We start from the raw sequence: 56,563 nt of genomic DNA, 5'->3' as shown, positions 1-56,563 counted from the left end.
TCCGGAGCCCGCCGCGGGCTGCCCTGTCGGAAACCAGGCGAACTGTCGTGCATGGACATCACCCGGCTCCTCTCCCAGAACGCGGCGCCGGGTCCCTCCCGGCGGTGCGGGCACAACCACTGTGCCGGGCTCCCGAATCGGACGCCACCGAATTAACCGGCCGCCGCCGCGCCGGACGAGCGCACGGCTACCAACGGCGCCACCTGCGCCGCCGGGCCTTGCTGAAGAACCATCCCGTCGGCGGATCGTCCGACCGCCACGGCTGGGGCTCGGGCTCCTGCGAGCGCCAGCGGGCCGCGAGCATACGGGCCCGCGCGGACGGCTCGGAGCGGTCGGCGGCCCGTATGAAGTCGTCGTCCAGGACGACCCCGTCCCACGCCTCGTCCCCGGACCGCCCGCCCCCGTCGTCCTGCGGCGCCTCGTCAGAAGCCATCCCCGTGCCTCCCAGCCGTGCATCCCCTTTGTCACAGTGTGCCGGGGCCGAGGTGAAGCCCCCGTCAAGAAGGCGGCGCCTACTCCTCGCCGGCCAGCGTCAGCGAGCGCAGCTTCTGCCCGGCGTACCAGGTGGCCAGCACGGTGACCGCCACCAGCAGCACCGTGGCCGTGGTCAGACCCAAGTCCGAGGTGACCAGGTCTCCGCCCGCGACCTTGTGGGCCACGGCCAGCGACCACTGCTGGACGCTGAGGGTGCGCGCGCCGGGCACCAGGGAGCCGAACAGCGCCTCCCAGACGAGCGCGTAGACGAGCCCGAAGACCACCGCATGCCGGGAGACCGTACCGAGGAGGAGGAAGAGCGCCGCGTACGCGATCGAGGCGACCAGCGCGGCCACCGTGTAGGCGACGGCGATCTGCTGCCCGTTGCCGTTCAGGATCAGGCCCGCGATCAGTGTCGGCACCGCGGAGAACACCATGGTCACCGCGATCGCCACGATCAGCTTGGTGAAGATGATCGCCGACCGCTTGATCGGCTTGGACAGCAGATACACCACGGAGCCGTCGTCGATCTCCGGACCGATCGCTCCGGTGCCCGCGATGACGCCGATGATCGGCACCATGGTGGCGAGCGCGAAGCCGCCCAGCACGTCCGCGGCCGTCTGGTCGTCGGCTCCGGCGAGGGCCCGCACGGCCAGCGAGATCACGATCAGCAGCAGCGGCAGCGCGCCGAGGATGAGGGCCCGGCGGCGGCCGAGCAGGGCCCGGTAGGTGAGCCGGGCGACTGTGGGGTCGTACATCATTGGCCTCCTACGCCGCGACCAGGTACGAGAAGACGGACTCCAGGGACTCGTCGGACGGCGAGACCGTGAGCAGCCGGATGCCGTGGTCGCGGGCGACCTTCGGCAGCAGGGTGGTGAAGCGGCCGAAGTCGACGGCCTGGATGCGCAGCGCGCCCTCGGTGACGTCGACCTCGATGCCGGCCGTCGACGGGTCGGCGATCAGCGCCGCCGCGAGGGCCCGGTCGTCGCTGGAGCGCACCAGGTAGCGGTGCGGGCGGTCGGTCATCAGGCGGCGGATCCGGCGGAAGTCGCCGCTCGCCGCGTGCCGTCCGGCGACGACGACCTCGATGTGCCAGGCCAGTTGCTCGACCTCTTCGAGGATGTGCGAGGAGAACAGCACCGTGCGGCCCTCGTCGCCCATGCGCCGCAGCAGTTCCATGAGCTGCATGCGCTGGCGCGGGTCCATGCCGTTGAACGGCTCGTCGAGCAGCAGCAGCGACGGCTCGTGGACCAGCGCGGAGGCCATCTTCACCCGCTGGCGCATGCCCTTGGAGTACGTGGAGATCTTCCGGTCCTGCGCGTACTCCATCTCGACCGTGGCCAGGGCGCGGCTCGCGGCCTTGTCGCCCAGGCCGTGCAACTCGGCGTTGGCGACGACGAATTCACGGCCGGTGAGGAAGTCGTACATCGCCTCGCGCTCGGGGACGATGCCGATGTGCCGGTAGATCCCCTCGTTGCGCCACACCGGCTGTCCGTCGAGGGTGACCGAACCGGTGGAGGGGGCGAGGAAGCCGCCCATCATGTTGATGAGGGTGGACTTTCCGGCGCCGTTGGGGCCGAGCAGGCCGGTGACGCCGGGACCGATGGTCATGGTGATGTCGTTGACGGCGACCACGTTGCCGAACCAGCGGGAGACGTGGTCGATGGAGAGCGTGGTCACAGTCCCACCTTCTGGTAGCGGCGCACGAGGAGGCCGTAGGCGGCGGCGATCAGGCCCAGCGCGACGAGCACGTGGACCACGCCTTCGCCGCTGGACGGGCCGACCCCGCCCGGGAAGGCGGAGGTGGCTCCCAGGAAGGCGGACTGCACGCCGTCGACGAGGGTGATCGGCGAGAACAGTCCGATCCAGGGGATCGCGCCGGTGCTGCCCTGCGCGTCGGCGATGGCCTGGAGGGTGGAGACCGCGCCGTAGGAGATGGTCAGCACGGCGATCACGGCGGCGATGCCGAAGCCGCGGCGCGGGGTGATGGCCGCGATGACCAGTCCGATGCCGGCGAACAGCAGCGAGAGCAGTGCCACGGAGACCAGCCCCTGTGCGTATTCCTTCGTCTGGTGGGCGAACCCGAGCTTGGCCAGCAGCGCGCCCACGTAGAGCACGGTGAGCGGGGCCGCGGTCAGGATGAACAGCGCAGAGGCCAGCGCCGCGTACTTCGCGCGGACGTAGTCGGCGGTCTCGATCGGCCGCGAGAAGTACAGCGGCACGGTCTTGAAGCGCAGGTCCCGGGACACGGACTGGGGTGCCTGCGAGGCGACGTACAGGCTGATGACCGCCTGCATGACGATCGCGTACCGCGTGTAGTCCAGCGGCAGGTCCTTCGCCTTGGTGGCGACGGCGACCGCGACCATGATGGCGGCGGGCACGCACATCACCACGAACAGCAGCATCGGCAGCACCTTGGACTTCACCGAGCGGCCGAGGCCGTAGGCGCCGCGCAGGGACTGCGAGTACAGGGAGCGGCGGGCGTAGGACCGGCCCAGACGGGGGCCGTCGTAGGTGCGGTAGCCGATGTTGTGGATGCGGGTCTGGTCACCCGAGGGCGCGGCCGCAGGGTGCTCAACTGCCATGGCCGACCGCCTCCTTCCGCTGCTCTTCGCCGTCCCGGAACACCTCCGAGATGTGGTGCCTGCGCTGCTCCATGCGCACCAGGCCGAGGCCGAGGTCGGCGACGACGTCGCGGACCAGGTCGTAGGTGTCCTCGCCGGACGCGGTGAGCAGCAGGATGTGTCCGGCGCCGGGCAGGCCGCCGCCCTCGTCCTGGATGTCCACCCCGCGCGCGTGGAGCGCGTCGCGCACCGCACGGGTGCCGTCGGGGTGGGTGTCGCTGTCGGTGACCTCGATCGCGAGGGTGGTGGTGCTCTGCGTGAAGTCCCGGGTGGAGCTGGAGCGCAGGAGCTTGCCGCCGTCGACCACGACGACGTGGTCGCAGGTGCGTTCCAGTTCGCCCAGCAGGTGAGAGGTGACCAGGACCGAGATGCCGAAGTCCGTGTGGACGCGGCGGATCAGGCCGAGCATCTCGTCGCGGCCGACCGGGTCGAGGCCGTTGGTCGGCTCGTCGAGGAAGACCAGCTGCGGATCGTGGACCAGGGCCTGGGCGAGCTTCACCCGCTGCTTCATGCCGGTCGAGTAGCCGCCGATGGGGCGGTAGCGCTCCTCGTACAGGCCGACGTGGCGCAGGGTGTCCGCGGTGCGCTCGCGCGCGGCGGCCGGCGGGAGTCCGGACATGCGCGCCATGTGGACGACGAACTCGGTGGCCGAGACGTCGGGCGGCAGGCAGTCGTGCTCCGGCATGTACCCGACCCGCTCGCGGATGGCCGCGCCCTCCGTGGCGACGTCGAGGCCGAGCACCTCGGCGCGGCCCTCGGTGGCGGGGGAGAGACCCAGCAGGATCTTGATCAGTGTGGACTTGCCGGCCCCGTTGGCGCCCACGAGACCCGTCACACCGGGTCCCACGTCCACGGAGAGCCGGTCAAGAGCGGTCACCCGGGGGAACCGCTTGCTCAGGCTTTCGGTCGCGATCACAGTCACGCCTCGACAGTAGTGACGCGGACCACGGCGGTCGTCAGACCGGAGAGCCGTCTTGAGGTCAGTCTGGAGTAGGACGGGTCCTTAGGGGATGCCCGTCCTGAGAGCTACGCAGAGTTATCCACAGCCCGCCGCCCTCCTGTTGACGCCGACTCTAACGACTGTCACATTCACCAGTGTCACGTTACGGGCGAGTATCGCGACCGGCGACCGGGGTACCCGGAGTCCAGACACGGCCGGGAGCACGGGAAAGGCGCGAGCCGGTTCGAGCGCGGGGGACTGCGGTGCTGGGCGGAGGACAGGTGACGGTGCTGGAGGGCGCGCGGGAGCGCTGGGTGCGCACGGGCGGGGTCGAGCTGTGCGTGGCGGAGCTGGGCGACCCGGACCAGCCGACGGTGGTGCTGGTGCACGGCTACCCGGACAGCAAGGAGGTCTGGTCCGAGGTCGCCGCCCGGCTCGCCGACCGCTTCCACGTGGTGCTGTACGACGTGCGCGGCCACGGCCGCTCGACGGCCCCGCGGCCGCTGCGGGATGGCTTCACCCTGGCCAAGCTCACCGACGACTTCCTGGCCGTCGTGGACGCGGTCAGCCCCGGCCGTCCGGTGCATCTGGTGGGGCACGACTGGGGATCGGTGCAGTCCTGGGAGTTCGTCACGGTCCGGCGCACCGAAGGCCGTATCGCGTCCTTCACCTCGATGTCCGGCCCGTCCCTCGACCACTTCGGACACTGGATCAACGCGCGCGTGAAGCGGCCCACGCCCCGCCGGGTGGGCCAACTCCTCAGCCAGGGCGCCAAGTCCTGGTACGTCTACCTGCTGCACACGCCCGTCCTGCCCGAATTGGCCTGGCGCGGCCCGCTCGGCAGGCGCTGGCCGAAGATCCTGGAGCGCGCCGAGCGGCTCCCCGGCGGCGACTATCCGACCACGTCCCTGCCCACGGACGCCGCGCACGGCGCCTGGCTGTACCGGGACAACGTGCGCTCCCGGCTGCGCCGTCCGCGCCCGGACGCGTACGCGCACGCGCCCGTGCAGCTCATCACGCCCCTGGGGGACGCGTTCCTGTCCGAGAATCTCTACGACGATCTGGAGCGGTGGGCTCCGCAGTCGACCCGTCACACGCTCCCGGCCAAGCACTGGATCCCGCGTACCCGCCCCGACCAACTGACTGCCTGGATCAGCGAGTTCGTCACCGGGATCGAGGACGGACGCCCGCGGCCGGCGCGGCCCACCGGCCGGTACGCGGACCGTTTCGGCGGGCAGTTGGTGCTGGTCACCGGCGCGGGCAGCGGCATCGGGCGGGCGACGGCGTTCGCGTTCGCGGAGTCCGGCGCGCGCGTGGTGGCCGTCGACCGGGACACGGAGTCCGCCGCCCGCACCGCCGAGTGGGCCCGGCTGCTCGGCGCCCCGGCCGCCTGGGCGGAGACCACCGACGTCTCCGACGAGCAGGCCATGGAGAAGCTCGCCGAGAAGGTCACCACCGAGTACGGCGTGGTGGACGTGCTGGTCAACAACGCCGGCATCGGCCTGTCGGGATCGTTCTTCGACACCACGCCGGACGACTGGCGCACGGTCCTGGACGTCAACCTGTGGGGTGTCATCCATGGTTGCCGCCTGTTCGGCGGGCGGATGGCCGCGCGCGGCCAGGGCGGCCACATCGTCAACGTCGCCTCGGCGTCGGCCTATCAGCCCTCCCGGGCACTGCCCGCCTACAGCACCTCCAAGGCGGCGGTGCTCATGCTCAGCGAGTGCCTGCGCGCCGAACTCGCGGACCAAGGCATCGGGGTGACCGCGATATGCCCCGGGTTCGTCAACACCGACATCACCTCCACGGCACGCTTCACCGGCGTGGACGACGCGGAGCAGCGCCGCCTGCGGCAGCGCACGGCACGGCTGTACGGGCTGCGCAACTACCCGCCGGAGAAGGTGGCCGCGGCGATCCTGCGGTCGGTGGTGCGCAACGAGGCGGTGGTCCCGGTCACTCCGGAGGCACGCGGTATGCGTCTCATATCCCGTTTCGCACCTGGGGTGTTGCGCCGGATCGCCCGGGTGGTGCCGAGAGTGTGAGGTCGGTGACGGACGGCCTCGCACCGAGTCCACTCTCCGAGATCGCTTGCCGGATCGTGGAGTTGCGGGTCCGGATGGGGCATATCACCGCCCGCATCCTGGAGTTCACGACCAAGCAGGTCCTCGCCCGGTACCTGGGGGATCCACCGCACCCCAGGCAAGGGATGGCGGGCGGAGCCGGTCTCGCCGGTGCGCAGGCGCGGCAGCACGGCCGGCAGACCGTGAGGGCGAACTGCCCAGCGCCCTAGGGCCGTTGGCCACCCGAGCACTTGGACCCGGGAAGGCGTGGACACGCCGTGCGGGAGACGCGCTGTGTGCCGGTTCCGGTCGAGACGATCCGGGCCGTGGGACAGCTCGTTGGCGCTGAGTACGCAGTGGTGTTCGTCTCCCTCGCCGCAGAAAGCCGCGCCACGGATGGGCACTTGGACGCCTGACGACAAGTCACCGCCCAGTCAATGATCTTGGCGAATCACCCTGAACCGCCCACGAGTTGTCCACAGTTTCGCCAATTAGCCTGTGGATAACCGAACTTGGCTGTGGACCAAACCTCAGGGTGAAAATTGTCAGCGTGATCCACGTCTCCCCCGGCATCCTGAGGGAGTGAATACGAGAGACACAAGATCAGAAGACGAGAAGCGCACCGTGAAGGTGTCGAAGTACCTCTCGAAACACCTGCGCCACCAGCCCGAGCGGATCGGCATCACGCTCGACGAGGGCGGCTGGGTCGAGATCGACACGCTGATCGCCGCGGCGGCGGCGCACGGGTTCCGGCTCACCCGCGAGGAACTCGACCACGTCGTGGCCACCAACGACAAACGGCGGTTCGCGATCGAGGGCACCCGGATCCGCGCCAGCCAGGGCCACAGCGTCCAGGTCGACCTCGGCCTGCCACCGGCGACCCCGCCTGCGTACCTCTACCACGGCACCGTCGCCCGGAATCTGGACGCGATCCGCGCCGCCGGCCTCAGGCCCATGAACCGCCACGACGTACACCTGTCGGCAGACCGCGAGACCGCAACCCGCGTCGGCGCCCGTCGCGGACGTCCCGTCGTGCTGTCGGTCGACGCCGCGGCCATGCACCGCGACGGCCACGTCTTCCACCTCAGCGCGAACGGCGTGTGGCTCACCAAGGCCGTACCGCCCCGGTACCTGCGCTTCCCCGAGCCGCACTGACGGCCCCGGACCCTCCCGTGCGGCCCTCCGCTTCCCTGGCCGCAGCGACGTACCCCCCGCCCGCACATGGCCGGACGACCGCGCACCGTGACCGTCCACCCGCTGTCAGTGGCGCCCCTTAGTCTCGAACGCATGAACCTGCGTCTGAGCACCGTGATCCTTCCCCACCGCCCCTGGACCGAGGGCGGCCGCGCGGCATGGACACGCGCCGAGGAACTCGGGTTCCACACCGGGTACACCTACGACCACCTGTCCTGGCGCAGCTTCCGCGACGGCCCGTGGTTCGGCGCGATCCCGACGCTGACCGCGGCGGCCGAGGCCACCGACCGGATGCGCCTGGGCACACTGGTGACCTCGCCCAACTACCGGCATCCGGTGACCCTCGCCAAGGAGCTGATCTCGCTCGACGACATCTCCGGCGGCCGGATCACCCTCGGCATCGGCGCGGGCGGTACCGGCTTCGACGCCACCGCGCTCGGGCAGGAGCCCTGGACCCCGCGCGAGCGGGCCGACCGGTTCGCCGAGTTCGTGCCGCTGCTCGACCGCCTCCTGACCGAGGACTCGGTGTCCTACGAGGGCGTCTTCTACTCGGCGCACGAGGCGCGTGACATCCCCGGCTGTGTGCAGCGCCCCCGGCTGCCCTTCGCGGTGGCCGCCACCGGGCCCCGCGGACTCGCACTCGCCGCGCGGTACGGCCAGGCGTGGGTGACCACCGGCGACCCCACGCTGTACGAGCAGGGCACACCGGAGCAGTCCGTCCAGGCGCTGCGCGGACAGATGGACAAGCTGGCCGCCGCCTGCGCCGTCCTCGGCCGGGACGTGGCCGGGGTGGACAAGATCCTGCTCACCGGCTTCACCCCGGACCGCGGCCGGCCGCTGGAGTCCCTGGACGCCTTCGTGGACTTCGCCGGCCGCCACCGGGAACTGGGGTTCACCGAGATCGTGATCCACTGGCCCATCCCCCATTCGGACTTCGCCGCGGACGAGAAGGTCTTCGAGCAGATCGCCCTGGATGCCGGGGCACAGCTGGGCTGACCTCGGGTGCGGCGCCGCCCGGTCGGCGTCGTGTGCGTCTCATCTGTGCGCACCGGCGCACGGCCGTGCGGGCATATGCGCGAGAATGACCCGGTGACCTCAGCGACCCGACAGCCCGAGACCCCGACTGCCGCCGTCCCGACCCGGCTGATCGCCACCGACCTGGACGGCACGCTGCTGCGTGACGACAAGTCGGTCTCCCCACGGACGGTCGCCGCGCTGGCCGCCGCCGAGGAGGCGGGCATCGAGGTTTTCTTCGTGACCGGCCGCCCGGCCCGCTGGATGGACGTCGTCAGCGACCATGTGCACGGCCACGGCCTGGCGATCTGCGGCAACGGTGCCGCGGTGGTCGACCTGCACGGCGGCCCGGGCACCCACCGGTTCGTGAAGGTGCGGGAACTGGCCCGGGAGAACGCGCTGGACGCCGTACGGCTGCTGCGCGAGGCGGCGCCCGGCACGGTGTACGCGGTCGAGCAGACGTACGGCTTCCACCAGGAGCCGGCCTACCCCAAGCTGCACGTGGAGGTGCCCGACAACCTCCTGCCCGCCGAGCGGCTCCTCGCGGCCGGCGGGCCCGGCGGCGACGAGCCGGTGCTCAAGATCCTCGCCTACCACCCCGACCTCGACCCCGACGCCTTCCTCACCCTGGCCCGGCTCGCCGTGGGCGAGCGCGCCACCGTCACCCGCTCCAGCCCCAGCGCCCTGCTGGAGCTGAGCGGCCCCGGCGTCTCCAAGGCCAGCACGCTCGCCCTGTGCTGCGCCGAGCGCGGCATCTCGCCCGCCGAGGTCGTCGCCTTCGGGGACATGCCCAACGACGTCGAGATGCTGACCTGGGCGGGCCGGTCGTACGCCATGGGCAACGCCCACCCGACCGTGGTGGCGGCCGCGTCGGGGCGCACGGACGCCAACAACGAGGACGGCGTGGCGGCCGTCATCGAGCGGCTGCTGGCCGAGCGGGTGTAGTCACCCGAGCCGCACACCATGCCCGGCCAGCCAGGACACCGGGTCCACCGCCGATCCGGCCTCCGGCGTGACACGCACCTCGAAGTGCAGATGCGGGCCGGTCGAGTTGCCGGTGGTGCCCGACTGGCCGATCCGCTGCCCGGTGTCCACCCGGTCCCCCTCCTCGACGGCGACGGCGGCCAGGTGTGCGTACTGGGTGCAGTAGCCGTCGGGGTGCCGGATCACGATCTGGATGCCGAAGGGGCCCCCGCACGACACCTGCGCCACGTGGCCCGCGCCGACCGCCCGCACCGGCGTCCCGATGGGCACCGCGAAGTCCTGCCCGGTGTGCCGGTGCGCCCACCGCTCACCCCCGCTGCCGAATCCCGCGGACAGCTCGTACGTCCGCACGGGCGCGACCCACGCGCCCTCAACGCGCGGCAGGGGCAGGTCCAGCCGTACGGCGGCGCGGCACCGGCCCGCCGCGGCCGAGCCGTCCGCCCGGTGCTGCAATTGCCCGCGTGCCGCCTCCAGCTTGCGCTCGATGTCCCGCCGCAGCTCGGCGAGTTCGCTGGTCCGCCGGCGTACCGCCCGCCAGGCCGACCTGGCCCTGGCCTCCTCCGCGGCGAGCCGTGCCTCGGCCCGGCGGCTCCTGTCGACGGCGTTGCTCACCGCAAGGCTCGTCCGCGAGAAGACGCGCTGACCGCGCATCAGCTGCTCCGGACCGGTCGCGAGCACCATCTGCGCGGTGAACGGCAGTCCCCCGCCCGTCCGGTACTGGGCGCGGGCGATCCGGCCGAGGTCCGCGTGCAGCACGGACATCTGCCGCCGCTCCCGGCCGAGCAGCCGCTCGGCGCGCAGGGCCCCGGCACGCTGCCGTTCCGCCTCGCGCCGCCCCGTCTCGTACTGCCGTGCCGCCTCGGCCGCCTCCCGGTACAGCCGCGCCACCTTGAGGCTGAGCCCCGGCACGTCGCCGGAGCGGGGCACGGCGTCGGATCCATCCAGGGCCGCGTGCGCGGGCGGCGGCGCGAGGACGGTGAGCGCGCACAGCAGCGCCGGGGCGAACAGCGGATGACAGCGGTATGAGCGCATGCGGGCGATGGTGGCGCGCTGGGGCGGCCCCGGTCACCTCGACGCGTAGGCCCGGGGCCCCGGTTGCCGCCAATGGCCCAGCGGGGCGCGCACCCGCACCCCGTGGCGGACAGCGCCCCGAAGGGGCGCGGGGAACTGCGCGACCAGCCACGACGACGCCGCAGACGACCGACGACATCGCGGCACATCCAAGGGGCGCGGGGAACGCCGCCACCAGCCACGACGGCACCGCAGACGACCGACGACATCGCGGCGCAACCAGCGGAGCGCTAGGCGCCGACCGGCAGTTCCGCCGCCGCCTCCCGCTCGGCCATCGCCCGCAGTGGCCCGTCCACGGCGGCCAGCTCGGCGTACGTCCCGCGCTGCGCCACCCGGCCCTCGTCCAGCACGACCACCTCGTCCACGGCGTCGAGTCCGGCCAGCCGGTGCGTGATCAGCAGCGTCGTACGGCCCTCGGTGGCGGCCAGCAGATCGGCCGTGAGCGCGTCGGCCGTCGGCAGGTCCAGGTGCTCGGCGGGCTCGTCGAGCACGAGGACCGGGAAGTCGGCGAGCAGCGCGCGGGCGAGCGCCAGCCGCTGCCGCTGCCCGCCGGACAGCCGGGCCCCGTGCTCCCCGACGAGCGTGTCCAGCCCGTCGGGCAGCCCGTCCGCCCAGTCGAGCAGCCGGGCCCGGGCGAGCGCGTCCCGCAGGTCGGCCTCGGTGGCGTCCTTCCGCGCGAGCAGCAGGTTCTCCCGGACGGTGCTGTCGAAGAGGTGCGCGTCCTGGGCGCACAGCCCGACGAGGCGCCGTACGTCGTCGCCGTCCAGCGCGCGGGCGTCCACACCAGCCAGTGTGTAGGAGCCCGCGTCCGGGTCGAGGAACCTCAGCAGCACCTGGCCGAGGGTCGTCTTGCCGGACCCGGACGGGCCCACCAGGGCCACCCGGCGCCCCCGCTCCAGCGTCAGGTCCAGCCCGGCGAGCGCGTCCCGGTGCTGCCCGGGATGACGGGCGGCGAGCCCCTTCACGACCAGCGGGAACGGGGAAACGGGTGCCTGCCGGGGCCGTCGCGGCTCCCGTACGGGCTCGGCCGCGTCCAGCACCTCGTACACGCGTTCCGCGCTGCGCCGCACCCGCTGCCGGTAGCGCACGGCGATCGGCAGTCCGAGCACCGCCTCGAAGGCGGCGAGCGGGGTCAGGACGACCACGGCCATGGCCACGCCGTCCAGCCGTCCCCCGGCGACCGCCTGGGCGCCCAGCAGTGCGGTCGCCGCCACGGTCAGGCCGGAGATCAGGGCGGTGAGCCCGTCGCCGAGCGCGGTGGCGGTGGCCGCGCGCGAGGCGATCCGGGTGAGCGTGCCGTCGGCCTCTCGCGCCGCGTCGGTACGGGCGGGCAGCGCGCCGGCGACGGTGAGTTCGGCGGTGCCGGTGAGCAGGTCGGTCACGCGCGTGGCGAGCAGTCCTCGGGCGGGCGCCAGCCGGCGCTCGGCGTGCCGTGCCACGGCGCCGGTCAGCAGCGGTACGCCGACGCCGGCCGCGAGCAGGCCCACCGCGAGCGCGGCCCCCGCCTCGGGCAGCAGCCACGCCGTGAACGCCACGGACCCCGCCGAGACGGCGAGCGCGACCCCGGCGGGCAGCAGCCAGCGCAGCCAGTAGTCCTGCAGCGCGTCCACGTCGGAAACCAGCCGGGACAGCAGGTCGCCTCGGCGGGCGCTGCGCAGACCGGCGGGCGCCAGCCGTTCCAGCCGCCGGTACACCGCGACCCTCGTGTCGGCCAGCATCCGCAGCACGGCGTCGTGCGAGACCAGCCGCTCCGTGTAGCGGAACACCGCCCGCCCGATGCCGAAGGCCCGGGTCGCGGTCACGGCCACCATCAGATACAGCACCGGCGGTTGCTGCGAGGCGCGTGAGATCAGCCAGCCGGAGGTGGCTATGAGCCCGACCGCGCTGCCGAGCGCCAGGCTCCCCAGCAGCAGCGCGAGCGCGAGGCGGCCACGGCGGGGGCCCGACATGGCCCGCACCCGGGCGAGGACACCGGACGCCGGGCGGCCGGACCGGTCACCTTCGGCGATGGAGCCACTGCCCGGCGCGTCCGAGGCCGCACCGCCCGGGACGCCCGTAGCCGGCACGCCTGCGGCCGACGCGCTGTCGGCGGGTCCCGAGTCCTCTCCCACCCACTCGTTCGCGGTGGGCCCGAGGGCGCCATGGGCTTCTCCCGCCCAGGACGAGCGGACGGGCTCGGCCTCGGACAGCCTCACCACCCGGTCCGCCACGCCCAGAAGGGCGGGACGGTGCACGACCAGCAGGACCGTGCGCCCCACGGCCAGCCGTCGCACCGCCGCCACGACCTCGGCCTCGGTCGCCCCGTCGAGCGCGGCCGTCGGCTCGTCCAGCAGCAGCACGGGCCGGTCCGCCAGGAACGCCCGGGCCAGGGCCAGCCGCTGCCGCTGACCGGCGGACAACCCGGCCCCGTCCTCGCCGAGCAGGGTCGCGGCACCGTCGGGCAACGCGTCCACGAACTCCAGCGCGCCGGCGTCGCGCAGCGCCCGGCGCACGGCCTCGTCGTCCGCGTCGGGCCGCGCCAGCCGTATGTTCTCCGCGATCGTCCCGGCGTACAGGTGGGGCCGCTGCGGCACCCAGGCGATCCGTGACCGCCACCGTTCCGGGTCGATGTCCGCGAGGTCCCCTCCCCCGATCCGCACCCGGCCCCCGGTGGGCCGCACGAAGCCCAGCAGCACACTGAGGAGCGTCGTCTTGCCCGCTCCGCTCGGTCCGACGAGGGCGACGGTCTCGCCGGGCTCGACCGTGAAGGACACATCCGTCACGGCGTCCGCGGACCGCCCGGGATAGCGGACGGTGACCTCTTCGAAGGCCAGCGCACCGGCCGGCACCGGGCCCTTACCGGCCTCGGGAAGGGGTGTCTCCAGCACGGCGAAGATCTCCTCGGCCGCCGCCAGGCCCTCCGCCGCCGCATGGAACTGGGCGCCCACCTGACGCAGCGGCAGATAGGCCTCCGGCGCCAGCACCAGGATGACGAGCCCGATGTACAGGTCCATGTCGCCGTGGACAAGCCGCATGCCGATCGTCACGGCGACCAGTGCGACGGACAGGGTGGCGAGCAGTTCCAGGGCGAAGGAGGAGAGGAACGCGATCCGCAGGGTCCGCATGGTCGCCTGGCGGTACTCGCCGGTGATGCGCCGGATGGACTCGGCCTGCGCCTTGGCCCGTCCGAAGACCTTCAGCGTCGGCAGCCCCGCGACCACGTCCAGGAAGTGACCGGACAGCCGGGACAGCAGCCGCCACTGGCGGTCCGTCCGGGACTGTGTGGCCCAGCCGATCAGCACCATGAAGACGGGGATGAGCGGCAGGGTGCCGACGATGATCGCCGCCGACACCCAGTCCTCGGTGACGATCCGGGCGAGCACGGCGGCCGGTACGACCACCGCAAGCCCCAACTGCGGCAGATAGCGGGAGAAGTAGTCGTCGAGGGCATCCACCCCGCGAGTGGCGAGGGTGACCAGCGACCCGGTCCGCTGTCCGCTGAGCCAACCGGGTCCCAGCGCCGCCGCCCGTTCCAGGAGCCGTCCGCGCAGCTCCGACTTCACCGATGCGCTGGCCCGGTGCGCGGCGAGTTCGGTGAGCCAGGAGACGACCGCACGGCCAGCCGCCACGGCCACCAACAGCAGCAGGGGAGTGCGCAGTTCGGTGACCGACAGATGGTGCTGGAAGGCACCGACGACCACCTCGGCGATGAGCATGGCCTGGGCGATGAGCAGGCCGGCCCCCAGTGCGCCCAGGCCGACCACCGCCGCCAGGAAGAGGCGGGTGGCTCGGGCGTACCGGAGAAGACGAGGATCGATCGGTTTCACGTGAAACATGCCCTTCGGTCCGGGGAGGCCTGTTTCACGTGAAACGTTGTGAGACAGGCCTCCCGCCAGACTCAGTGACCAGACTCAGTGACCGGCCTCGGGAGCGAGGTGCTGCGTCCCGATCCGCTTGCGGAACACCCAGTAGGTCCATCCCTGGTAGAGCAGCACGATCGGCGTGGCGATCACCGCGCACCAGGTCATGATCTTCAGGGTGTACGGGCTCGACGAGGCGTTGGTGACCGTGAGGCTCCAGTCCGCGTTGAGCGACGACGGCATGACGTCGGGGAAGAGCGAGAGGAAAAGCATCGCCACGGCCGCCACGATGGTGACGCCCGAGAGCCCGAACGACCATCCCTCGCGCCCCGTCTGGTTCGCCGCGAGGGCGGCCAGCAGCGCGACCACCGCCACGGCCATCGCCACCAGACTCTTGCCGTCACCGTGGTCGATCTGCGTCCACAGCAGGAAGACCAGCGCCAGCACGGCCGTGACGAGACCGACCCTCAGCGCCAGCTTCCTGGCCCGGGCTCGGATGTCCCCGACGGTCTTGAGCGCCGTGAACACCGCACCGTGGAAGGTGAACAGCGTCAGCGTCACCAGGCCGCCGAGCAGCGCATACGGATTGAGCAGATCGCCGACATTGCCGACGTACTCGAAGTGCTGGTCGATCTTCACGCCCCGGACGATGTTGCCGAAGGCCACGCCCCAGAGGAACGCCGGGATCAGCGAGGTCCAGAAGATCGCCGTCTCCCAGTTCCGCTGCCAGTGCTCCTCGGGGCGCTTCGCCCGGTACTCGAAGGCGACGCCCCGGACGATCAGGCACAGCAGGATCACCAGCAGGGGCAGATAGAAACCGGAGAACAGCGTGGCGTACCACTCGGGGAAGGCGGCGAAGGTCGCACCGCCCGCGGTGAGCAGCCACACCTCGTTGCCGTCCCACACCGGGCCGATCGTGTTGATCAGCACCCGGCGCTCGGGCCGGTCACGGGCGAGCAGCTTGGTGAGGATGCCGACCCCGAAGTCGAAGCCCTCCAGGAAGAAGTAGCCGGTCCACAGGACGGCGATCAGGACGAACCAGACGTCGTGAAGTTCCATGACTGCAGCTCCCTGGGCCTAGTACGAGAAGGCCATCGGCTTGTCGGCGTCACGGGAGTCGCCGCCGATCTTCGTGGGCGGGTTGAGGTCGGCCTCGGTCAGCTCGGGCGGGCCGGCCTTGACGTACTTCACCAGCAGCTTGACCTCGATGACGGCGAGGACGGCGTAGAGCGCGGTGAAGATGATCATCGAGGTGAGGACCTCGCCCTGGGAGACCCCGGGGGAGACCGCCTGCCGCGTCTGCAGGACGCCGTAGACGACCCATGGCTGGCGGCCCATCTCCGTGAAGATCCAGCCCCATGAGTTGGCGATCAGCGGGAAGGCCAGGGTCCAGATCGCAATGCGCCAGTACCAGGGGGTGAGCTTCGGTCCGAGCGCCTTGTTCTTGAACAGGACCAGATGCGGCACCTCGTCCTCACCCACCCGCAGATGCTGCGGCAGCATGAACTTCTTGCGGGTCAGCCAGAGCCCGACGATGCCGATGGCGAAGGACGCCATGCCGAACCCGATCATCCAGCGGAACGCCCAGAAGGTGACGGGGATGATGGGCCGGTAGTCGCCAGGACCGTGCTGGGCCTGCTCGGCCTTGTTGGTGTCGTTGATGCCGGGGACGTAGGAGTTGAAGTTGTCGTCGGCGAGGAACGACAGCACCCCCGGGACGGACAGCTCGACGGTGTTGTGCCCCTTGCTGACGTCGCCGTAGGCGAACACCGAGAACGGCGCGCCGTTCTGGCCGTCCCACAGGGCCTCGGCTGCGGCCATCTTCATCGGCTGCTGCTTGAACATGACCTTGCCGAGAGTGTCACCGCTCACCGCGGTGAGCAGGCCGGCGATGACGACGGTGACGAGCCCCAGCCGCAGCGAGGTCTTCATCTCGCGCACGTGCTTCTTGCGGGCCAGATGGAAGGCGGCGATGCCGACCATGAAGGCGCCGCCGGTCAGGAAGGCCGCCGTGAGGGTGTGGAATGCCTGGCTGAGCGCGGTGTTCTGGGTGAGCACCGCCCAGAAGTCGGTCAGCTCGGCACGCCCCCGCGCCTTGTTCATCGTGTAGCCGATGGGGTGCTGCATCCACGAGTTGGCGGCGAGGATGAAGTACGCCGACAGGATCGTGCCGATCGAGACCATCCAGATGCAGGCCAGGTGGATCTTCTTGGGCAGCTTGTCCCAGCCGAAGATCCACAGCCCGATGAAGGTGGACTCGAAGAAGAACGCGATCAGCGCCTCGAAGGCGAGTGGTGCGCCGAAGATGTCACCGACGAAGCGGGAGTAGTCCGACCAGTTCATGCCGAACTGGAACTCCTGCACGATGCCGGTGACGACACCCATCGCGATGTTGATCAGGAAGAGCTTCCCCCAGAACTTCGTCGCTCTCAGATACTTCTCGTTCTCCGTGCGGACCCAGGCGGTCTGCAGTCCGGCCGTGAGAGCGGACAAGGAGATCGTCAGAGGGACGAAGAGGAAGTGGTAGACGGTGGTGATACCGAACTGCCATCGCGCCAGGGTCTCTGGCGCCAGTGCCAATTCCACGTCGTCAGCTCCTTACATCGCCGTGGTACTGCGGCAGTCTGCCCCTTTTGTCACACCCATCAGTGGAGCAAACGGGGCACGCTTGTGAACGCGTTCACATTCACAAGCAATTATGACGCATGACCGTTCGACCCCGTAGGGGTGGGGGGTCCCTTAACGCGGACCGACCGGATCCGGCGGAAGAGGACCGATGGCCCCATGGCGATGCCCGCCTGCGGAAACACGCCCGAGACGGGCGAGACGGGCGAATGGCTCCCCGACGTACGTGTGGCCCGTTTCACGTGAAACGGGCCACACGCAGGGTCATCGCGAGGGGCGGAGGGGACTACAGCTCCTTGCGGAACGCCTCGGTCACCTTCAGGAAGATGTCGTTCGCCTCGTTCTCGCCGACCGTCACCCGCACCCCCTCCCCGGCGAACGGCCGGACCACCACCCCGTGCCGCTCACAGGTCTCCGCGAAGTCGCCGGTGCGCTCCCCCAGCCGCAGCCAGACGAAGTTGGCCTGCGTCTCGGCGACGGTCCAGCCCTGGGCCCGCAGCGCGTCGACCACTCGCGTCCGCTCGCACACCAGCGAGCCGACCCGGCCGAACAGCTCGTCCTCGGCACGCAGCGAGGCGATGGCCGCCTCCTGCGCGAGCTGGCTCACCCCGAACGGCACCGCCGTCTTGCGCAGCGCTGCCGCCACCGGCTCATGGGCGATGGCGAAGCCGACTCGCAGCCCGGCAAGGCCGTACGCCTTGGAGAAGGTCCGCAGGACGCACACGTTCGGCCGGTCCCGGTACAGCTCCACCCCGTCCGGCACCTCGGGGTCGCGGATGAACTCCCGGTATGCCTCGTCGAGCACCACCAGGACGTCGGCGGGCACCCGGTCGAGGAACCGCTCCAGCTCGGCCCGCCGCACGACCGTGCCCGTCGGGTTGTTGGGGTTGCAGACGAAGATCAGGCGCGTCCGGTCGGTGATCGCATCGATCATCGCGTCCAGGTCGTGCACTTCGCCCGGGGTGAGCGGGACCTGCACGGACCGGGCACCGCTGATCTGCGTGATGATCGGGTACGCCTCGAAGGAGCGCCAGGCGTAGATGACCTCATCGCCCGGGCCGCTGGTGGCCTGGAGCAGCTGCTGGGCCACTCCGACGGAACCGGTGCCGGTGGCCAGGTGCGCGAGCGGGACGGCGAACCGCTCCGACAGCTCGTTCATCAGCCCGGTGCACGCCATGTCCGGGTAGCGGTTGAAGGACGAGGCGGCGGCGGTCACGCTCTCCATGACACCGGGCAGCGGCGGATACGGGTTCTCGTTCGAGGAGAGCTTATAGGCGGCCGGGCCGCCTGCCGCCGCGGGCTTGCCCGGCTTGTAGGTGGGGATACCCTCCAGCTCGGCGCGCAGCTTGGGGCTCGTCTCGCTCACCGCAGTCCTCCTCGCGACCACCGGCGGACCGTCAACACCGCCGACATCCAATACTGCTCACCATATGAGGATTCGGCGTCCCTGCGTACAGGCCGGGACCTATGGGAAGCGATGAGGGGCAAACCTCACGAACCTCACCGGCATCAAGGGCATCATGATACGAATCAACATGAAACAGGGGGCGCGTCGCACATATATCTACGCGCCGGTGGCTTACGCCCTGGCGCGCATCCCTCGTGCAGGTGAGTTGAGACCTCTTCGAAACATCGGACACTTGGCAGGCCCATGCGTGTCGACACGTCACGTCCTGCCATTGGATCGCTCAACTACCTTTCTTTCTAAGGAGGTTGACCCGGTATGTCCATGCAGAAACGTGCCTGTCAATGCAGGCATATGCGTCCGCACTACCCCACCGCATGAGCCCTACTATCGGCTCGCCATGACAGCAGCAGGGAAGCACCAGGTGAGCCGCGCGGAAACCTCACGACGAGGCAGCCGGCCGGGTCGGGCGGGCATCAGAGATGTGGCCGCCGCCGCCGGAGTCTCCATCACAACCGTCTCCGATGCCCTGAACGGCAAGGGCAGACTCCCGGACGCCACCCGCCGTCATGTCCGCGAGGTCGCCGACCGATTGGGCTACCGCCCGTCGGCCGCGGCACGCACGCTCCGCACGGGCAAATCGGGCCTCATCGGCCTCACTGTGACGACCTACGGGGATGAACCTTTCACCTTCACCGAGTTCGCGTACTTCGCCGAGATGGCCCGGGCCGCCACCTCCGCCGCGCTCGCCCGCGGCTACGCGCTGGTGATCCTGCCCGCGACCTCACGCCACGACGTGTGGTCCAACGTCGCCCTGGACGGCACCGTCGTCATCGACCCCTCCGACCAGGATCCGGTGGTCAGCGAGCTGGTCCGGCAGGGCTTACCGGTCGTCTCCGACGGCCGCCCGGCGGGCCGGCTCCCGGTCACGGCATGGGTCGACAACGACCACGAGGCCGCCGTACTCGGCATCCTCGACCATCTCGCCGAGGCGGGTGCCCGCCGCATCGGCCTGCTCACCGGGACGACGACGGACACCTACACCCATCTGTCGACCACCGCCTACCTGCACTGGTGCGAACGCGTCGGCCAGGACCCGGTGTACGAGGCCTACCCGGCGCACGACCCCTGCGCCGGCGCCGTCGCCGCGGACCGGCTGCTGGCCCGCCCGGACCGCCCCGACGCCGTCTACGGACTGTTCGACCCCAACGGCACCGATCTGCTGGCCGCCGCCCGCCGCTACGGACTGCGGGTCCCGGACGACCTGCTCCTGGTGTGCTGCAGCGAGTCGACCGTGTACGCGAACACCGAGCCGCCCATCACCACACTCTCGCTGAAGCCGCGCCGCATCGGCACGGCCGTGGTCCAGCTCCTCATCGACGCCATCGAGGGGGTCGAGTCGGACCGACCGGTCGAGCAGGTGATACCGACCGAACTGATCGTGCGCACGTCGTCCCAACGGCGGCCGCCGCGCACAACGGTCAGCCCACCCCGGGTGCCGGAAGAGAACTAGTGGTCCGGGGCCGGCGGCGGACGCGCCCCGCCCCGGCCCCGGTGGTGACAGCAGCGACCAATCGGGGCGAAAGCCGCGATGATCCGAGCCCCTGCCCCGATTCACCACCCCTGGGTCATCACATGGCGCGATCCGCATTCCTATGATGGGCCCACGACACCACGGACCGCTGCGACCAGGCAGTCCGATGTGGTGCAGATGCGGCGCGATGGTGGAGGGGTCGGATGACTCAGGGGGCCGGTCAGGGACCCGAAGCGGAGCGGACGGCGACGTTGCGCGACTTCCGGGTGCCCGCGTACGTCAACGAAACCGGTCCGTACGCCCACAGCGCCCACCCCGGCGGCACCGTCACGCCCGTCGAGGAGGGCTACCCGGAGGGCTACACCCCCACCGAACGCGACCTGCCCGTCATCACCCGCGGCGACGCGCCCCAGGTGTCCGTCGAACCGGCGCCCGCGCCCACCGCGCAGCCCGGGGCCGGCCCCGGTGCGCTGTTCGTGGTCGGCGATGTGCACGGGTACCTCGACGAACTGGTCGCCGCCCTCCAGCACAAGGGCCTGATCGACACCGCGGGCCACTGGTGCGCGGGCACCGCCCGGCTCTGGTTCCTCGGCGACTTCACCGACCGCGGCCCCGACGGCATCGGCGTCATCGACCTCGTGATGCGGCTGTCCGCCGAGGCCGCCGCGGCCGGCGGCTACTGCAAGGCCCTCATGGGCAACCACGAACTGCTCCTGCTGGGCGCCAAGCGGTTCGGCGACACCCCCGTCAACTCCGGCGCGGGCACCGCCACCTTCCAGGCCGCCTGGCTCCTCAACGGCGGCCAGAAGACCGACATGGACCGGCTCCAGGACCACCATCTGCAGTGGATGGCCCGCCTCGACGCCGTCGAGGAGGTCGACGGCTATCTGCTCGTGCACTCCGACACCACCGCCTACCTCGACTACGGCGACTCGATCGAGGCCGTCAACGACACCGTCCGCGAGACCCTCACCCGCAATGACGCGGACGAGTGCTGGGACCTGTTCCGCAAGTTCACCAAACGCTTCTCCTTCCGCGACGAGGGCGGCGCCGAAGCCGTCCGCTCACTGCTCGATACGTACGGCGGCACCCGGATCGTTCACGGTCACAGCCCGATTCCCTATCTGCTCGGGCAAGTCGGCTCCGAGGACGGCGAAGAGGGCGCCGGGCCCGTGGTCAAAGGCCCGCACGTCTACGCCGACGGGCTCGCCATCGCGATGGACGGCGGCGTGACCATGGCCGGAAAGCTGCTGGTCCAGCAACTTCCCCTGGATATCTGAGGGTTCCCGGGGCAGGCGCCCCGCCACGACGTCCGCGCCGGCCGACTGCCAATTTCCGGCAACCCCTGTCACCGCGTACCGTCGCGGCTCTACCATCGGCTTATCCGTAGCAGGCTCCCCTCCGTTTCTGCCCGACGGCTCGCCGGCGTGCGAGCCCCAAGCCCTACGGAGCATCGGGGGATGCACATGAACAGCGTTCCGCAGCACCTGCTGAACGAGGACCGCCAGGACTATGAGCGGATCCTCGATGAGGCGCTGCGCTCCGCAACACACCGCCTTGACCTGGCCGCTGTCGGACAGCGGCTGAACTCCGAACAGCTGCGCACCATGGCGCTGAACGCCACCGCACTCATCGCGGCGGCCGCGGCGACCGAGTACCAGCACTATGTGAAGGTCCGCGAGGAACTGCGCCAGCCGGCGCCGTCCACCCCGCCGTCGTCCACCCGGGAATCCGGTTCCACGGACCCGGGCTCGGGCGCGGTGGGGCTCGCCACCACCCTGGGCGAGGCCGCTGAGACCACCGGCGCGGGCGCCATCGCCGTCGTCGCGGTCCTCGCGCCCGTCCTCGCCGGAACCGCCGCGGCGATATTCCTGCTCGTCGGCTACGTCCTGAAGATGCTCGACCCCGAGCCGGCGTTCGCCCAGACCATGCTCACCGCGGGCTGGGTGTTCGGTGCGGTGACCGCGGCCGCGATCCTCGTCGCCGCCGTCGGCCTGCTGCTCACCGCCCTGCGCAACCGCCCCTCGCTGGAGGTGGGAGCGTACGCGGCGGCGAACACGGAGCTGGTCCGGGCCCGGGAAGCCTGGCAGGAGGCCCTGCTGGAACGGGGCATCCTGCCGTTCCTGCGGGACGCGCTGACGGAACCCGGCAGGACGGCGAACCTGCGTACGCACCCGCCTGCGCCGACCAGCCGCATGCCGCGCCTCGGCTACGGCCGCCCGGGCTTCAGCAGCCCCGAGGACGGCTCCGCATCGGGCTCACGTCCGAGCTTCAGCAGCCCGGACTACACGAGCCCGGACTTCGGCGGCCCGGACCACCAGCCCGAGTGATCCCGGCTTGCGCCCCCGCGGGGGCGCAAGCCGGGCACCCGGTCGAGCCCGTCGACTCCCGAGACGCCCCGACGCCGGGAACGCCGTGATCCGGCCACATTCCTGGTGTTCGGGACGACGCCGCGTTCAGTCGGCGATCGGCAGGTACACCCGGTTTCCGCCGGCCGCGAACTCCTTCGACTTCTGGAGCATTCCCTCGGCGATGTCCTCCGGGAAGGCCCCGTCGGCCGCGTCGCCGCCGAACCGCTCCGTGATGCTGTGGCTGATCTTCATCGAGCAGAACTTCGGTCCGCACATGGAGCAGAAGTGGGCCGTCTTGGCGGGTTCGGCCGGAAGCGTCTCGTCATGGAACTCCCGTGCCGTGTCCGGGTCCAGGGCGAGGTTGAACTGGTCTTCCCACCGGAACTCGAAGCGGGCGTCGGACAGCGCGTCGTCCCACTCCTGCGCACCCGGGTGCCCCTTGGCGAGGTCGGCCGCATGGGCGGCGATCTTGTAGGTGATGACGCCGGTCTTGACGTCGTCCCGGTTGGGCAGACCCAAGTGCTCCTTGGGCGTGACGTAGCAGAGCATGGCCGTGCCCCACCAGGCGATCATCGCGGCGCCGATGCCGGAGGTGATGTGGTCGTAGGCCGGAGCGACGTCCGTCGTCAGCGGGCCGAGCGTATAGAACGGAGCTTCATCGCAGATCTCCTGCTGAAGGTCGATGTTCTCCTTGATCTTGTGCATCGGGACGTGTCCCGGGCCCTCGATCATCGTCTGTACATGGAAACGCCCCGCGATCCGGTTGAGTTCCCCGAGCGTGCGCAGTTCCGCGAACTGCGCCTCGTCGTTGGCGTCCGCGATCGAACCGGGACGCAGGCCGTCGCCGAGCGAGTACGTGACGTCGTAGGCGGCGAGGATCTCGCACAGTTCCTCGAAGTTCTCGTACAGGAACGACTCCTTGTGGTGCGCCAGGCACCAGGCGGCCATGATCGATCCGCCGCGCGAGACGATGCCGGTCTTGCGGTTCGCGGTCAGTGGCACGAACGGCAGCCGAACCCCGGCGTGGACCGTCATGTAGTCCACGCCCTGCTCGGCCTGCTCGATGACCGTGTCCTTGTAGATCTCCCAGCTCAGTTCCTCGGCCCTGCCGTCGACCTTCTCCAGTGCCTGGTACAGCGGCACCGTGCCGATGGGCACGGGGGAGTTGCGCAGCACCCACTCGCGGGTGGTGTGGATATTGCGACCGGTGGACAGGTCCATGACCGTATCGGCGCCCCAGCGGGTCGCCCAGGTCATCTTCTCGACCTCCTCCTCGATGGAGGACGTCACCGCCGAGTTGCCGATGTTGGCATTGACCTTCACCAGGAACTGCTTGCCGATGATCATCGGCTCGATCTCCGGGTGGTTGACATTGGCGGGCAGCACGGCCCGTCCAGCGGCGATCTCCTCGCGGACCACCTCGGGAGAAACGTTCTCCCGGACCGCCACGAACTCCATTTCCGCAGTGATCTCGCCCCGCCGCGCATAGGCGAGTTGGGTGACCGCCCCGCCGTCACGGCTCCGACGCGGTTGGCGCGGGCGGCCGGGGAAAACCGCGTCCAGGTTGCGCAGACCGCCGCGCGGCGCGGTGTGCTTGATCCCGTCGTCCTCGGGGCGGACGGGGCGGCCCGCGTACTCCTCCGTGTCACCACGGGCGATGATCCAGTTCTCGCGCAGCGGCAGCAGGCCCCTGCGGACGTCGGTCTCGACGAGCGGATCGGTGTACGGGCCCGAGGTGTCGTAGAGCGTCACCGACTCCCCGTTGGTCAGGTGCACCTGACGGACCGGCACCCGCAGATCGGGGCGCGAGCCCGCGACATACCCCTTGTGCCAGCCGATGGACCGTCCCGCCCCCGCGTCATCGGCGCCATCGGGCCCGTTGACGGATCCGTTCACCGCGTGCTGTGCGGAGGCAGGCGTGCGTATGTCCTTGTTGGTCATGAGACCTACTCCCTACGCCGGCATTACCCGGTAACAGGTTCGGCGGTCGACGCAGCGGTGTCCGTCCATCGGTGCTTCCTGTGAAACATCACTCGTTCCACGTGAAACATCGCGAAGACGGAGGTCAGCGCCCTCTCAGCCCGGTGCTCCGAGCTCCCGCGTGTGCAAAGGTGCCTCCACGCTAGCGTCAATTCGGGCGCGGTGAACAGAGGGCCCCTGTCGTTCTTGCGATGATCGGTCGGTGACCACGATGCAGCAGTCCCCCCACCCCCCGTCCGGGCCACAGCGCAGGCAGGGCTCCGCACAGGGCGGCGGACACGGCCACGAGGGCCACGATTCCGGTGACGGCCACGGGCACGGCCATGGCCACGCGCACAGTCATGGTCATGGCCCCGCGGCGCCCGTCTCCAAGCATCTGCGCAAGGTCATCGCGGCCGTCCTCATCCCGTTCGCCGCGGCGGTCGTCGTCGGGCTCATGGTGCTCTGGCCCGGTGGCGCACCGTCGCACGAGCGCACCGGGGTCGGCTTCGACCGGCAGACGCAGCAGGCCACGGTCACCCAGGTCGTCGCGGTGAGCTGCAAGTCGGTGAACGCCTCGGGGGACACCCCGACCGGTGACACGTCCACCGCCGAGGGCAGCTCCGCACAGCAGCAGGCAACCGGCACCTGCAAAAAGGCCACGATCCGGGTCGACACCGGCAAGGACAAGGGCCGTACGTTCACGGAGATCGTCCAGCCGGACCAGTCACGGCAGTTGCACCAGGGGGAGAAGGTCGTCGTCGCGTACGAGCCGTCGGCACCGAAGGACCTGCAGTACTCGGTCACCGACGTGAACCGGAAGTTCCCCCTGGTGCTGCTCGCCGGCATCTTCGCGCTCGTCGTCGTGGTGGTGGGCCGGCTGCGTGGCGTGATGGCGCTGGTCTCCCTGGCCATCAGCTTCCTGGTGCTGACCCTCTTCATCCTGCCCGCCATTCTCCAGGGCTCGAACCCGCTGGTCGTGGCGGTGGTCGGATCGAGCGCCATCATGCTGATCGCCCTGTACACCTGTCATGGGCTGTCGGCCCGGACCTCGGTGGCGGTGCTCGGCACGCTGGTCTCGCTCCTGCTGATCGGCGTCCTCGGCTCGGGGTTCATCGGCTGGGCGGCGCTGACGGGCAACACGGACGACAACACCGGCCTCATCCACGGGCTGTATCCGGCGATCGACATGAGCGGTCTGCTCCTGGCCGGCGTCATCATCGGTTCGCTGGGCGTCCTGGACGATGTGACGGTGACCCAGACGTCGGCCGTCTGGGAGTTGCACGAGGCCAATCCCTCGATGGGCTGGCGCGGGCTGTACCGGGCGGGCATCCGCATCGGCCGCGACCACATCGCATCCGTCGTCAACACGCTCGTCCTCGCCTATGCCGGTGCCGCGTTGCCGTTGCTGCTGCTCTTCTCGATCGCGCAGAGCAGTGTCGGCACGGTCGCCAACAGCGAACTGGTGGCGGAGGAGATCGTCCGCACCCTGGTGGGCTCCATCGGCCTCGTCGCCTCGGTGCCCGTCACCACGGCGCTGGCGGCCCTGGTGGTGTCGGCCGACCGGCCGGGGCGGCAGTCAGCGGCCCCCACGGGGGCGGCCCAACCCCCCGCGGGGGCGGGGCAACCCACCGTGGCACGGGGCGGCCGGGGCAGGCGCCGCAAGCGGTGACGCCCCGCACGGCGGACACAGAGGAGCCTGCAGAAAGGAGCCTGCGGAAGGCCGGAACGGACAAGGAGAAGCGTTCCTGCACAATCCGGTGCGGCACGGTCGGGCGGACTCTGCGACGCAGGACGCCTCAGCCGGCGCTCTGCTCCTCGGCCAGGATGCGGTCCAGGGCCTCGTCGAGATGAGCGTCGAAATCGGCCAGCGCCCCCTCCTGGCCCAGCGGCACCAGCTTGTCCGTACGGTCCAGGAACGCCACCAGCGGTGGCGTCGAGGAGCGGAACATGGCCTGATCGCCGCCGACCTGAAGCCGGATCAGCACCTCGCCCAGAACGTCGGGATCGCTGGGCGCGATGTGCACATCCCCGTCCCCGCAGGGTCTGCCCACGCCGTCGACCAGCAACTCCCGCCCGAAGGCCCAGGTCACCGGGGCGTCCCCGGGCAGATGGAAGGTCAGCCGTACGGCATAGGGATCACAGGTCTCGTACCGCAGCTCCACCGGAATGCGGAAAGAGAGCTCCTCGGACACGAGAAAGCTCATCATGACCTCTGCCTGTACGGACTCGCGCATCGCCTACCCCGTCGTGTAACGCCGACCGGCCTCGAATGACCCCACTGCCACTGAGGGCATCTTGCTGAACGTATGCGACAGATCACAAGGAGTGAGTTTTCAGATACTGATAGAGAGCGCGAGCGCCCCGAGATGCCGTCCGATCCCGGCCTGCAGTCGCTCCACCGCGGGCAGCAGCCGGTCGGCCTGGCGGGCGGGCATCGAGAGGGCCATCGTTGCCGCCGTGGTGCCGACCGTGATCGGGACGGCGGCGCAGACCGTGCCCAGTGCGTACTCCTGCCGCTCCGTCACCGGTTCCATCCGCCCCATCCGCTCCAGACGCCGCAGCAGGCTGTGGTCGTCACGCACGGTGTACGGGGTGAGGGACTGCACCGGGTAGCGGTCGAGGTGGTCGCGGCGCGCCGCGTCGTCCATTTGGGACAGCAGGCACTGGCCGATCGCGTGCGCGTGCCCGGTCTCGCGGAAGTCGGCCCACTCCTCGACCGCCGGGTTGCCCGGAGTGTCGGAGACGCACACGACGTCGATCTCACCCCCGCGGTACACGGCGTAGTACACGGGGACACCGATGGAGTCGCGCCAGCGCGCGAGCGTGGAGGCCACCGTGCTGCGACGTTTCTGCTTCGCGCCGCTGCCACTCAGCCGCACGGCCGCCTCACCGAGGAAGAACAGCCCCTTCTCGCGCCGCAGATAGCCCTCGTGCACAAGGGTGCGCAGCAGGTGGTACGCCGTGGGGAGCGCCAGCTTGGTCTCGCGGGCCAACTGCTTGGCGGGGGCTCCGTACTCGTGCCCGGCGACGCACTCCAGCAGGCGCATCGCACGCTGCACGGATCCGATGAGGGTCGCGGAGTGCGACTGCTCGGGGATGGCCGCGGCGGGCGGCCGCTGCACGGGAGGCGCCGCGGGGGGCGCCGGACAGGGAGACGTGGGCGTCTCCGCGGGTGCGGTGTCAACCGTGGCCAAGGTCACTCCCGAAGCGCGAGGGGCAGCCCGTGCGGGGAACCGGGTGGGGCCTGCACCGCCCGGAGGGGCCGGACCCCGCGTGGAGTTCCGGACTCTAACCGTCGGCCACGGCTGGGGGCCGGTCTGCCCGGAAACTTCCCTCGCGCGAGGGAACCGGTGATTCCTGTTACCGTCACCGTTCTCTCAGGGTGCTCACCAGTCGCCGCGCGACGAGGAGCTGGACATGAACTTCCGCACCACGTAGATGAGGCCGCCGACCAGCGCCACGAAGATCAGCGCCTTGAAGAGCAGACCGATCACGAAGCCGACCACGGTCGCGATCAGGCCGCCGAACACGACCAGGGCGATGACCGGCACCGCGACCCACTTCACCCACCACGGCAGTCCCGCGAAGATCTCTCGCATTGCCCTCGTCCTTCTCTGCGTTGCCAGGTGTTCCCGGACACGTTCCACGTGTCCGAGGGTCCTCGACGCCTGTCGATGTCTCGATGGTCGTCGATGTCCCGCTCTCGATGCTAGGGCCGCGGGGCGCCGCCGCGGGGGCCCAGCACCCCTTGTCCGCCCCTGACCGTTCCCCTAGGGATCCCGGGGGGCCGGGGTCACGCCTCGGGCGGAGAGAAGACCACCAGGACCCGCAGATCCTCGCTGATGTGATGGAACTTGTGGGCCACGCCGGCCGGCACGTACACCACGCTGCCGCGCGCCACCTGTGTCGTCTCCGTGCCGACGGTGATCGAGGCACGACCGCTCACGACGAAGTACACCTCGTCCTGCCGGTGCGGCTGCTGCGGGTCGTGCTCGCCCGCATTGAGCGCGTACAGACCGACCGACATGTTCCGTTCGCGCAGAAACTGCAGGTAGGCGCCCTCGTTGGCGGCGCGCTCCGCCTCCAGTTCGTCCAGCCGGAATGCCTTCATCGCCCTTGCCGCCCTCGCCCCACTGCTCGTCGCCGATCTCGTCTGCCACGATCAGACACATGAAGAATTTCGTAGTCAAGACGATCGCCAACGCGGGTGCCCTGGCCGTCGCCGTATGGCTGCTCGACAAGATCACCCTGACAGGTGACAGCACCGCCAAGAAGACCGGTACGCTGATCGTCGTCGCCCTGATCTTCGGCCTGGTGAACTTCCTGGTCAAGCCGGTCGTGCAGGTTCTGACCTTCCCCTTGTTCATCCTGACGCTCGGCCTGATCACCCTGGTGGTCAACGCGCTGATGCTGCTGCTGACCTCATGGCTGTGCGACAAGCTCCAGCTGAGCTTCCACGTGGAGGGGTTCTGGACCGCCGTTCTCGGCGGTCTGATCATCTCGATCGTGTCCTGGGCGCTGAACCTCGTCCTGCCCGAGGGCAAGGACTGAACCCGCGATGACTTACCGCGTCTGCTTCGTCTGCACCGGCAACATCTGCCGCTCCCCGATGGCCGAATCCGTCTTCCGCGCCCGCACGGCGGAGGCGGAACTCGCGGATCTCGTCGAGGTCGACAGCGCGGGCACCGGCGGCTGGCACGAGGGCGAGGGCGCCGATCCGCGCGCCGTCGCCGTCCTGGAAGAACACGGCTATGACATCGACCACACGGCCCGGCGGTTCCAGCTGTCGTGGTTCTCCCGGCTCGACCTGGTGATCGCCCTCGACTCCGGACACCTCAAGGCCCTGCGCCGCCTGGCACACACGGAGGAGGACGCGCGCAAGGTGCGGCTGCTGCGCTCGTACGATGCCGGCGCCGGGGACGACCTGGACGTGCCCGACCCGTACTACGGGGGGCCGGACGGCTTCGCGGAGTGCCTTGAGATGGTGGAGGCGGCGAGCACAGGGCTGCTCGCCGCCGTACGCGACCATCTGGAGGGACGGGCCGCATGAGCGACGCCACCGAGGATGCCGGCCGGCCCGGCGACGGCACACGCGCGGTCCGCGCCGGACTGCCCGATCCGGTCAAGCACGAGCCGACGCTGCCCGGGCCTGTCTTCGCCGCCCATTTCCACCTGCCCGGCGAGGTGACGGGCCCCTACGCCTACGGCCGTGACGACAACCCGACCTGGACGCTGCTGGAAGGCGCCATCGGCGAGCTGGAGGCGCCCGGCCGGGACGGTGTCGAGACGCTGGTGTTCGCCTCCGGTATGGCGGCCATCTCGTCGGTGCTCTTCTCCCAGCTGCGCGCCGGGGACACGGTCGTGCTGCCCTCCGACGGCTACCAGGTGCTGCCGCTGGTACGCGCCCAGCTGGAGGCGTACGGCATCGAGGTGCGCACCGCGCCGACCGCGGGCGACGCCCAGCTCGACGCGCTGGACGGGGCGAAGCTGCTGTGGATCGAGACGCCGTCGAACCCCGGGCTCGACGTGTGCGACATCCGTCGCCTGGCCGAGGCGGCACACGCGCGTGGCGCCCTGGTCGCCGTCGACAACACCCTGGCCACGCCGCTGGGGCAGCGCCCCCTGGAGCTGGGCGCGGACTTCTCGGTGGCGAGCGGCACCAAGCAGCTCACCGGCCACGGGGACGTGCTTCTTGGCTATGTCGCCGGGCGCGATCCGGAGGCGATGGCCGCCGTGCGCCGCTGGCGCAAGATCGTCGGGGCGATCTCGGGGCCCATGGAGGCCTGGCTCGCGCACCGTTCCATCGCCACGCTCCAGCTGCGCGTGGACCGGCAGGACGCCACGGCGCTCACCGTCGCCCGGGCGCTGCGGGACAGACCCGAGGTGGCCGGGCTGCGCTATCCGGGGCTGCCCGACGACCCCTCGCACAAGGTCGCCGCGCAGCAGATGCGGCGCTATGGGTCCGTGGTCTCCTTCACGCTGCCCACACGCGCGCGTGCCGAGCGCTTCCTGGAGGCGCTGCGGCTCGTCGAGGACGCGACGAGCTTCGGCGGAGTCCGGTCCACGGCCGAACGCCGCGGCCGCTGGGGCGGAGATCCGGTCCCGGAGGGGTTCATCCGGCTGTCGGTCGGCGCCGAGGACCCCGAGGACCTGGTGGCCGATCTGCTGCGTGCGCTGGACGAGTCGGCTCCGTGACCGGATGACGGGCCCTGGAAGGTCTCCAGACGTCTCCAGTGGGTCCCGGAGGGTTCCGGAGGTCTATGGACCGGGTTGGCCGCGCGCGACGTCCGGTCGATGCACGGGGGCATGTACAGCGCCGGTCATGCACCGCTTCGGGGCGCGGACGGCGTACCTGTCGCATACGACGGGCGGTCCGAGCCTCCCCCCTCGTGGCTCGGACCGCCGCGGTTCTCCGCGCGCGAAGAACCGCGCCAACAAGGCTAGTTGACTCTCTGTCAGTGTCCAATCACAGTAGCGACAGAGACCTATCGACTTATTTATCGTTGGGCCCTGCCCGGAGGCCCCGCGAGGGACAGGGGAAGGGGAAGGCACGCCATGGATCTGGCCTTGCTGCGTACCTTCGTGACCGTGCACCGGGCCGGTTCCTTCACCCGCGCCGCCGCGCTGCTGGGTCTGTCCCAGCCGGCGGTCACCTCCCAGATCCGGACGCTGGAGCGGCAACTGGGCCGCCCCCTGTTCCTGCGGCAGGCCCGCGGGGTGACCCCGACGACCATCGGCGATGAACTCGCCCACAAGGCCGCCCCGCATCTCGATGCCCTGGTGGAGATCACCGAGACCGGCCTGGACGACGAGTCCTCCCCGCGCACCCTGCATCTGGCCGGCCCGCCCGAGTTCACCGCCGAACGTGCGCTCCCGGCGCTCACGGAACTCACCGGCGACGACGGTCAGGGATTCGCCCTCCGCGCCTCCTTCGGCAACGCCGAGGAGATCCTGGAGGGGCTGGCCGCCGGACATCACGACCTGGCCATCGGCACGGCCCGCCCCCGCGGTGCCCTGCTCACGGCGACCCCACTGTGCGACGAGGAGCATGTCCTGGTCGCCGCCCCGCGCTGGGCCGAGGAGATCGACGCCGGGCAGGTGCGCAGCAAAGGGGCGCCCGCCCTGGAGAACCTGCCCGTCGTCGAGGTCCACGAGTCGCTGCCGTTCGTCTCCCGGTACTGGGCCTCCGTCTTCGACTGCCGCCCGGCCGCCTCGGGCACCGTGATCGTCCCCGATCTGAGAGCGGTCCTCGCGTGTGCGACGGCGGGCGCCGGACTGGCCGTCCTGCCGCGCTATCTGTGCGCTTGCGCCCTCGACCGCGGTGAGGTGATCGCGCTGCACGAGCCCCCGGTGCCGCCGCTGCGTACGTACTTCCTGGTGGTGCGCACCGGCACCCTCGCCATGCCGCACATCGCGCGGGCGCACGAATGGCTCCAGCGGGCGGCCACGGACTGGGGCTGAGCAGCCCATGGCGGGGTCACACCGTGCGGTCGGCCCGTGGCACTTTGCGATGTTTCACGTGGAACCAGCCGGGCCACATTTCCTCCATGACCGTCCGACCCGTGGTCAAGCGCACCGCACGTGCCGTCCTCCTGGACGGCGACGACCTGATTCTGATCAAGCGCACCAAGCCCGGAATCGATCCCTACTGGGTCACCCCCGGTGGCGGGGTCGAGCCGAAGGACACAACCGTCGTCGACGCCCTGCACCGCGAGGTGTACGAGGAACTCGGCGCCAAGATCACCGATGTGGTGCCCTGTTTCGTGGACACCGTGGAGCACATCGGTGAGGACGGCGGCGCGACCGGTGTGAAGGTGCAGCACTTCTTCGTCTGCCGACTGGAGTCCATGGACCCGGCCCTGCGCCACGGCCCCGAAGTGGACGAGCCCATCGGCGAGTACGAGATCGTGCGGGTGCCGTTCACCCGCGTCGGCATCGCCTCCGTCCATCTCGTGCCGCTGTCGCTGCGGCACTATCTGGACGGCAATATCGAAGGCGTGCGCGCCATGCACGCCCCGGATCTCGGCTGACGGCTCAGTCCCCGACGGCGACGAGTTCCTCGACCGAGTCGTGCCGTATGCGCTCCGCCGGGATGCCTGCGTTCCGCAGCATGGTGACCCCGCTGCGGATCATCCCGGGCGGCCCCGAGAGATAGGCGTCGTACTCGTTCCAGGGACCGTACTCCCGGATGGCGTCGGGGAGCCGGAGTTGCGCCTGCTGGTCGATGACCGCCCGGACCGAGAGCCAGGGGTGGGTCTGCTGGAGCCGGAGCATCGTGTCGATGTCGTACAGGTCGTGGTCGGTGCGGGCGCCGTAGAAGACCTCGACCGTGCGGCGCTCGCCGTGTTCGGCGACGTCCTCGATGAGCGCCTTGATGGGCGCTATGCCCGTGCCGCCGCCGAGGCAGAGCAGACCGCTGTCCGTGGTGTGGTCGACCGTCATCGAGCCGGACGGCGGGCCGAGCCGGACGGTGTCGCCCGGGCGGGCGCGGTGCACCAGGGCGTTGGAGACCCAGCCCGCGGGGACGGCCTTCACATGGAACGTCAGCAACCCGTCGGAACGGGGCGCGGAGGCGAAGGAGTAGTGCCGCCAGATCCGCGGCCACCAGGGCGTCTCCAGGCTGGTGTACTGCCCGGCGAGGAAGGGATAGGGCTGGTCCGGGCGGACAGAGACGACCGCCACGTCGGGCGTCCTGAGTTCATGGCTGACGATCTCCGCGTGCCACCAGGCCGGGGAGCGCATTTCGTCCAGGGCCGCCGCGTCGATCATCACCTGCGACATCGTCGTGTACGCCCGCACCCACGCCGCCTCCGTCTCCGCGTCCCAGACGGCGGAGGCGTACTTGCTCAGCGCGCCGATGAGGCACTCGCCGACGGCCGGGTAGTGCTCGGCCCGGGTGCCGTACTTGCGGTGGCCACGGCCGAGGTTCTGCAGATAGTCGATGAGGACGGGGGTGTCGTCGATGTGCTCGGCCGCGGTCAGCAGGGCCTTCAGGAGCCGGTCCCGCTGGGTGTCCATCGCGGCCGGGAACAGCGGCCGCAGATCGGGATGGCGCACAAAGAGGAGCGCATAGAAGTACGAGGTGACCTTGTCGGCGACCGGCCCGACCTCGGCCATGGTGCGACGGATGAGAAGGGCGTCCGGTGAGGCCTGCGGGGAGACGGGCGCGGAACGCTGCGCGGGCACACGCTGTTCGCGCTGCGGCGGGTCGAACGGGGTGGCCGGCGCCTCGGGGGGTGGCGAGGAGGGCTCCGTTATTCGCTCGGCAGCCGGTGGGGTTTCGCCCACAGCCTCCGTGGCCTCGCCCATGGCGGCCAACGAGCCGGGTGGCGACGAGGCGGGTGGCGACGAGCCGGAGGGCAGAGAGCTTGGGGACGATGATCCGGAGGGCGGCGAGCCAGGGGCAGGAACGGCGGGGGCGGGGGCGGACGCGGACGGGTGCTCGCGGGTCTCCTGCGTACGGCGTCCCACCGGTCGCAGCACGGCCGGGCGGCGGCCCTCCCGCGGCTCCTGATCGCCGTCCGACGGTGCGACCGGCGGCATTCGGCGGGGTGTGAACCAACCGCCCCCGTCCGAAGTGCGGTTGTCCGCCGACGTGGTGGTCGGAGCGTCCATGGTGTGCCTCGCCTCGAACATCTTTCGGTCCGTCCGCGCGCTTCCTCGATCGGAAGGTGTGCCTGCTTTGCCCGCGGACGGCTTGCCTTCTCACTTCGCCCCGGCGGCCGGTGAGGGCACCACAGCGTCGCGTTCCGAGCGGTGTGAACCCCACCCCGGACATGAACCGGAGTCGACCATACCGGCAGCCGCCGCGCACACAAGTCCCTCCTTCCTCCCCCACGAATCGAACAACGGGCGAACCATGGAATCCCTCAATTACCGGGCGCGGCGCACCAATTCATCGGCATCCCACAGATCCCACCCGCTGCCGGGGGTCTTGCGTGGGCCCGTCCGGATCCCGATCCCGGTTTCACGTGAAACATCCGTATCGGCCCACCGTGCCGATGACCACGCCATGGCCAAAAGAACGTGTCTCTACCCGAAACAGGTAGACGTCAGGGGTGCTGTTCGGACAGCCTGACCTGCGTGCCAACACCTTCCCTCGCCTCCTTGCCCATCCGTCGCCTGACGCCCCGCGATCTCAGCGCCTGCGCCGACTTGTCAGAGGATCGGGGGTGGCCTCGCGAGGAACACAAGTGGGGCTTCCTCCTCACGGCAGGAAGGGGGCACGGTATCGACGACCCCGACGGCGGTCTCGTCGCCGCCTGTGTCGTCACGGAGTACGGTCCTCAGGACCACCCCGATCTGGCTGCCGTCGGCATGGTCCTGGTCGCCGAGCGGCACGCCCGCCAGGGCGTGGGACGCCGGCTGATGGGTCATGTCGTCTCGACGATGGGAACCACACCCCTGACGCTGTACGCGACGCCGTACGGCCGCCCGCTGTACGAGGAGCTGGGCTTCAAGGTCACCGGTCGCGCGGAGATGGTGCGCGGGCGCTTCAGCCCTCAGGGGCCGCCGTCCCCGGTCGCCACCCGTGCGGCCACCGCCGAGGATCTGACCTCGATCGTCAGGCTCGACGAGGAGGTGTTCGGCGTCGACCGCACCCCCGTCATCACCCGGCTCCCCGCCTTCGCCGACCGGCTGTACGTCGCCGAGGACAACGGCCGGATCATCGGCTACGCGGGCGCCTGGCCCAATATGGACACCCATGTCGTCGGTCCGCTGATCGCCCGCGACACGGAGACCGCGAAGGCTCTGATCACCGCCCTCGCCGCCCACACCGACCGCCCGCTGCGCACCGACATCGACGTACGGCACGAGGAGCTGCTGGCCTGGGTGAGGGAACGCGGGCTGGCGTCCGTCGCCTTCAACGCGGTGATGACGTACGGCAGCACGGATCTGCCCGGCGACTGGACCCGCCGGTTCGCGCCGCTGACCGTGGCGGCGGGCTGAGGAACGCTCGCGGACGACGAACGCCGGCTTCCGCCGCGTGGCGGGAGCCGGCGTCGCCGGGACGGGAGGAGCACTCAGGCGAGCGCGCGGACCGCGGTGAGGGCGAAGCCGTGGTCCTGCTCGGGCGCGCCGCCGCCCACGCCGATCGCACCGATCAGCCGACCGTCGCGGTGCACCGGGATGCCGCCCGCGATGAACAGCAGGGGCCGGTCGAGCGCGGTGGGCAGGGTGTGGAAGAGCCCACCGGGCTGTACGGCGTCGACCAGGTCGGCGGTGGGCGCGTTCAACTGGAGCGCGGTGTACGCCTTGCGGGTGCTGGTCTCTCCGGAGATCAGCACCGCTCGGTCGTCCCGGCGGAAGGCGAGCAGATGGCCGCCCGCGTCCAGGACGGTGACGCTGACAGTGACCCCGGCCGCCTCGGCCGCAGTGCGGGCCGCACTGACCAGGGTCTCGGCCTCCTGGGTGGTGAGCGGGGCGACGGCAGTGGTGCTGCTCATGGGGGGGCTCCTTGAGAGGTGTCGTTGAAGGTGTGTTTCGTTCCCGGCCGAGGTCGGTTCAGTGGTGGACGGCCGTCCGGTGGGTGGTGGACGTGCCGGCCGTCACCACGGTGCCGGCGGCGGAGCCCCGGCGCTCCAGTACGGCCGAGAGGAAGGCGAGCAGCAGCGCGGCCGCGGCGAGGGCGGCGCCGACCCAGTTGGGGGCGGTGTAGCCGAAGCCCGCCGAGATCACGATGCCGCCGAGCCAGGCGGAGAGTGCGTTGCCCAGGTTGAAGGCCCCGATGTTCACGGCCGAGGCCAGCGTGGGAGCACCGTGCGCCTGGTCGAGGACACGCTTCTGCAGGGGCGGCACGGTGGCGAAGCCGAGGGCTCCGATCAGCGCGATGGTCACGGCCGCCGCGATCTTGTGGTGCGCGGTGACCGTGAAGAGGGCGAGCACGACGGCCAGGGCGCCCAGGGAGACATACAGCATGGGCATCAGGGCGCGGTCGGCGAACCTGCCACCGATGAGGTTGCCGGCGACCATGCCGAGGCCGAAGAGCACCAGCAGCCAGGTGACGGAGCCGTCGGCGAAGCCGGCGATGTGGGTCATCATCGGCGCGATGTAGGTGATGGCCGCGAAGACTCCGCCGAAGCCGAGGACGGTCATCGCCATGGCGAGCAGCACCTGGGCGTTTTTGAAGGCGGCCAGTTCGTGGCGCAGGTGCACGCCTTCGAGCCTGGGCATCTCGGGGACCAGCCGGGCGATGCCGGCCAGGCCGACGACACCGAGGGCCGCGACGACAGCGAAGGTGACCCGCCAGCCGATGTGCTGTCCGATGAGCGTGCCCAGCGGGACACCGACCACGTTGGCGACGGTCAGCCCGGTGAACATCATCGCGATGGCCCCGGCCTTCTTGTTCGGGGCGACCAGTTCCGCGGCGACGACCGATCCAATGCCGAAGAACGCGCCGTGGGCCAGGGAGGCGATCACCCGCCCGACCAGCATGACCGCGAAGGCGGGGGCGAGGGCGGACAACAGGTTCCCGGCGATGAACAGGCCCATCAGCAGCATCAGCATCCGCTTGCGCGGGACCTTGGTGCCGAGCACGGTCATCAGCGGGGCGCCGATCACCACGCCGAGCGCGTAGCCGGTCACGAGCAGGCCCGCGGTGGGGATGGAGACGCCGAACTCGCCCGCCACCTCGGGCAGCAGGCCCATGATCACGAATTCGGTCGTTCCGATGCCGAAGGCCCCGATCGCGAGGGCCAGGAGCGCGAGAGGCATAAGGGGCCAACCCTTCCCTGACGATTGCAGATGCGCTTTGCGTGCGTTCACAATAGTTGCAGACGCGGGCTACATGCAAGCGCAGGCAATTGCAGGGCTGCTCTATCCTGGTCTCAGCCGCTCCGGGACGGAGGAAACGCCATGACAGCGACCGACCCCTCGCTCACCGCCCTTGCCCAGGGCTGGTGCGCCCTCTCCCTGCTGCACGGGAGGATCGAGGCGCACATCGAGCGCGCCCTACAGGCCGGGCACGGCCTGAGCGTGCGCGAGTACTCGTTGCTCGACGTGCTCAGCCGACAGCACGACGGCGACGGGGGCCATCTGCAGATGAAGCAGGTCGCCGACGCGGTGGTCCTGAGCCAGAGCGCCACCACCCGGCTGGTCACCCGGCTTGAGGACCGTGGCCTGCTGGAGCGCTATCTGTGTCCGACCGACCGCCGCGGCATCTACACGAACGTCACGGAGGCGGGACTCGCCCTGCTCACGGACGCACGGCCGACCAATGACGCCGCGCTGCGCGAGGCCCTTGACGAGGCGGCCGTCAATCCGGAACTGGCCCCGCTCGTACGGGTCGTCGAGTCACTGAATGTGCCCGCATAGGGTGCGGGTATGGCAGATCTCGCTATACGTGCCGCCGTCGCCGACGACGTTCCCGCCATCGTCGCCATGCTCGCCGACGACCCGCTGGGGGCTCAGCGGGAGTCCCCGGACGATCCCGCCCCGTATCTGGCCGCGCTGAAGCGGCTCGACGCCGATCCGAACCAGCACCTGGTCGTCGCCGTGCAGGAAGGCCGTGTCGTCGGCACGCTCCACCTCACGATCATTCCGGGACTGTCGCGGCGCGGTGCCACCCGTTCGATCATCGAGGCCGTACGCATCCACGCCGACGCGCGCGGCAGCGGACTGGGCACGCGGCTCATCGAGTGGGCGATCGAGGAATCCCGGCGTCAGAACTGCCAGTTGGTACAGCTGACCTCCGACAACAGCCGCACCGATGCGCACCGTTTCTACGAGCGGCTTGGATTCGCCGCCTCGCACACGGGCTTCAAACTTCAGCTCTGACCCACCGGGGTGGCCTGTTTCACGTGAAACAGGCCACCCCGGACAAGGCCGACTAACCGATCCCCCGCCATCCCTCGGGATCCACCCCGCCGGGCGTGGTGGCGCCGTCGTCGTACGGCTGCCGTGTGAACACGAACGAGCCGAGGTCCAGATGGCTCACCGACCCGTCCGGGCGCCGTACGGCCCGCAGAAGCTCCCCGTGGTAGTAGCCCTCCAGCCCGGTCCAGGTGCCGTCACCGTTGGCCCGGAAGCGCGAACTGCGGCCACTGCCGGACAGCGGACCCAGTGAGAGGCGCCCATCGGCCGTCACCCGCAGGCCATAGCCATGTGTGCCCCAGTACCACGGCCCCGCCAACTCCAGCACGGACGGATCGACTTCACGCAACGGCCGCCATGGCTCCGGGATCTTCGGCTCGGCCTCGGCGACGATCCGTACGAGATCGGCTCCCACCGTGCCGAGCAGCGGTCCGGAGGTGCAGTTGGCCAGCACCACGGCGGCCACATCGTCCGCGACGCTGATCGTGAGATTCGCCAGGAAGCCGGGAAGCGACCCGGAGTGCCCCACCAGCAGCCGACCATGACGGTGCTGAATCTGCAGGCCGAGACCATAGGTGGCGCCGTCCATGACATCGGCCGCCTCGGCCGGTGCCGCGGGCGTCCGCATCTCCCGCACGGTGTCCGCGCTCAGCACCCGGTCGTCCCCCTGAGTGAGGAAGACCGCGAACCGCACCAGGTCGCCGGTGGTGGACCACAGTTGGCCGGCCGGCGCCATCCGGCCGAGATCCTCGGCCGGCTCGGGCAGGAGGGCATCGGCCCAGGGGTGGACGGCCCAGCCGCCCGCGTGCGGGGCCCGGGGTTGGGCGCCTGTCCGGTCCAGGCCCAGGGGTGCGAGCACCTCCCGGTGAAGCACCTCCTCCCAGGGGGCGCCGCGCACCTCCTCCACCAGGGCGCCGAGCAGCGTGTAGCCGGGGTTCGAGTAGTGGTGCCGCCGGCCGATCGGATGCAGGAGGGGCTTTTCACCGAGCACATCGCTCAGCTCGGGGCGCAGCGCACCGGGGGTCCGTTCCCACCAAGGGGCCGGCGACTCGGCCGCCAACCCGCCCGTGTGCGCGAGCAGTTCGGCGATGGTGGCCTCCCCCGCGCCGGTGCCCGGCAGATGCTTCTCCAGCGGGTCGCCCAGGTCCAGCACGCCCTCGTCACGCAGCCGCAGCACGAGAACGGCGGTGAACGTCTTGGTGATGGACCCGATCCGGTACTGCACGTTCTCGTCCGGTGCGTGCCCGTCCATCGAGCTTCGGGACCCGTGCCAGACGGTCCGTCCGTCCCGCACGACCGCCGCCACCAGCGAGGGCGCCCGCCCCTCGGCCTGCGCCACGGCGATCCGATGCAGCAGCGCACGCCGCGTGGCAGGGAGCAGTTCTTCTGGAGATGTCGTCATGCCCCCAGTCCATCCGCTCGGGGCACACGCGTCGAGTCCATTTCCGCGCCCTCCCATGGCGCCCGCGGCGGGCCGCTGCAGGTTCCGGTGAGCCCTCTCCTCCGGAGCAGGTCCTGCCGCTAGTCATGAGCCGCGCGCGCCGCAGAGCGGTAGCGACCGGGTGTCTGGCCGACGAGATCGGTGAAGGCTTCGATGAAGCTGCTGGGATTCGCCCAGCCCAGTCGCATCGCCGTGTCAGTGACCGAGGCGCCTTCGCAGAGTTCGAGCAGTGCCCGCTGAATACGCAGCAGCGTGCGCCACTGATGAAAGCTCATCGACAGTTCGCTGCTGAACAGACGGCTGAGGGTTCGTTCGCTTGAGCCTGTTCTGTGCCCCAGCTCCGCCAGTGTCGCCCGGCTGGCCGGGTCGGCCTGCAGCAGGTCGGTAACGGCCTTGAGGCGAGTGTCGCTCGGCTCAGGAAGGCGCAGTGATTCCTGCGGGGCGCGAGCAAGCTCCGCGATGACGACATCGAGCAGCAGACGGGCGCGGGGGCTATCGGCTGGTTCGTGGTCGCTGATCACCGCCAGGTAGGCCTCGCGCATCAGCGCACTGGCCACGAACACTGAGGGCTCCGTCGGCAGTTGCTCGGTCAGTGCCGCCGGAACCCGGAGCAGTCGGACATCGGTCTCGCCGTACGAGCGACTGCTGTGTACGGAGAAAGGCGGCACCCAGGTAATGCGGTTCGCCGGCGCCACCCATGTTCCGACCCGGGTCTCAGTGACCAGTGCCCCGGAGACGGCGTACCTGAGCTGGCCGAAGTCATGGAAGTGCGCGGCGATGTCCTCGCCGTGGGCTATGGGCTCGCAGACCGTCGAATCGTCGGTCCAGAACACTGGCTCGTGGATAGGTTCGGTCATAGGCGCTCACCCTAGCCCCGATGCCACTGGCTCAACGGCGCGCGCAAGCCTTTGACCTGGGACGATGCCCTCACTGGCGGGCCCTGGAAGGCTGCAAAGCCATCGACAGCGTTGGCGGGTTTTCGGAATATTCTGGCGCGACACCGGTGGTACGCCTGCGTTGTGGCGTTCATCGTTGAAGCATGTCGCATCAGACGAATCTTGAGGGACAGTCGCACCCTCGCCCTCCCCAGCCGCGGAAGTCAGCACCCGGCCGGTTCTCGGCTCGCGCATGCTGACGGTCAGCCGTCGGAGCGTCTGGGTGAGCATCTTGCGGTAGATGCCGCCGGAAGACCTAGTCCCGTTCTCACCCCCAAGGCCAGGAGAGTCATGCGAGCCATCACCCAGCACACATTCGGGGGCCCAGAAGTCCTCACCATCGTGGACGCGCCCGAGCCCCAGCCCCTTCCGACCGAGGTTCTCGTCCGCGTCAAGGCGATCGGGCTGAACCCACTGGAGGCACGTCTGCGCGCCGGCGAGTTCCCGCTGATCGGCCGACCGCCGTTCGTCCTCGGCTGGGACATCAGCGGCGTGGTCGAGGAGGCGCCGCAGACGTGGCGGTTCAGGCCCGGCGACGAGGTGTTCGGGATGCCGCTGTTCCCACGGGCGGCGAGCGCATACGCCGAGGTCGTGTCGGCGCCGGCGTTGCACCTGGCGCGCAAGCCGGCGTCGCTCTCACACGTCGAGGCGTCGGCGTTGCCAGTCGTCGGGCTGACGGCGTGGCAGGGCCTCGTCGACCTCGGCGGCGTGACCGAGGGCGACCGCGTCCTGATCCATGGCGGTGGTGGCGGGGTCGGCCACGTCGCGATCCAGATCGCGAAGGCGCTCGGCGCGCACGTGATCGCGACCGCCAGCGGGAGCAAGCGGAAGTTCGTCGAGGGGTTCGGCGCCGACGAGGTGATCGATTACACGGCGGTCGACTTCACCGAGGCGGTCCGCGACATCGACGTCGTGCTCGACACGATCGGCGGTGACACCGTCGAGCGGTCGCTCGACGTGCTCCGCCCAGGCGGTCACCTGGTGACGGCGGTCGCCGAGGAGGATGCGGAGCTGGCCGCCAAGTACGAGGCGGCCGGCGTGCGCTTCAGCGGCATCGCGGTCGACCCCGATCCGGTCGCCCTGCGAGGTCTGGTCGAACTCGTCGAACAGGGCAGGCTCCGGGTCCACGTGCAGGAGACGTTCCCGTTCGAGCGCGTCGCCGACGCGCACCGGCTGCTCGACGGCGGTCACCTCCAGGGCAAACTGGTCCTCACCGTCTGATCCTGTCAGGCCGAGGTCGGGGGCGGTGCCCCGGAAGCGGCCGGGATGGTCGGGGCGGAGCCTCGCCGGAGCATCCACCAAACCCCGGAAGCCCACTTTGCGGGACAGGGCCAGGTGATGCGGCCTCGATCGCCGGAGGCGCCGGCTGTTCGGGAAGTTCCAGGGCGACCTGTTCGCGGGAGAGCCGTAGCGCCATCCGCCGTTCGACTGACCATGTGACGTTCAGAGCGTCGGCAGCAGCGCGGGGGGTGGGGTAGGAAGTCGCGGAGATGTTCACAACCACCCCGGCGTTCGAGGACAGGCCGCAGGAGGGCGGCGCGGTAACGCCATCGGCGAGGGCTCGGAGAGCTGGGTTGTGGCCGGCTCCGCGGCGGGTCAGGATCTGGAGACCTACAGCCGCCGGGATCAGGTCTGGGCCATGTCCACGAAGCGTGAGTAGTGGCCCTGGAAGGCGACCGTGATGGTCGCCGTGGGGCCGTTTCGGTGCTTGGCGACGATCAGGTCCGCCTCGCCCGCGCGGGGTGACTCCTTCTCGTAGGCGTCCTCACGGTGCAGCAGGACGACCATGTCGGCGTCCTGCTCGATGGAGCCGGACTCACGCAGGTCGGAGACCATCGGCTTCTTGTCGGTGCGTTGCTCGGGGCCGCGGTTGAGCTGGGAGAGCGCGATGACGGGAAGCTCCAGTTCCTTGGCGAGCAGCTTGAGGTTACGGGACATGTCTGAGACCTCCTGCTGACGGCTCTCGGCCCGCTTGGAGCCACCGGACTGCATCAGCTGGAGGTAGTCGATGACGACCAGCTTGAGGTCGTTGCGTTGTTTCAGCCGACGGCACTTGGCGCGGATCTCCATCATCGACAGGTTCGGGGAGTCGTCGATGTAAAGGGGGGCGGCCGAGACGTCCGGCATACGGCGGGCCAGCCGGGTCCAGTCCTCGTCGGTCATCGTCCCGGACCGCATATGGTGCAGGGCGACGCGCGCCTCGGCGGACAGCAGACGCATCGCGATCTCGTTGCGGCCCATTTCGAGCGAGAAGATGACACTCGGCAGGTTGTGCTTGATCGAGGCGGCCCGCGCGAAGTCCAGCGCCAGCGTGGACTTGCCCATGGCGGGTCGCGCCGCGATGACGATCATCTGGCCCGGGTGCAGACCGTTCGTCAGGGAGTCGAAGTCCGTGAACCCGGTGGGCACCCCCGTCATCTCGCCGCTGCGCGAGCCGATCGCCTCGATCTCGTCGAGGGCGCCCTCCATGATGTCGCCGAGCGGCAGATAGTCCTCGCTGGTGCGCTGCTCGGTTACCGCGTAGATCTCGGCCTGGGCCCGGTTGACGATCTCGTCGACGTCGCCGTCGGCCGCGTACCCCATCTGGGTGATGCGGGTGCCCGCCTCGACCAGCCGGCGCAGGACCGCCCGCTCGTGGACGATCTCCGCGTAGTACTCGGCGTTCGCCGCCGTCGGCACGGTCTGAACGAGGGTGTGCAGATAGGACGCGCCACCGACCTTGTTGATTTCGCCGCGTTTGGTGAGTTCCGCGGCGATGGTGATGGGGTCGGCCGGTTCACCCTTCGCGTAGACATCGAGGATCGCCTGGTAGATCGTCTCGTGCGCGGGCTTATAGAAGTCGTGGCCCTTGAGGACCTCGACGACATCGGCGATGGCGTCCTTGGACAGCAGCATGCCGCCGAGGACGGACTGCTCGGCGTCGAGGTCCTGCGGCGGCACCCGCTCGAACGACGAACCGCCGCCGTCCCAGCCGCCGCTCTCCCGACCCCGTTCGTGCTGCTCGTCCCGGCTCGGGCCGGCGTCACCGCGACGCCGGGAGGCGGGCAGACGATCGCTGGGTCCGCTGTCGGCCCACGGGTCGTCCAAGGGCTCGGAAATGCTCACCGAGCCACCTCCTCCCGTCCGCCGCGCGGACCTCGCCGTGCCCCTCAGTTCTACGGCACGGCACTGACAAATAGGACGCCCAACTCCGGTTCTGCCGCGTCGGTTTTGTGAGGGTTCCGAGGTCGGTGAGACAAGCGGGCGCCGGACCACGTTAGGCCCCTTGGCACCGTCAGCCAATCTGGTTATCCACAGGCCATGTGGACGACGGCCCCGATGCTGTGGAGAACTCGGCAAAACCTGTGCATGACGCGGTGGACAGCCCTGTGAACAAGCCTTCGCACCCCGCGTGGAAACCGCCCTGACCTGCAACTTTCCCATCCACCGGCTGTGCAGAAGAAAAACTTCCCCAGTCGGACCAAGATCGCCTCGTACCGTGCACGAGAGCACACTCAGTGACATTGAAAGTAAGGACCACAAGGGGTTTGCATCTCTTACCTGTGGACGATTAGATTAGCGCCCATGCCACAGGCTTCCGTCATACCCGGGGACACCCGTCGACAGCACGACCGAGAGATCGTCACACTGGCCGTTCCGGCCTTCGGCGCACTGGTCGCCGAGCCCCTGTTCGTCATGGCGGACAGCGCGATCGTCGGCCATCTGGGCACGGCCCAGCTCGCCGGACTCGGCGTCGCCTCGGCGCTCCTGACGACCGCCGTGAGCATCTTCGTCTTCCTCGCCTACGCCACCACGGCGGCGGTGGCTCGAAGGGTCGGCGCGGGCGACCTCCAGGCTGCCATCCGCCAGGGCGTGGACGGCATCTGGCTTGCACTGCTGCTGGGACTCACCGTCATCGCCGTCGTTCTGCCCCTGGCCCCGGCCATCGTGGACCTCCTCGGCGCCTCGGCCACCGCGGCACCGTATGCGACCACCTACCTCCGCATCTCCTCCCTCGGTATCCCGGCCATGCTGGTCGTGCTCGCCGCCACCGGTGTCCTGCGCGGCCTCCAGGACACAAGGACTCCGCTCTATGTCGCCGTGGCGGGCTTCGTCGCCAACGCGGTCCTCAACGCCGGACTGGTCTACGGCGCCGGGCTCGGCATCGCAGGATCCGCCTGGGGCACGGTCATCGCCCAGTGCGGGATGGCAGCGGTCTACCTTGTCGTGGTCGTCCGGGGCGCGCGTGAGCATGGCGCACCGCTACGGCCCGACGCCACCGGCATCAGAGCCTCCGCCCAAGCCGGCCTCCCCTTGCTCGTCCGTACGCTCTCGCTGCGGGCGATTCTCATGATCGCCACGGCCGTCGCGGCCCGCCTGGGAGATGCCGACATCGCCGCCCACCAGATCGTCCTGTCGCTCTGGAGCCTGCTGGCCTTCGCCCTTGACGCCATAGCGATCGCCGGCCAGGCCATCATCGGTCGCTATCTGGGCGCGGACGATCCCCAAGGAGCACGGGAGGCCTGCCGCCGCATGGTGCGGTGGGGCATAGCGGTCGGCCTGACCCTGGGACTACTGGTGGTCGTGGCGCGCCCGCTCTTTCTGCCCCTGTTCACCGGTGACTCCGTCGTCCGCGACGCCGCGCTGCCCGCGCTGCTCGTCGTGGCGCTGTCCCAGCCGATCTGCGGAGTGGTCTTCGTTCTGGACGGCGTTCTGATGGGAGCGGGGGACGGCCCCTATCTCGCCGGAGCCATGGTGCTCACGCTCGCGGTGTTCACCCCGGTCGCCCTGCTCGTTCCCGTACTCGGCGGTGGGCTCACCGCGATCTGGGCCGCCATGACGCTGATGATGACGGTGCGGATGCTGACGCTCTGGCTGCGTTCCCGTTCGGGCCGCTGGATCGTCACCGGTGCCACCCGCTGACCGTTTCACGTGAAACACAGCGGGTGGCAGTGTTTCACGTGAAACGCGTCCGTCCCGCCGTCGATCGACCAGAGGGAACCACACGGAAGGGGCCGCACCCGTCATGGGTGCAGCCCCTCCGTGACTGCTCCAGCAGAGCGCAGCGATCAGGCCGCGACGACCTCGATGCTGACCTTGGCGGCCACCTCGGGGTGCAGACGCACGGACGTCTCGTGGGCGCCCAGGGTCTTGATCGGGGAGGCCAGCTCGATGCGGCGCTTGTCGACCTCGGGGCCACCGGACGCCTTGATCGCGGAAGCGATGTCGGCCGGGGTGACGGAACCGAAGAGGCGGCCTGCGTCGCCGGAGCGGACGGACAGACGGACCTTCACGCCTTCAAGCTGGGCCTTGACCTGGTTGGCCTGCTCGATGGTCTGGATCTCGTGGATCTTGCGAGCGCGACGGATCTGCTCGACGTCCTTCTCGCCGCCCTTGGTCCAGCGGATCGCGAACTTCCGCGGGATCAGGTAGTTGCGAGCGTAACCGTCCTTGACCTCGACGACGTCGCCCGCGGCACCGAGGCCGGAGACCTCGTGGGTGAGGATGATCTTCATGAGTCGGTCACCCTTCCCTTAGCGCGCGGTGGAGGTGTAGGGCAGCAGCGCCATCTCACGGCTGTTCTTGACGGCCGTGGCGACATCACGCTGGTGCTGCGTGCAGTTGCCGGTCACGCGGCGGGCACGGATCTTGCCGCGGTCGGAAATGAACTTCCGCAGCATGTTCGTGTCCTTGTAGTCCACGTACGTGACCTTGTCCTTGCAGAAAGCGCAGACCTTCTTCTTAGGCTTGCGCACAGGCGGCTTCGCCATGGTGTTTCTCCTGTGTGATCAAGAAGTGTGGGTACGGCCCGTCCCCGGTCCGGAGACCTAGAAGGGGGGCTCGTCCGAGTAGCCGCCTCCGCCGCCGGAGCCTCCGCCCCAGCCGCCGCCACCGCCCTGCTGGCCGCCACCGGCGGGAGCACCGGTCGCCCACGGGTCGTCGGCGGGAGCACCGCCGCCCTGCTGGCCGCCACCGGGGCCGCCGCCCCAGCTGCCGCCACCCTGGCCGCCACCACCACCACCGCCGCCGCCGCCGTAACCACCCTGGCCGCCGCGGCCGCCACCGGAGGTCTTGGTGACCTTGGCCGTGGCGTTGCGGAGACTGGCGCCGACTTCCTCGACGTCCAGCTCGTAGACCGTGCGCTTGACGCCCTCACGGTCCTCGTAGGACCGCTGCTTCAGTCGGCCCTGCACGATGACGCGCATGCCTCGCTGGAGCGACTCGGCGACGTTCTCCGCCGCCTGACGCCAGACCGAGCAGGTCAGGAAGAGGCTCTCGCCGTCCTTCCACTCGTTCGTCTGACGGTCGAAGGTGCGAGGAGTGGACGCGACGCGGAACTTCGCGACCGCCGCACCGGACGGGGTGAAGCGCAGCTCGGGGTCATCGACAAGATTGCCGACGACCGTGATGACGGTCTCGCCTGCCATGGGGAACCTCTCGGCGGGTTTGCTCTGGCTGCTTGCTACTCGAATCCCGAGGTCGACTGAGCCGGGGCTCAGTGCATCTCGGGGCGGAGGACCTTGGTCCGGAGGACCGACTCGTTCAGGTTCATCTGGCGGTCGAGCTCCTTGACGACCGCAGGCTCGGCCTGCAGGTCGATGACCGAGTAGATGCCCTCGGGCTTCTTCTTGATCTCGTACGAGAGACGACGACGACCCCAGGTGTCGACCTTCTCGACCTTGCCGCCGCCGTCACGGACGACGGACAGGAAGTTGTCGATCAGCGGGGAGACAGCACGCTCCTCAAGATCGGGGTCGAGGATGACCATCACCTCGTAGTGACGCATGTGGAACCCACCTCCTTTGGACTCAGCGGCCACGGTCGTTCCGTGGCAGGAGGGTTGTGATGCGTACGCAACGGTATCGGCCGCCACTGACAATCAGGGGGTCCCGCCGGGATTCCCCCCACCGTGGCCCGGGCAGACACCGGTGCAGACGCTACACACTACCCGCAGACCGGCTTCCGGTTGAAATCCGGTCGCGGGGGCCGTCAATCTGTACACATCGGGTGTGTAAGGCGCTACGATGCGCCGCCTTCCGCAGGAGGTGCCCTATGGCACAGGCATTGCGACCCAACACCGCCGGATCCCTCTTCGCCACCGACGACAAGCATCATCCGATCCAAGACGTCCTGCTCGGGGTGACGCTGCTGCTCGGGTTGACGGCCTTCATCACGTCGTTCTTCCACAGCCTGCACCTGCTCAGCTCCTGGACCGGCCTGGTGGGCATCATGACCGGCGCCATCGGACAGTGGATCTCGGAGACCACACGTGAGCGGTTCGGTCTGATCCTGGGTCTCGGTGCCGCGGGCATCGGCTTCTTCATCGGCATGGCGCACGGTGGCCTGTTCGGCGGCCTCCTCTGACCCTGCCGACGCCAGGGGCCCAACTTCACGTGAAGCAACTCCCAACGCACCGGCGGTCCACAGGCCGGGGCGAAGGTCCCGTGCGGCCAGTCGGGGCGCCGGGAAGGCGCAGTAGGCTTCGGCGCGAGAGCCGGAGCCCCTGTACCCAGGGGGACACACCAGCCCGAGGAGCGCCCCGAATGACCCTGACCCTGAGGACCATCAGTCGCGAGCAGCATCTGGCCTACATCCAGAGCCTGCCGGCGGCGAGCCACATGCAGGTCCCGGCCTGGGCCGACGTCAAGGCGGAGTGGCGCTCCGAGAGCCTCGGCTGGTTCGACGAACGCACGGGCGAGCTGGTCGGCGCGGGTCTGGTTCTCTACCGTCAGCTGCCCAAGATCAAGCGCTACCTCGCCTATCTCCCCGAGGGCCCGGTCATCAACTGGTTCGCGCCGAATCTGGACGACTGGATCCAGCCGATGCTCGCCCACCTCAAGCGGCAGGGCGCGTTCTCCGTGAAGATGGGCCCGCCGGTGATCATCCGGCGCTGGGAGGCCACCTCCATCAAGCAGGGCATCCAGAACCCGGACGTGAAGCGTCTGCGGGACATCGAGGCCGACTTCATCGAGCCCCGCGCCTTCGAGGTGGCCGACAAGCTGCGCCGCATGGGCTGGCAGCAGGGCGAGGACGGCGGCGCCGGCTTCGGTGACGTCCAGCCCCGCTATGTCTTCCAGGTACCGCTGGCCAACCGCTCCCTGGAAGAGGTCCACAAGAACTTCAACCAGCTGTGGCGCCGCAACATCAAGAAGGCCGAGAAGGCCGGTGTCGAGGTCGTCCAGGGCGGCTACCACGACCTGGAGGAGTGGCAGCGGCTGTACGAGATCACCGCGGTGCGCGACCACTTCCGGCCCCGCCCGCTGTCGTACTTCCAGCGCATGTGGACCGCCCTCAACACCGAGGACCCCAACCGCATGCGGCTGTACTTCGCCCGGCACAACGGGGTGAATCTGTCGGCGGCGACGATGCTGATCGTCGGCGGACACGTCTGGTACTCCTACGGCGCCTCCGACAACATCGGCCGCGAGGTCCGGCCCTCGAACGCGATGCAGTGGCGGATGCTGCGCGATGCCTACGCGCTCGGCGCGACCGTCTACGACCTGCGCGGGATCTCCGACTCGCTGGACGAGACCGACCACCTCTTCGGCCTGATCCAGTTCAAGGTGGGCACCGGCGGCCAGGCCGCCGAGTACCTCGGCGAGTGGGACTTCCCGCTGAACAAGCTGCTCCACAAGGCGCTGGACATCTACATGTCGCGCCGCTGACCGCGCGCCGGGTGCTTCGATACCGTCGATAGCTCTCATACCTCTGATACACCGCAGCCACGAGAAAGGTTCCAGGTCCGGCCATGGCGCTCACGCTCTACGTCGACACCGCGCGCTGGCGGGCGCATCACAAGCACGTGCAGGAACAATTCCCGGGTCTCGTCCCGGTCTGCAAGGGCAACGGCTACGGCTTCGGGCACGAGCGTCTGGCGGAGGAGGCCACACGGCTGGGCTCCGACGTCCTCGCCGTGGGCACGACGTACGAGGCCGCACGGATCAAGGACTGGTTCGGCGGTGACCTGCTGGTGCTGACGCCCTACCGGCGCGGCGAGGAGCCCGTACCGCTGCCCGACCGGGTCATCCGCTCGGTGTCGTCCGTGGACGGCGTGTACGGCCTCGTGGGCGCCCGCGTGGTCATCGAGGTGATGTCCTCGATGAAGCGGCACGGGATCAGCGAGCAGGAGCTGCCGCAGCTGCACGCCGCCATAGAGAACGTCCGTCTGGAGGGCTTCGCCATCCACCTGCCCCTGGACCGCACCGACGGCTCGGACGCCGTCGAGGAGGTCATCGGCTGGATGGACCGGCTGCGCGCGGCGCGGCTGCCCCTGCACACGATGTTCGTCAGCCACCTGAAGGCCGACGAACTGGCCCGGCTGCAGCAGCAGTTCCCGCAGACCCGTTTCCGTGCCCGCATCGGCACCCGGCTGTGGCTGGGCGACCACGAGGCCACCGAGTACCGCGGCGCGGTCCTGGACGTGACGCGCGTGGCCAAGGGCGAGCGCTTCGGCTACCGCCAGCAGAAGGCGGCCTCCGACGGCTTCCTGGTGGTCGTGGCGGGCGGTACGTCACACGGGGTGGGTCTGGAGGCCCCCAAGGCGCTGCACGGTGTCATGCCGCGCGCCAAGGGCGTCGCACGGGCCGGCCTCGCCACCGTCAACCGGAACCTTTCCCCGTTCGTGTGGGGCGGCAAGCAGCGCTGGTTCGCCGAGCCGCCGCACATGCAGGTGTCGATCCTGTTCGTGCCGTCGGACGCACCCGAGCCGAAGGTCGGCGAGGAACTGGTGGCCCATCTGCGGCACACCACCACGCAGTTCGACCGGCTGATGGACCGCTGAGCCGGCCTCCGCGCCCAACCCCGGACAGCCGAAGGGCCGTACACAGACTTCCGTGTACGGCCCTTGCCACGCCCCGCTGCCGTCCTGTGTCCTGTCAGCGCCCCAGGGGCGTTCGCTCAGAGCGAACGGTCCGCCGAGGCCGGCGGTTCCTGGCTTCCCCACTCCACCTGCGGCGCGCCGAAGTGGGTGGCGTGCCGCGGCGGGCGGGCCGCGCCGCCGAGGACGAAGACGTCCTCCGCTCCGTCGAGCACCCCGCCCGAGGGGTCGTCGTCACCGGCCCGGCGCACCACGTCCCGCTCCGGCATGAGGATGTCCCGCACGACCATGACGCACAGGAACAACGTGCCCAGCAGATGCACCGCGATCGCCCAGTGGTACCCCTGGGTGGGCAGGCCCTTGTGGGCGTCTCCGCTGGTCGTGTAGGCGAGGTACATCCAGATCCCCAGGAAGTACGCCACCTCGCAGGCCTGCCAGATCAGGAAGTCCCGCCACTTGGGCCGGGCCAGCACGGCGAGCGGCACCAGCCACAGGACGTACTGCGGTGAATAGACCTTGTTGGTGAGGATGAACGCGGCCACGATCAGGAAGGCGAGCTGCGCGAAACGGGGCCGGCGCGGGGCGACGAAGGTGAGCGCCGCGATGCCGCCGCAGCACAGCAGCATCAGCACCATGGCGAGCGTGTTGACCGTCTCGGTGGTGGGCGGGTGGGTCGAGTTCTGGGCCCAGATCAGCCAGAAGGAGCCGAAGTCCACGCCCCGTTCCTGGCTGAACGTGTAGAACTTCGACCAGCCCTCGAAGGCGAAGAGCATCACCGGCAGGTTCACGACGAGCCAGGCGACCGCCGCGCCGCCCAGGGCCTTGCCGAAGTCCCGCCACTTGCCGGCGCGCCAGCACAGCAGGAACAGCGGGCCGAGCAGCAGCACGGGATAGAGCTTCGCGGCCGTGGCGAGCCCCAGGAGGACACCGAAGGCGAGGGAGCGGCCCCGGGACCACATCAGCATCGCCGCGGCCGTCAGAGCGACCGCCAGCAGGTCCCAGTTGATGGTGGCGGTCAGCGCGAAGGCGGGCGCCAGGGCGACCAGCAGTCCGTCCCAGGGACGCCGGGCGTGGGTGCGGGTCACACAGACGGCGATGACGGCCGTGCACACCATGAGCATTCCGGCGTTGACGAACCAGTACCACTGCTCCTGGTGCTGGATGCTGCCGCTGCCGGGTGTGAGCCAGGCGGCCACCTCCATGAACACACCGGTGAGCACTGGGTACTCCAGGTAGTCCATGTCGCCCGGGAGCTTGTCGAAGTAGGGCACGAGCCCGTCGGCGAAACCGCGCCCCTGGTAGAGGTGCGGAATGTCCGAGTAGCACGCATGCGTGTACTGCGAACTGGCACCGAAGAACCAGGCCCCGTTGTAGCAGGGTGCCTTCTGGACCAGGCCGAGGGCGAACATGCCGATCGCCACCAGCGCGACCACCCGTACGGGGGTCCACCAGGACGTGCCGAGCAGGGCACGCCGTCCGATGGGGCCGCCGATCAGCTCGCTGCCGGCCGCGGCGACCTCATCCTGTCTGGTCGGCCGCACCGGCTCCGGCTCGTGCACGCGTGTGGGCGTCGTTTCTGCACTGGGCATGGGGCACATCCTGCCGTACGCGCCTCGGAACACGCCGAGGGCCGCCGCACCTCGTGGTGCGGCGGCCCATGTTTCACGTGAAACACCCTTGGCGGGCGATATGACCGCCAACCGGTCAGGCTCCGGCTCTAGCCCGTCGTTCCGGCGAAGATGCCGCCGCTGCCGTTGCCGTTGCCTCTGCTGTTGCCGGTTCCCGTGTCGGACGATTCCGTGGCCGACGGCGACGAGGTCACGCCTCCGTCGGTGCCGCCGCCCGTGTCGGTGCCTCCGTCCGTCGGGCAGTTCCAGTTGAACCGGCAGGACTCCGTGGGCGACGGCGAGGGCTCTTCGAGCGTCTCGCTCGGGGTCGGACTGGGCGAATCGCTCGGGGTCTCGCTCGGCGTCGGACTGGGCGTCGGGGTCGGGGAGGGGGCGCCTTCCTCGTCCTGGATCTCACCGATCTTCTCGGCGTCCGGGAAGCCGGGGTCGTTCTTCCCCTTCAGCGCGGCCTTCATGTACTCGGTCCACACCAGCGTCGGGATGTCACCACCGTGGATGGAGTCCACACCCGCCGTGCCGTTCATGGAGAGCAGCTTGTGGTCCTTCGGGTTCTCACGGAACATCGCGACCGCGGTCGACAGCTGCTGGGTGTAGCCGACGAACCACGCCGACTTGTTCTTGTCGGTGGTACCGGTCTTGCCCGCCGCCGCACGGCCGAGGGCCTTGGCGTTGTAACCCGTACCGTTCTGGATGACGTTCTCCAGGACGTCCGTGACATTGTCCGCGACCTTGGCCGGCATCGCCTGCGAGGGCTTCGGCTTGGTGAAGCCCTCCAGCTCCTTGCCGTCCTTCTTGACCTCGGTCACCGAGTAAGGGTCCGTCTGCTTTCCGGAGGCGGCGAACGTCGCGTAGGCGTCGGCCATGCGGATCGCGCTGGGGGTCGAGGTACCGATGGCGAAGGACGGGTTGAGGTCCGGCGCCATGCTGTCCTGCAGAATGCCGGACGCCTTGGCGACGTCCCGCACCTTCGTCATCCCCACGTCGACGCCCAGCTGCACGAACGGCGTGTTGACGGACTGCTCCATCGCCTTGCGCAGGGGGATGTAGCCCCACGCCTTTTCGCTCTCGTTCTTCTGGAGGAAGACCTGGTTGTCCTTGTCCAGGAAGTAGCTGCCGTCCGGCCTCTTGACCTTGAGCTTGTCGTTGCCGTTGTACTTGCTCAGCGGCGAGAGGCCCACGCCGTCGGTCTTGTAGGTGCCGTATTCCATGGCTGCGGCCAGCACGAACGGCTTCCATGTCGAACCGACGGGGACACCCGAGGTGTCGGCGTTGTTCGTGAAGTGGCCGTTCTCGTAGCCCGCGCCGCCGTAGAGCGCGACGATCGCGCCGTCATCGGGCACCACCGATGCCGCGCCGAACTGGACGTACTTGTCCTCCTCGCGGCTCTTCGGGTCGATCTTCTCCTTCTCGATCTTCTTGACGGCCTTGCTGAGGGCGTCGACCTTGTCCTTGCGGAAGGTCGTGTGGATCTGGTAGCCGCCCTGGTCGAACTGTGCCTCCGTGATGTCGGAGTGGTTCAGGACGTACTTCTTCGCCGTGTCGGCCAGGTAGCTGATCTGGCCCGTCATGCCCTTGGTCGCCTTGCGGTCCTGGGGCGTCGGGTACTTCTTGATCGCCTCTTGGTACTCGGCGTCGGTGATGCGCTGATCCTTGTGCATCTCGCCGAGGATCCAGCCCCAGCGGTCCTTGGAACGCTTGAGGTTGGCCTCGGCCGTCGCCGTCTTGTCGATGTTCTCGTTGCCCGCCGGGTCGAAGTACGTGGGGCCCTTGAGCAGTGCGGCGAGGAAGGCGCACTCGCTCGGCTTGAGATCGACCGCGTCCTTGCCGTAGTAGGTCTGCGCGGCGGCCTGGATGCCGTAGGCGCCTCGGCCGTAGTACGACGTGTTCAGGTAGCCCTGGAGGATCTGCGGCTTGGTCAGCTTCGTGCCCACCTTGATGGAGATGAACATCTCCTTGAACTTACGGGTGACCGTCTGATCCTGGGTCAGGTAGGTGTTCTTCACGTACTGCTGGGTGATGGTCGAACCACCCTGCGTATCGCCGCCCTGGGCCATGTTGACCAGGGCGCGCGCGATGCCCATGTAGTCCAGGCCCGAGTCCTTGTAGAAGCTCTTGTTCTCCGCCGAGATCACGGCCCACTGCATGGCCTCGGGGATCTGGTCGATGGTGACGTTCTGCCGGTTGGCACCCGAGCCCGTGGCGACCATCTGGGTGCCGTCGGCCCAGTAGTAGACGTTGTTCTGCGACTTGGCCGCGACGTTCTCATTGGGGATGGCGACCATGGCGTAGCCGACGCCGACCATGGCCACCAGGCTGCCGAGGAAGCCGATGCACAGCCCGGAGACGAGCTTCCAGGAGGGCACCCAGCGCTGCCATCCGTACTTCCCCGCCCTGGGGTAGTCGATGAACCGCCTCTTGTCGGGTGTGGTCGCCCGGCCCCTGCCACGCCCGGGAGGGCCGTCGCGCCGGCCGCCCGGACCGGTGTTCTCGGCCGCTCTGCGCCGGCCACCTCCGCTTCTCTGGGCTGCCCGGCGGGCCTCTGCCCGCCCGCCGTAGGGGCGCTCCTGGCCTCCGGGGTCCTGGGAACCCGACCCATAGGAACTGGACCCATAGGAGTCGGAAGGAGACCCGGTGGCGCCTCGCGGTGCCGCGCGGCGGCCGGATGACGAGCCGGACTGGCCACGTCGGGCCGCGGCACGTCCGCCTCCCTGCGGCTGCGGCGGTTTGCGACGGTGCTCGCTCATCGAACGATTACTCCTCGGGCAGGCGCACCCTTGCGCGCCTGGAAACGGCGGCTGGTTTCCGGTCCCCCCGAAGTACGGATGCGGTCGTTCCCGCACTCACCCGTACTGCACCGGGGACGAGGACGCCCCCAGGCGTCACATGGTTCCCGGTGGCGTACATGCCGCACAGACTACGCACCACCAAAACCCGCCTAGCGCTGAAGTTCACCCCAAATCAGGCAAGTTGCTTCCTACGAATCGGTGATGTGATCCCGTTCACCGTCATCCCTCTTGTCCCGTGCGAGGCGCCGTTCTATCGTCATGATGTATCGAGTCGATACATCAGAGCGAGATAAGCGTGTGAGACGGACGAGAGGAGGCGATGATGAGCCGGCGTTCCGGCATCCTTGAGTTCGCCGTGCTCGGCCTGCTCCGCGAATCTCCCATGCACGGCTATGAGCTGCGCAAACGACTCAATACGTCACTGGGGGTGTTCCGAGCGTTCAGCTACGGGACGCTCTATCCCTGCCTGAAGACGTTGGTCACCAACGGCTGGTTGATCGAGGAGCCGGGGAACACCCACGAGGACGCCCTCGCCGCGCCCCTCGCGGGCCGGCGCGCCAAGATCGTCTACCGGCTGACGGCGGAAGGCAAGGAACGCTTCGAGGAACTGCTCTCGCAGACAGGTCCGGACGCGTACGAGGACGAGCACTTCGCGGCCCGCTTCGCCTTTTTCGGACAGACGTCACGGGACGTACGCATGCGCGTCCTGGAGGGGCGCCGCAGCCGGCTGGAGGAGCGCCTGGAGAAGATGCGCGCCTCGCTGGCCCGCACCCGGGAGCGCCTCGACGACTACACGCTTGAGCTCCAGCGCCACGGGATGGAGTCCGTGGAGCGCGAAGTGCGCTGGCTGAACGAGCTCATCGAGAGCGAGCGGGCCGGACGGGACCTGAAGGGTTCCGCCTCCGGAGGGTCCGCTCAGCGGAACACCACATCTGGAGCGACGGGCGGCCTGCCCCGTCCCGGGGGCACCCCCGGGACGGATACGCCCGACGACACCGCCACGTGAAGCCCACTCAGGGCCTCACTCATACACACAGGGAGCAACCGGAATGGGTTCGGTTCGCGTAGCCATCGTCGGCGTGGGCAACTGCGCCGCCTCGCTGGTGCAGGGAGTCGAGTACTACAAGGACGCCGACCCGGCGTCCAAGGTCCCCGGACTGATGCATGTGCAGTTCGGTGACTACCACGTGCGTGACATCGAGTTCGTCGCCGCCTTCGACGTCGACGCCAAGAAGGTCGGCCTCGACCTCGCGGACGCCATCGGCGCCTCCGAGAACAACACCATCAAGATCTGCGACGTGCCCACCACCGGTGTCACCGTGCAGCGCGGCCACACCCTCGACGGTCTCGGCAAGTACTACCGGGCCACCATCGAGGAGTCCGACGCCGAACCCGTCGACGTCGTCCAGGTCCTCAAGGACCAGCGGATCGACGTCCTCGTCTGCTACCTGCCCGTCGGTTCCGAGGACGCGGCGAAGTTCTACGCCCAGTGCGCCATCGACGCCAAGGTCGCCTTCGTCAACGCCCTCCCGGTCTTCATCGCCGGCACCAAGGAGTGGGCGGACAAGTTCACCGAGGCGGGCGTGCCGATCGTCGGTGACGACATCAAGTCGCAGGTCGGCGCGACCATCACGCACCGCGTCATGGCGAAGCTGTTCGAAGACCGGGGCGTCGTCCTGGACCGCACGATGCAGCTGAACGTCGGCGGCAACATGGACTTCAAGAACATGCTGGAGCGGGAGCGCCTGGAGTCCAAGAAGATCTCCAAGACGCAGGCCGTCACCTCCCAGATCCCCGACCGGGACCTCGGCGAGAAGAACGTCCACATCGGCCCGTCGGACTACGTGCAGTGGCTCGACGACCGCAAGTGGGCCTACGTCCGCCTCGAAGGCCGCGCCTTCGGTGACGTCCCGCTCAACCTGGAGTACAAGCTGGAGGTCTGGGACTCCCCGAACTCCGCCGGTGTCATCATCGACGCCCTGCGCGCCGCGAAGATCGCCAAGGACCGCGGCATCGGCGGCCCGATCCTCTCGGCGTCCTCCTACTTCATGAAGTCCCCGCCGGTCCAGTACTTCGACGACGAGGCCC

The 56,563-nt window shown here is 69.7% G+C and carries 50 protein-coding genes and 1 riboswitch (1 of these 51 cut by a window edge); of the genes, 23 read left to right on the top strand and 27 right to left on the bottom strand.

The features are described 5' to 3' along the window. Nucleotides 1-187: 187 nt before the first annotated feature. The 5 genes from ACFYTE_RS06205 to ACFYTE_RS06185 form a co-directional block, all read right to left on the bottom strand. The gene (locus ACFYTE_RS06205; protein ID WP_388705590.1) at nt 188-433 is read right to left on the bottom strand and encodes a hypothetical protein; all 246 of its coding nucleotides are present in this window, start codon (nt 431-433) and stop codon (nt 188-190) included. A 79-nt stretch (nt 434-512) separates the two neighbouring features. Beyond that, nucleotides 513-1,232 carry an ABC transporter permease subunit gene (locus ACFYTE_RS06200; RefSeq protein ID WP_388705588.1) on the bottom strand — a complete coding sequence of 240 codons (720 nt, stop codon included), beginning with the start codon at nt 1,230-1,232 and terminating at the stop codon, nt 513-515. Between the two features lie 10 nt (nt 1,233-1,242). Continuing rightward, nucleotides 1,243-2,154 (bottom strand): ABC transporter ATP-binding protein, encoded by a 912-nt coding sequence (locus ACFYTE_RS06195; protein WP_388705585.1) that lies wholly within the window; start codon nt 2,152-2,154, stop codon nt 1,243-1,245. Then, a complete protein-coding gene (locus ACFYTE_RS06190) occupies nt 2,151-3,059 on the bottom strand; it encodes an ABC transporter permease (protein ID WP_388705583.1) in 909 nt (302 codons plus the stop codon). The genes ACFYTE_RS06195 and ACFYTE_RS06190 overlap by 4 nt, the downstream gene beginning before the upstream one ends. Continuing rightward, nucleotides 3,049-4,014, bottom strand: coding sequence for an ABC transporter ATP-binding protein (locus ACFYTE_RS06185; RefSeq protein ID WP_388705941.1), 966 nt, complete (start codon nt 4,012-4,014; stop codon nt 3,049-3,051). Before ACFYTE_RS06185 ends, ACFYTE_RS06190 begins: the two co-directional genes overlap by 11 nt. A 305-nt stretch (nt 4,015-4,319) precedes the next feature. Between ACFYTE_RS06185 and ACFYTE_RS06180 the strand changes: the two genes are divergently transcribed. The 4 genes from ACFYTE_RS06180 (at nt 4,320) to ACFYTE_RS06165 (ending at nt 9,251) form a co-directional block, all read left to right on the top strand. Continuing rightward, on the top strand, nt 4,320-6,080 hold the full coding sequence (locus tag ACFYTE_RS06180; RefSeq protein ID WP_388705580.1) for an SDR family oxidoreductase: 1,761 nt from the start codon (nt 4,320-4,322) through the stop codon (nt 6,078-6,080). A gap of 600 nt (nt 6,081-6,680) precedes the next feature. After that, nucleotides 6,681-7,253, top strand: coding sequence for an RNA 2'-phosphotransferase (locus ACFYTE_RS06175; RefSeq protein ID WP_388705577.1), 573 nt, complete (start codon nt 6,681-6,683; stop codon nt 7,251-7,253). A gap of 132 nt (nt 7,254-7,385) precedes the next feature. Next, nucleotides 7,386-8,288, top strand: a complete 903-nt coding sequence (locus tag ACFYTE_RS06170; RefSeq protein WP_388705575.1) for an LLM class flavin-dependent oxidoreductase — start codon at nt 7,386-7,388, stop codon at nt 8,286-8,288. A gap of 75 nt (nt 8,289-8,363) precedes the next feature. Beyond that, nucleotides 8,364-9,251, top strand: coding sequence for an HAD hydrolase family protein (locus ACFYTE_RS06165; RefSeq protein WP_388705571.1), 888 nt, complete (start codon nt 8,364-8,366; stop codon nt 9,249-9,251). Here the strand turns inward: ACFYTE_RS06165 and ACFYTE_RS06160 are convergent, their stop codons facing one another. The 5 genes from ACFYTE_RS06160 to hisC all read right to left on the bottom strand — a co-directional run bounded on the left by ACFYTE_RS06160 (nt 9,252) and on the right by hisC (nt 18,191). Beyond that, on the bottom strand, nt 9,252-10,322 hold the full coding sequence (locus ACFYTE_RS06160) for a M23 family metallopeptidase (RefSeq protein ID WP_388705569.1): 1,071 nt from the start codon (nt 10,320-10,322) through the stop codon (nt 9,252-9,254). It abuts the gene before it with no gap. A 269-nt stretch (nt 10,323-10,591) separates the two neighbouring features. Further along, entirely contained in the window at nt 10,592-14,167 is a 3,576-nt protein-coding gene (cydD, locus tag ACFYTE_RS06155; protein WP_388705566.1) for a thiol reductant ABC exporter subunit CydD, read from the bottom strand. A gap of 84 nt (nt 14,168-14,251) precedes the next feature. Continuing rightward, complete coding sequence (cydB, locus tag ACFYTE_RS06150; protein WP_388705564.1) at nt 14,252-15,259, bottom strand: cytochrome d ubiquinol oxidase subunit II; 1,008 nt, start codon at nt 15,257-15,259, stop codon at nt 14,252-14,254. A gap of 18 nt (nt 15,260-15,277) precedes the next feature. Continuing rightward, nucleotides 15,278-16,786, bottom strand: a complete 1,509-nt coding sequence (locus ACFYTE_RS06145; RefSeq protein ID WP_388705561.1) for a cytochrome ubiquinol oxidase subunit I — start codon at nt 16,784-16,786, stop codon at nt 15,278-15,280. Between the two features lie 325 nt (nt 16,787-17,111). Beyond that, a complete protein-coding gene (gene hisC / locus ACFYTE_RS06140; RefSeq protein WP_388705559.1) occupies nt 17,112-18,191 on the bottom strand; it encodes a histidinol-phosphate transaminase in 1,080 nt (359 codons plus the stop codon). 439 nt (nt 18,192-18,630) lie between these two features. On the opposite strand from hisC, the gene ACFYTE_RS06135 reads away from it, so the two are divergent. The 3 genes from ACFYTE_RS06135 to ACFYTE_RS06125 all read left to right on the top strand — a co-directional run bounded on the left by ACFYTE_RS06135 (nt 18,631) and on the right by ACFYTE_RS06125 (nt 22,094). Further along, a complete protein-coding gene (locus ACFYTE_RS06135; protein WP_388705557.1) occupies nt 18,631-19,743 on the top strand; it encodes a LacI family DNA-binding transcriptional regulator in 1,113 nt (370 codons plus the stop codon). A gap of 224 nt (nt 19,744-19,967) precedes the next feature. Then, a complete protein-coding gene (locus ACFYTE_RS06130; protein ID WP_388705555.1) occupies nt 19,968-21,044 on the top strand; it encodes a metallophosphoesterase in 1,077 nt (358 codons plus the stop codon). A gap of 180 nt (nt 21,045-21,224) precedes the next feature. After that, nucleotides 21,225-22,094 carry a hypothetical protein gene (locus ACFYTE_RS06125; RefSeq protein WP_388705553.1) on the top strand — a complete coding sequence of 290 codons (870 nt, stop codon included), beginning with the start codon at nt 21,225-21,227 and terminating at the stop codon, nt 22,092-22,094. Between the two features lie 126 nt (nt 22,095-22,220). Here ACFYTE_RS06125 and thiC read toward each other — a convergent pair whose 3' ends face one another. After that, nucleotides 22,221-24,056 (bottom strand): phosphomethylpyrimidine synthase ThiC, encoded by a 1,836-nt coding sequence (gene thiC / locus ACFYTE_RS06120; RefSeq protein ID WP_388705550.1) that lies wholly within the window; start codon nt 24,054-24,056, stop codon nt 22,221-22,223. Further along, nucleotides 24,049-24,226: riboswitch (TPP riboswitch) on the bottom strand. It overlaps the preceding gene by 8 nt. 80 nt (nt 24,227-24,306) lie before the next feature. Here thiC and ACFYTE_RS06115 point away from each other — a divergent pair. Further along, nucleotides 24,307-25,746: a YibE/F family protein gene (locus ACFYTE_RS06115; RefSeq protein ID WP_388705939.1), complete on the top strand. Its 1,440-nt coding sequence runs from the start codon at nt 24,307-24,309 to the stop codon at nt 25,744-25,746. Between the two features lie 127 nt (nt 25,747-25,873). On the opposite strand, the gene ACFYTE_RS06110 is transcribed toward ACFYTE_RS06115, so the two are convergent. The 4 genes from ACFYTE_RS06110 to ACFYTE_RS06095 all read right to left on the bottom strand — a co-directional run bounded on the left by ACFYTE_RS06110 (nt 25,874) and on the right by ACFYTE_RS06095 (nt 28,188). Continuing rightward, nucleotides 25,874-26,311, bottom strand: coding sequence for an SsgA family sporulation/cell division regulator (locus ACFYTE_RS06110; RefSeq protein WP_388705547.1), 438 nt, complete (start codon nt 26,309-26,311; stop codon nt 25,874-25,876). Between the two features lie 99 nt (nt 26,312-26,410). Next, nucleotides 26,411-27,271 carry an IclR family transcriptional regulator gene (locus ACFYTE_RS06105; RefSeq protein WP_388705544.1) on the bottom strand — a complete coding sequence of 287 codons (861 nt, stop codon included), beginning with the start codon at nt 27,269-27,271 and terminating at the stop codon, nt 26,411-26,413. 192 nt (nt 27,272-27,463) lie between these two features. After that, nucleotides 27,464-27,676, bottom strand: coding sequence for a DUF5326 family protein (locus ACFYTE_RS06100; RefSeq protein ID WP_351730797.1), 213 nt, complete (start codon nt 27,674-27,676; stop codon nt 27,464-27,466). A 194-nt stretch (nt 27,677-27,870) separates the two neighbouring features. Further along, nucleotides 27,871-28,188: a cupin domain-containing protein gene (locus ACFYTE_RS06095; RefSeq protein WP_351730800.1), complete on the bottom strand. Its 318-nt coding sequence runs from the start codon at nt 28,186-28,188 to the stop codon at nt 27,871-27,873. 59 nt (nt 28,189-28,247) lie between these two features. Here ACFYTE_RS06095 and ACFYTE_RS06090 point away from each other — a divergent pair, with 59 nt between their 5' ends. From ACFYTE_RS06090 to ACFYTE_RS06070, 5 genes are all read left to right on the top strand, one after another. Beyond that, a complete protein-coding gene (locus tag ACFYTE_RS06090) occupies nt 28,248-28,628 on the top strand; it encodes a phage holin family protein (RefSeq protein WP_388705540.1) in 381 nt (126 codons plus the stop codon). A 7-nt stretch (nt 28,629-28,635) separates the two neighbouring features. Continuing rightward, a complete protein-coding gene (locus ACFYTE_RS06085) occupies nt 28,636-29,127 on the top strand; it encodes a low molecular weight protein-tyrosine-phosphatase (protein ID WP_388705537.1) in 492 nt (163 codons plus the stop codon). Then, nucleotides 29,124-30,272, top strand: a complete 1,149-nt coding sequence (locus tag ACFYTE_RS06080; RefSeq protein WP_388705534.1) for a cystathionine gamma-lyase — start codon at nt 29,124-29,126, stop codon at nt 30,270-30,272. The genes ACFYTE_RS06085 and ACFYTE_RS06080 overlap by 4 nt, the downstream gene beginning before the upstream one ends. A gap of 360 nt (nt 30,273-30,632) precedes the next feature. Then, complete coding sequence (locus ACFYTE_RS06075; protein ID WP_388705531.1) at nt 30,633-31,538, top strand: LysR family transcriptional regulator; 906 nt, start codon at nt 30,633-30,635, stop codon at nt 31,536-31,538. Nucleotides 31,539-31,624: 86 nt separating this feature from the next. Continuing rightward, nucleotides 31,625-32,107: an NUDIX domain-containing protein gene (locus ACFYTE_RS06070; RefSeq protein WP_388705529.1), complete on the top strand. Its 483-nt coding sequence runs from the start codon at nt 31,625-31,627 to the stop codon at nt 32,105-32,107. Nucleotides 32,108-32,111: 4 nt separating this feature from the next. On the opposite strand, the gene ACFYTE_RS06065 is transcribed toward ACFYTE_RS06070, so the two are convergent. Further along, nucleotides 32,112-33,713, bottom strand: coding sequence for a globin domain-containing protein (locus tag ACFYTE_RS06065; protein WP_388705526.1), 1,602 nt, complete (start codon nt 33,711-33,713; stop codon nt 32,112-32,114). A 447-nt stretch (nt 33,714-34,160) separates the two neighbouring features. On the opposite strand from ACFYTE_RS06065, the gene ACFYTE_RS06060 reads away from it, so the two are divergent. Continuing rightward, nucleotides 34,161-35,027: a GNAT family N-acetyltransferase gene (locus tag ACFYTE_RS06060; RefSeq protein WP_388705523.1), complete on the top strand. Its 867-nt coding sequence runs from the start codon at nt 34,161-34,163 to the stop codon at nt 35,025-35,027. A 74-nt stretch (nt 35,028-35,101) separates the two neighbouring features. Here ACFYTE_RS06060 and ACFYTE_RS06055 read toward each other — a convergent pair whose 3' ends face one another. Both ACFYTE_RS06055 and ACFYTE_RS06050 read right to left on the bottom strand, forming a co-directional pair. Further along, nucleotides 35,102-35,524 (bottom strand): heme-binding protein, encoded by a 423-nt coding sequence (locus tag ACFYTE_RS06055; protein ID WP_388705520.1) that lies wholly within the window; start codon nt 35,522-35,524, stop codon nt 35,102-35,104. 58 nt (nt 35,525-35,582) lie between these two features. After that, nucleotides 35,583-36,791 (bottom strand): MFS transporter, encoded by a 1,209-nt coding sequence (locus tag ACFYTE_RS06050; protein ID WP_388705518.1) that lies wholly within the window; start codon nt 36,789-36,791, stop codon nt 35,583-35,585. A 141-nt stretch (nt 36,792-36,932) separates the two neighbouring features. Between ACFYTE_RS06050 and ACFYTE_RS06045 the strand changes: the two genes are divergently transcribed. Beyond that, entirely contained in the window at nt 36,933-37,391 is a 459-nt protein-coding gene (locus tag ACFYTE_RS06045; RefSeq protein WP_388705515.1) for a MarR family winged helix-turn-helix transcriptional regulator, read from the top strand. Between the two features lie 9 nt (nt 37,392-37,400). Then, nucleotides 37,401-37,853: a GNAT family N-acetyltransferase gene (locus ACFYTE_RS06040; protein ID WP_388705512.1), complete on the top strand. Its 453-nt coding sequence runs from the start codon at nt 37,401-37,403 to the stop codon at nt 37,851-37,853. Between the two features lie 52 nt (nt 37,854-37,905). On the opposite strand, the gene ACFYTE_RS06035 is transcribed toward ACFYTE_RS06040, so the two are convergent. Both ACFYTE_RS06035 and ACFYTE_RS06030 read right to left on the bottom strand, forming a co-directional pair. Further along, a complete protein-coding gene (locus tag ACFYTE_RS06035) occupies nt 37,906-39,291 on the bottom strand; it encodes a serine hydrolase domain-containing protein (protein WP_388705509.1) in 1,386 nt (461 codons plus the stop codon). Between the two features lie 119 nt (nt 39,292-39,410). After that, the gene (locus tag ACFYTE_RS06030) at nt 39,411-40,187 is read right to left on the bottom strand and encodes an AraC family transcriptional regulator (protein ID WP_388705506.1); all 777 of its coding nucleotides are present in this window, start codon (nt 40,185-40,187) and stop codon (nt 39,411-39,413) included. 369 nt (nt 40,188-40,556) lie between these two features. Between ACFYTE_RS06030 and ACFYTE_RS06025 the strand changes: the two genes are divergently transcribed. Then, the gene (locus tag ACFYTE_RS06025; RefSeq protein WP_388705503.1) at nt 40,557-41,486 is read left to right on the top strand and encodes an NADP-dependent oxidoreductase; all 930 of its coding nucleotides are present in this window, start codon (nt 40,557-40,559) and stop codon (nt 41,484-41,486) included. Between the two features lie 405 nt (nt 41,487-41,891). Here ACFYTE_RS06025 and dnaB read toward each other — a convergent pair whose 3' ends face one another. Further along, the gene (gene dnaB / locus ACFYTE_RS06020; protein ID WP_388705501.1) at nt 41,892-43,370 is read right to left on the bottom strand and encodes a replicative DNA helicase; all 1,479 of its coding nucleotides are present in this window, start codon (nt 43,368-43,370) and stop codon (nt 41,892-41,894) included. Nucleotides 43,371-43,829: 459 nt separating this feature from the next. On the opposite strand from dnaB, the gene ACFYTE_RS06015 reads away from it, so the two are divergent. Further along, nucleotides 43,830-45,167 carry an MATE family efflux transporter gene (locus tag ACFYTE_RS06015; protein WP_388705498.1) on the top strand — a complete coding sequence of 446 codons (1,338 nt, stop codon included), beginning with the start codon at nt 43,830-43,832 and terminating at the stop codon, nt 45,165-45,167. Between the two features lie 146 nt (nt 45,168-45,313). On the opposite strand, the gene rplI is transcribed toward ACFYTE_RS06015, so the two are convergent. The 4 genes from rplI to rpsF form a co-directional block, all read right to left on the bottom strand. Beyond that, nucleotides 45,314-45,760, bottom strand: a complete 447-nt coding sequence (gene rplI, locus ACFYTE_RS06010) for a 50S ribosomal protein L9 (RefSeq protein WP_388705495.1) — start codon at nt 45,758-45,760, stop codon at nt 45,314-45,316. Nucleotides 45,761-45,778: 18 nt separating this feature from the next. Beyond that, nucleotides 45,779-46,015, bottom strand: a complete 237-nt coding sequence (rpsR, locus tag ACFYTE_RS06005; RefSeq protein WP_003949403.1) for a 30S ribosomal protein S18 — start codon at nt 46,013-46,015, stop codon at nt 45,779-45,781. A gap of 57 nt (nt 46,016-46,072) precedes the next feature. Next, nucleotides 46,073-46,672 (bottom strand): single-stranded DNA-binding protein, encoded by a 600-nt coding sequence (locus tag ACFYTE_RS06000; protein ID WP_388705492.1) that lies wholly within the window; start codon nt 46,670-46,672, stop codon nt 46,073-46,075. A 68-nt stretch (nt 46,673-46,740) separates the two neighbouring features. Next, nucleotides 46,741-47,031, bottom strand: coding sequence for a 30S ribosomal protein S6 (rpsF, locus tag ACFYTE_RS05995; RefSeq protein WP_388705489.1), 291 nt, complete (start codon nt 47,029-47,031; stop codon nt 46,741-46,743). Nucleotides 47,032-47,297: 266 nt separating this feature from the next. Here rpsF and ACFYTE_RS05990 point away from each other — a divergent pair, with 266 nt between their 5' ends. The 3 genes from ACFYTE_RS05990 to ACFYTE_RS05980 all read left to right on the top strand — a co-directional run bounded on the left by ACFYTE_RS05990 (nt 47,298) and on the right by ACFYTE_RS05980 (nt 50,025). Beyond that, complete coding sequence (locus tag ACFYTE_RS05990; RefSeq protein ID WP_388705488.1) at nt 47,298-47,609, top strand: hypothetical protein; 312 nt, start codon at nt 47,298-47,300, stop codon at nt 47,607-47,609. A 179-nt stretch (nt 47,610-47,788) separates the two neighbouring features. Continuing rightward, a complete protein-coding gene (femX, locus tag ACFYTE_RS05985; RefSeq protein ID WP_388705486.1) occupies nt 47,789-48,910 on the top strand; it encodes a peptidoglycan bridge formation glycyltransferase FemX in 1,122 nt (373 codons plus the stop codon). 83 nt (nt 48,911-48,993) lie between these two features. Beyond that, the gene (locus ACFYTE_RS05980) at nt 48,994-50,025 is read left to right on the top strand and encodes an alanine racemase (RefSeq protein ID WP_388705484.1); all 1,032 of its coding nucleotides are present in this window, start codon (nt 48,994-48,996) and stop codon (nt 50,023-50,025) included. Nucleotides 50,026-50,141: 116 nt separating this feature from the next. On the opposite strand, the gene ACFYTE_RS05975 is transcribed toward ACFYTE_RS05980, so the two are convergent. Together ACFYTE_RS05975 and ACFYTE_RS05970 are read right to left on the bottom strand one after the other, a co-directional pair. Next, nucleotides 50,142-51,650: a glycosyltransferase family 87 protein gene (locus ACFYTE_RS05975; RefSeq protein ID WP_388705481.1), complete on the bottom strand. Its 1,509-nt coding sequence runs from the start codon at nt 51,648-51,650 to the stop codon at nt 50,142-50,144. 128 nt (nt 51,651-51,778) lie between these two features. Next, complete coding sequence (locus ACFYTE_RS05970; protein WP_388705478.1) at nt 51,779-54,052, bottom strand: transglycosylase domain-containing protein; 2,274 nt, start codon at nt 54,050-54,052, stop codon at nt 51,779-51,781. A 745-nt stretch (nt 54,053-54,797) separates the two neighbouring features. Between ACFYTE_RS05970 and ACFYTE_RS05965 the strand changes: the two genes are divergently transcribed. Continuing rightward, a complete protein-coding gene (locus ACFYTE_RS05965) occupies nt 54,798-55,481 on the top strand; it encodes a helix-turn-helix transcriptional regulator (RefSeq protein WP_388705476.1) in 684 nt (227 codons plus the stop codon). Between the two features lie 43 nt (nt 55,482-55,524). Then, a protein-coding gene (locus tag ACFYTE_RS05960; RefSeq protein WP_388705473.1) for an inositol-3-phosphate synthase crosses the window boundary here: on the top strand, nt 55,525-56,563 show its 5' portion. Its footprint extends 44 nt past the window's final position; 1,039 of the gene's 1,083 nt are visible here — the first part of the coding sequence; its start codon is at nt 55,525-55,527; its stop codon lies off the right edge, out of view.

Source organism: Streptomyces sp. NPDC004629, from assembly GCF_042873595.1.
Taxonomy (GTDB): domain Bacteria; phylum Actinomycetota; class Actinomycetes; order Streptomycetales; family Streptomycetaceae; genus Streptomyces.
Note: the sequence above shows the minus strand (reverse complement) of the source record. Positions and strands in the feature narration are given on the sequence as shown.

Bases quoted from the DNA above. Each gene is read 5' to 3' on its own strand.
- ACFYTE_RS06205 (WP_388705590.1), bottom strand. From the start codon at position 433: ATGGCTTCTGACGAGGCGCCGCAGGACGACGGGGGCGGGCGGTCCGGG.
- ACFYTE_RS06200 (WP_388705588.1), bottom strand. From the start codon at position 1,232: ATGTACGACCCCACAGTCGCCCGGCTCACCTACCGGGCCCTGCTCGGC.
- ACFYTE_RS06190 (WP_388705583.1), bottom strand. From the start codon at position 3,059: ATGGCAGTTGAGCACCCTGCGGCCGCGCCCTCGGGTGACCAGACCCGC.
- ACFYTE_RS06170 (WP_388705575.1), top strand. From the start codon at position 7,386: ATGAACCTGCGTCTGAGCACCGTGATCCTTCCCCACCGCCCCTGGACC.
- ACFYTE_RS06165 (WP_388705571.1), top strand. From the start codon at position 8,364: ATGCGCGAGAATGACCCGGTGACCTCAGCGACCCGACAGCCCGAGACC.
- ACFYTE_RS06160 (WP_388705569.1), bottom strand. From the start codon at position 10,322: ATGCGCTCATACCGCTGTCATCCGCTGTTCGCCCCGGCGCTGCTGTGC.
- cydB (WP_388705564.1), bottom strand. From the start codon at position 15,259: ATGGAACTTCACGACGTCTGGTTCGTCCTGATCGCCGTCCTGTGGACC.
- ACFYTE_RS06135 (WP_388705557.1), top strand. From the start codon at position 18,631: ATGACAGCAGCAGGGAAGCACCAGGTGAGCCGCGCGGAAACCTCACGA.
- ACFYTE_RS06130 (WP_388705555.1), top strand. From the start codon at position 19,968: ATGACTCAGGGGGCCGGTCAGGGACCCGAAGCGGAGCGGACGGCGACG.
- ACFYTE_RS06125 (WP_388705553.1), top strand. From the start codon at position 21,225: ATGCACATGAACAGCGTTCCGCAGCACCTGCTGAACGAGGACCGCCAG.
- thiC (WP_388705550.1), bottom strand. From the start codon at position 24,056: ATGACCAACAAGGACATACGCACGCCTGCCTCCGCACAGCACGCGGTG.
- ACFYTE_RS06115 (WP_388705939.1), top strand. From the start codon at position 24,307: ATGCAGCAGTCCCCCCACCCCCCGTCCGGGCCACAGCGCAGGCAGGGC.
- ACFYTE_RS06110 (WP_388705547.1), bottom strand. From the start codon at position 26,311: ATGCGCGAGTCCGTACAGGCAGAGGTCATGATGAGCTTTCTCGTGTCC.
- ACFYTE_RS06100 (WP_351730797.1), bottom strand. From the start codon at position 27,676: ATGCGAGAGATCTTCGCGGGACTGCCGTGGTGGGTGAAGTGGGTCGCG.
- ACFYTE_RS06095 (WP_351730800.1), bottom strand. From the start codon at position 28,188: ATGAAGGCATTCCGGCTGGACGAACTGGAGGCGGAGCGCGCCGCCAAC.
- ACFYTE_RS06090 (WP_388705540.1), top strand. From the start codon at position 28,248: ATGAAGAATTTCGTAGTCAAGACGATCGCCAACGCGGGTGCCCTGGCC.
- ACFYTE_RS06085 (WP_388705537.1), top strand. From the start codon at position 28,636: ATGACTTACCGCGTCTGCTTCGTCTGCACCGGCAACATCTGCCGCTCC.
- ACFYTE_RS06080 (WP_388705534.1), top strand. From the start codon at position 29,124: ATGAGCGACGCCACCGAGGATGCCGGCCGGCCCGGCGACGGCACACGC.
- ACFYTE_RS06075 (WP_388705531.1), top strand. From the start codon at position 30,633: ATGGATCTGGCCTTGCTGCGTACCTTCGTGACCGTGCACCGGGCCGGT.
- ACFYTE_RS06070 (WP_388705529.1), top strand. From the start codon at position 31,625: ATGACCGTCCGACCCGTGGTCAAGCGCACCGCACGTGCCGTCCTCCTG.
- ACFYTE_RS06065 (WP_388705526.1), bottom strand. From the start codon at position 33,713: ATGTTCGAGGCGAGGCACACCATGGACGCTCCGACCACCACGTCGGCG.
- ACFYTE_RS06055 (WP_388705520.1), bottom strand. From the start codon at position 35,524: ATGAGCAGCACCACTGCCGTCGCCCCGCTCACCACCCAGGAGGCCGAG.
- ACFYTE_RS06050 (WP_388705518.1), bottom strand. From the start codon at position 36,791: ATGCCTCTCGCGCTCCTGGCCCTCGCGATCGGGGCCTTCGGCATCGGA.
- ACFYTE_RS06045 (WP_388705515.1), top strand. From the start codon at position 36,933: ATGACAGCGACCGACCCCTCGCTCACCGCCCTTGCCCAGGGCTGGTGC.
- ACFYTE_RS06040 (WP_388705512.1), top strand. From the start codon at position 37,401: ATGGCAGATCTCGCTATACGTGCCGCCGTCGCCGACGACGTTCCCGCC.
- ACFYTE_RS06035 (WP_388705509.1), bottom strand. From the start codon at position 39,291: ATGACGACATCTCCAGAAGAACTGCTCCCTGCCACGCGGCGTGCGCTG.
- ACFYTE_RS06030 (WP_388705506.1), bottom strand. From the start codon at position 40,187: ATGACCGAACCTATCCACGAGCCAGTGTTCTGGACCGACGATTCGACG.
- ACFYTE_RS06025 (WP_388705503.1), top strand. From the start codon at position 40,557: ATGCGAGCCATCACCCAGCACACATTCGGGGGCCCAGAAGTCCTCACC.
- ACFYTE_RS06015 (WP_388705498.1), top strand. From the start codon at position 43,830: ATGCCACAGGCTTCCGTCATACCCGGGGACACCCGTCGACAGCACGAC.
- rplI (WP_388705495.1), bottom strand. From the start codon at position 45,760: ATGAAGATCATCCTCACCCACGAGGTCTCCGGCCTCGGTGCCGCGGGC.
- rpsR (WP_003949403.1), bottom strand. From the start codon at position 46,015: ATGGCGAAGCCGCCTGTGCGCAAGCCTAAGAAGAAGGTCTGCGCTTTC.
- ACFYTE_RS06000 (WP_388705492.1), bottom strand. From the start codon at position 46,672: ATGGCAGGCGAGACCGTCATCACGGTCGTCGGCAATCTTGTCGATGAC.
- rpsF (WP_388705489.1), bottom strand. From the start codon at position 47,031: ATGCGTCACTACGAGGTGATGGTCATCCTCGACCCCGATCTTGAGGAG.
- ACFYTE_RS05990 (WP_388705488.1), top strand. From the start codon at position 47,298: ATGGCACAGGCATTGCGACCCAACACCGCCGGATCCCTCTTCGCCACC.
- femX (WP_388705486.1), top strand. From the start codon at position 47,789: ATGACCCTGACCCTGAGGACCATCAGTCGCGAGCAGCATCTGGCCTAC.
- ACFYTE_RS05980 (WP_388705484.1), top strand. From the start codon at position 48,994: ATGGCGCTCACGCTCTACGTCGACACCGCGCGCTGGCGGGCGCATCAC.
- ACFYTE_RS05975 (WP_388705481.1), bottom strand. From the start codon at position 51,650: ATGCCCAGTGCAGAAACGACGCCCACACGCGTGCACGAGCCGGAGCCG.
- ACFYTE_RS05965 (WP_388705476.1), top strand. From the start codon at position 54,798: ATGAGCCGGCGTTCCGGCATCCTTGAGTTCGCCGTGCTCGGCCTGCTC.